The sequence below is a fragment of the Rhodococcus sp. M8 genome (assembly GCF_015654185.1).
Lineage (GTDB): Bacteria > Actinomycetota > Actinomycetes > Mycobacteriales > Mycobacteriaceae > Rhodococcus > Rhodococcus aetherivorans.
In genome coordinates this window covers 1,151,153-1,208,282 of sequence record NZ_CP064065.1, presented here as the reverse complement: position 1 = coordinate 1,208,282, position 57,130 = coordinate 1,151,153, and the positions used below count along the sequence as shown (strand labels likewise).

The 57,130-nt window shown below is 71.9% G+C and carries 55 protein-coding genes and 1 riboswitch (2 of these 56 cut by a window edge); of the genes, 29 read left to right on the top strand and 26 right to left on the bottom strand.

Annotated features, from left to right (window positions below):
- A protein-coding gene (locus tag ISO16_RS05370) for an RDD family protein (RefSeq protein WP_029544252.1) crosses the window boundary here: on the top strand, window positions 1–84 show its 3' end. 393 nt of this gene lie to the left of the window's left edge; 84 of the gene's 477 nt are visible here — the last part of the coding sequence; its start codon lies beyond the left edge, outside the window; it ends in the stop codon at window positions 82–84.
- A 78-nt stretch (window positions 85–162) separates the two neighbouring features.
- On the opposite strand, the gene ISO16_RS05365 is transcribed toward ISO16_RS05370, so the two are convergent.
- The 6 genes from ISO16_RS05365 to ISO16_RS05340 form a co-directional block, all read right to left on the bottom strand.
- The gene (locus ISO16_RS05365) at window positions 163–903 is read right to left on the bottom strand and encodes a DUF4191 domain-containing protein (RefSeq protein ID WP_029544250.1); all 741 of its coding nucleotides are present in this window, start codon (window positions 901–903) and stop codon (window positions 163–165) included.
- Between the two features lie 55 nt (window positions 904–958).
- On the bottom strand, window positions 959–1,969 hold the full coding sequence (gene lipA / locus ISO16_RS05360; RefSeq protein ID WP_170914099.1) for a lipoyl synthase: 1,011 nt from the start codon (window positions 1,967–1,969) through the stop codon (window positions 959–961).
- A gap of 68 nt (window positions 1,970–2,037) precedes the next feature.
- Window positions 2,038–2,820, bottom strand: a complete 783-nt coding sequence (gene lipB / locus ISO16_RS05355; RefSeq protein ID WP_006947767.1) for a lipoyl(octanoyl) transferase LipB — start codon at window positions 2,818–2,820, stop codon at window positions 2,038–2,040.
- 46 nt (window positions 2,821–2,866) lie between these two features.
- A complete protein-coding gene (locus ISO16_RS05350; protein WP_072635460.1) occupies window positions 2,867–3,757 on the bottom strand; it encodes a TIGR01777 family oxidoreductase in 891 nt (296 codons plus the stop codon).
- Between the two features lie 110 nt (window positions 3,758–3,867).
- Complete coding sequence (gene sucB, locus ISO16_RS05345) at window positions 3,868–5,616, bottom strand: 2-oxoglutarate dehydrogenase, E2 component, dihydrolipoamide succinyltransferase (RefSeq protein WP_072635459.1); 1,749 nt, start codon at window positions 5,614–5,616, stop codon at window positions 3,868–3,870.
- A gap of 257 nt (window positions 5,617–5,873) precedes the next feature.
- A complete protein-coding gene (locus ISO16_RS05340) occupies window positions 5,874–7,382 on the bottom strand; it encodes a leucyl aminopeptidase (protein WP_029544245.1) in 1,509 nt (502 codons plus the stop codon).
- Between the two features lie 73 nt (window positions 7,383–7,455).
- Here ISO16_RS05340 and gcvT point away from each other — a divergent pair, with 73 nt between their 5' ends.
- Window positions 7,456–8,556: a glycine cleavage system aminomethyltransferase GcvT gene (gene gcvT, locus ISO16_RS05335; RefSeq protein WP_072635525.1), complete on the top strand. Its 1,101-nt coding sequence runs from the start codon at window positions 7,456–7,458 to the stop codon at window positions 8,554–8,556.
- A gap of 33 nt (window positions 8,557–8,589) precedes the next feature.
- A complete protein-coding gene (locus ISO16_RS05330) occupies window positions 8,590–9,693 on the top strand; it encodes a branched-chain amino acid aminotransferase (protein WP_072635458.1) in 1,104 nt (367 codons plus the stop codon).
- Between the two features lie 44 nt (window positions 9,694–9,737).
- On the opposite strand, the gene ISO16_RS05325 is transcribed toward ISO16_RS05330, so the two are convergent.
- A complete protein-coding gene (locus tag ISO16_RS05325) occupies window positions 9,738–10,490 on the bottom strand; it encodes an adenosylcobinamide-GDP ribazoletransferase (protein ID WP_072635524.1) in 753 nt (250 codons plus the stop codon).
- Between the two features lie 26 nt (window positions 10,491–10,516).
- A complete protein-coding gene (cobT, locus tag ISO16_RS05320) occupies window positions 10,517–11,632 on the bottom strand; it encodes a nicotinate-nucleotide--dimethylbenzimidazole phosphoribosyltransferase (RefSeq protein WP_072635457.1) in 1,116 nt (371 codons plus the stop codon).
- 134 nt (window positions 11,633–11,766) lie between these two features.
- On the opposite strand from cobT, the gene ISO16_RS05315 reads away from it, so the two are divergent.
- On the top strand, window positions 11,767–11,985 hold the full coding sequence (locus ISO16_RS05315) for a hypothetical protein (RefSeq protein ID WP_072635456.1): 219 nt from the start codon (window positions 11,767–11,769) through the stop codon (window positions 11,983–11,985).
- Window positions 11,986–12,006: 21 nt separating this feature from the next.
- Here the strand turns inward: ISO16_RS05315 and ISO16_RS05310 are convergent, their stop codons facing one another.
- Window positions 12,007–12,672: a DUF3043 domain-containing protein gene (locus tag ISO16_RS05310; RefSeq protein WP_006947776.1), complete on the bottom strand. Its 666-nt coding sequence runs from the start codon at window positions 12,670–12,672 to the stop codon at window positions 12,007–12,009.
- Window positions 12,673–12,817: 145 nt separating this feature from the next.
- Between ISO16_RS05310 and ISO16_RS05305 the strand changes: the two genes are divergently transcribed.
- From ISO16_RS05305 to ISO16_RS05295, 3 genes are all read left to right on the top strand, one after another.
- The gene (locus ISO16_RS05305; RefSeq protein ID WP_029544238.1) at window positions 12,818–13,168 is read left to right on the top strand and encodes a HesB/IscA family protein; all 351 of its coding nucleotides are present in this window, start codon (window positions 12,818–12,820) and stop codon (window positions 13,166–13,168) included.
- Window positions 13,169–13,295: 127 nt separating this feature from the next.
- The gene (locus tag ISO16_RS05300; RefSeq protein WP_072635455.1) at window positions 13,296–14,267 is read left to right on the top strand and encodes a carbohydrate kinase family protein; all 972 of its coding nucleotides are present in this window, start codon (window positions 13,296–13,298) and stop codon (window positions 14,265–14,267) included.
- Between the two features lie 133 nt (window positions 14,268–14,400).
- Entirely contained in the window at window positions 14,401–15,714 is a 1,314-nt protein-coding gene (locus ISO16_RS05295; protein WP_195886188.1) for an ISL3 family transposase, read from the top strand.
- A gap of 54 nt (window positions 15,715–15,768) precedes the next feature.
- Here the strand turns inward: ISO16_RS05295 and asnB are convergent, their stop codons facing one another.
- Window positions 15,769–17,694 (bottom strand): asparagine synthase (glutamine-hydrolyzing), encoded by a 1,926-nt coding sequence (gene asnB / locus ISO16_RS05290; protein WP_072635445.1) that lies wholly within the window; start codon window positions 17,692–17,694, stop codon window positions 15,769–15,771.
- Window positions 17,695–17,966: 272 nt separating this feature from the next.
- Here asnB and ctaC point away from each other — a divergent pair, with 272 nt between their 5' ends.
- Window positions 17,967–19,031, top strand: a complete 1,065-nt coding sequence (gene ctaC / locus ISO16_RS05285) for an aa3-type cytochrome oxidase subunit II (RefSeq protein WP_139311014.1) — start codon at window positions 17,967–17,969, stop codon at window positions 19,029–19,031.
- A 31-nt stretch (window positions 19,032–19,062) separates the two neighbouring features.
- Window positions 19,063–19,479 (top strand): cytochrome c oxidase subunit 4, encoded by a 417-nt coding sequence (locus ISO16_RS05280; protein ID WP_006940002.1) that lies wholly within the window; start codon window positions 19,063–19,065, stop codon window positions 19,477–19,479.
- 832 nt (window positions 19,480–20,311) lie between these two features.
- Here ISO16_RS05280 and qcrB read toward each other — a convergent pair.
- The 4 genes from qcrB to ctaE all read right to left on the bottom strand — a co-directional run bounded on the left by qcrB (window position 20,312) and on the right by ctaE (window position 24,623).
- Window positions 20,312–21,958: a cytochrome bc1 complex cytochrome b subunit gene (gene qcrB / locus ISO16_RS05275; RefSeq protein ID WP_029544233.1), complete on the bottom strand. Its 1,647-nt coding sequence runs from the start codon at window positions 21,956–21,958 to the stop codon at window positions 20,312–20,314.
- Window positions 21,955–23,082, bottom strand: coding sequence for a cytochrome bc1 complex Rieske iron-sulfur subunit (qcrA, locus tag ISO16_RS05270; protein WP_029544230.1), 1,128 nt, complete (start codon window positions 23,080–23,082; stop codon window positions 21,955–21,957). The genes qcrB and qcrA overlap by 4 nt, the downstream gene beginning before the upstream one ends.
- The gene (qcrC, locus tag ISO16_RS05265; protein ID WP_006932071.1) at window positions 23,079–23,948 is read right to left on the bottom strand and encodes a cytochrome bc1 complex diheme cytochrome c subunit; all 870 of its coding nucleotides are present in this window, start codon (window positions 23,946–23,948) and stop codon (window positions 23,079–23,081) included. The genes qcrA and qcrC overlap by 4 nt, the downstream gene beginning before the upstream one ends.
- A gap of 63 nt (window positions 23,949–24,011) precedes the next feature.
- The gene (ctaE, locus tag ISO16_RS05260; protein WP_006932077.1) at window positions 24,012–24,623 is read right to left on the bottom strand and encodes an aa3-type cytochrome oxidase subunit III; all 612 of its coding nucleotides are present in this window, start codon (window positions 24,621–24,623) and stop codon (window positions 24,012–24,014) included.
- Window positions 24,624–24,760: 137 nt separating this feature from the next.
- Here ctaE and ISO16_RS05255 point away from each other — a divergent pair, with 137 nt between their 5' ends.
- Together ISO16_RS05255 and trpD are read left to right on the top strand one after the other, a co-directional pair.
- Window positions 24,761–25,207, top strand: a complete 447-nt coding sequence (locus ISO16_RS05255) for a hypothetical protein (RefSeq protein ID WP_072635443.1) — start codon at window positions 24,761–24,763, stop codon at window positions 25,205–25,207.
- 68 nt (window positions 25,208–25,275) lie between these two features.
- Entirely contained in the window at window positions 25,276–26,346 is a 1,071-nt protein-coding gene (gene trpD / locus ISO16_RS05250) for an anthranilate phosphoribosyltransferase (protein ID WP_170914098.1), read from the top strand.
- 26 nt (window positions 26,347–26,372) lie between these two features.
- On the opposite strand, the gene ISO16_RS05245 is transcribed toward trpD, so the two are convergent.
- Both ISO16_RS05245 and ISO16_RS05240 read right to left on the bottom strand, forming a co-directional pair.
- Complete coding sequence (locus ISO16_RS05245; protein ID WP_006932084.1) at window positions 26,373–26,648, bottom strand: Lrp/AsnC family transcriptional regulator; 276 nt, start codon at window positions 26,646–26,648, stop codon at window positions 26,373–26,375.
- Between the two features lie 41 nt (window positions 26,649–26,689).
- Window positions 26,690–28,471, bottom strand: a complete 1,782-nt coding sequence (locus ISO16_RS05240; RefSeq protein WP_072635441.1) for a DEDD exonuclease domain-containing protein — start codon at window positions 28,469–28,471, stop codon at window positions 26,690–26,692.
- A gap of 452 nt (window positions 28,472–28,923) precedes the next feature.
- Window positions 28,924–29,091, top strand: a riboswitch (cyclic di-AMP (ydaO/yuaA leader).
- A gap of 14 nt (window positions 29,092–29,105) precedes the next feature.
- On the opposite strand from ISO16_RS05240, the gene ISO16_RS05235 reads away from it, so the two are divergent.
- The 12 genes from ISO16_RS05235 (at window position 29,106) to ISO16_RS05180 (ending at window position 40,088) form a co-directional block, all read left to right on the top strand.
- Window positions 29,106–29,687 (top strand): C40 family peptidase, encoded by a 582-nt coding sequence (locus tag ISO16_RS05235; RefSeq protein WP_072635440.1) that lies wholly within the window; start codon window positions 29,106–29,108, stop codon window positions 29,685–29,687.
- Window positions 29,688–29,889: 202 nt separating this feature from the next.
- Window positions 29,890–30,936: an NlpC/P60 family protein gene (locus ISO16_RS05230; RefSeq protein ID WP_139311013.1), complete on the top strand. Its 1,047-nt coding sequence runs from the start codon at window positions 29,890–29,892 to the stop codon at window positions 30,934–30,936.
- Between the two features lie 58 nt (window positions 30,937–30,994).
- Entirely contained in the window at window positions 30,995–32,323 is a 1,329-nt protein-coding gene (locus tag ISO16_RS05225) for a hypothetical protein (protein WP_072635439.1), read from the top strand.
- A 42-nt stretch (window positions 32,324–32,365) separates the two neighbouring features.
- Window positions 32,366–33,493 (top strand): glycosyltransferase family 4 protein, encoded by a 1,128-nt coding sequence (locus tag ISO16_RS05220; protein ID WP_006933343.1) that lies wholly within the window; start codon window positions 32,366–32,368, stop codon window positions 33,491–33,493.
- 77 nt (window positions 33,494–33,570) lie between these two features.
- Complete coding sequence (locus ISO16_RS05215; protein WP_072635438.1) at window positions 33,571–33,969, top strand: polyketide cyclase / dehydrase and lipid transport; 399 nt, start codon at window positions 33,571–33,573, stop codon at window positions 33,967–33,969.
- Between the two features lie 129 nt (window positions 33,970–34,098).
- Window positions 34,099–34,536, top strand: a complete 438-nt coding sequence (locus ISO16_RS05210; protein ID WP_006933347.1) for an SRPBCC family protein — start codon at window positions 34,099–34,101, stop codon at window positions 34,534–34,536.
- Between the two features lie 32 nt (window positions 34,537–34,568).
- Window positions 34,569–35,789 carry an ArsA family ATPase gene (locus tag ISO16_RS05205; protein WP_072635437.1) on the top strand — a complete coding sequence of 407 codons (1,221 nt, stop codon included), beginning with the start codon at window positions 34,569–34,571 and terminating at the stop codon, window positions 35,787–35,789.
- Window positions 35,786–36,193 (top strand): hypothetical protein, encoded by a 408-nt coding sequence (locus tag ISO16_RS05200; protein ID WP_072635453.1) that lies wholly within the window; start codon window positions 35,786–35,788, stop codon window positions 36,191–36,193. Before ISO16_RS05205 ends, ISO16_RS05200 begins: the two co-directional genes overlap by 4 nt.
- Before the next feature lie 19 nt (window positions 36,194–36,212).
- Window positions 36,213–37,187, top strand: coding sequence for an ROK family protein (locus ISO16_RS05195; protein WP_072635436.1), 975 nt, complete (start codon window positions 36,213–36,215; stop codon window positions 37,185–37,187).
- Window positions 37,188–37,318: 131 nt separating this feature from the next.
- Complete coding sequence (locus tag ISO16_RS05190; RefSeq protein WP_006933354.1) at window positions 37,319–38,056, top strand: lysophospholipid acyltransferase family protein; 738 nt, start codon at window positions 37,319–37,321, stop codon at window positions 38,054–38,056.
- A gap of 52 nt (window positions 38,057–38,108) precedes the next feature.
- Window positions 38,109–38,600 carry a polyadenylate-specific 3'-exoribonuclease AS gene (locus ISO16_RS05185; RefSeq protein WP_006933363.1) on the top strand — a complete coding sequence of 164 codons (492 nt, stop codon included), beginning with the start codon at window positions 38,109–38,111 and terminating at the stop codon, window positions 38,598–38,600.
- Between the two features lie 102 nt (window positions 38,601–38,702).
- Window positions 38,703–40,088, top strand: coding sequence for a class II 3-deoxy-7-phosphoheptulonate synthase (locus ISO16_RS05180; RefSeq protein ID WP_006933364.1), 1,386 nt, complete (start codon window positions 38,703–38,705; stop codon window positions 40,086–40,088).
- Between the two features lie 49 nt (window positions 40,089–40,137).
- Here the strand turns inward: ISO16_RS05180 and pknB are convergent, their stop codons facing one another.
- Window positions 40,138–42,156: a Stk1 family PASTA domain-containing Ser/Thr kinase gene (gene pknB / locus ISO16_RS05175; protein WP_029544209.1), complete on the bottom strand. Its 2,019-nt coding sequence runs from the start codon at window positions 42,154–42,156 to the stop codon at window positions 40,138–40,140.
- A 281-nt stretch (window positions 42,157–42,437) separates the two neighbouring features.
- On the opposite strand from pknB, the gene ISO16_RS05170 reads away from it, so the two are divergent.
- Window positions 42,438–42,809: an Rv2175c family DNA-binding protein gene (locus ISO16_RS05170; RefSeq protein WP_240004017.1), complete on the top strand. Its 372-nt coding sequence runs from the start codon at window positions 42,438–42,440 to the stop codon at window positions 42,807–42,809.
- Window positions 42,810–42,819: 10 nt separating this feature from the next.
- Here the strand turns inward: ISO16_RS05170 and ISO16_RS05165 are convergent, their stop codons facing one another.
- The 4 genes from ISO16_RS05165 to ISO16_RS05150 all read right to left on the bottom strand — a co-directional run bounded on the left by ISO16_RS05165 (window position 42,820) and on the right by ISO16_RS05150 (window position 48,045).
- Complete coding sequence (locus ISO16_RS05165; RefSeq protein ID WP_006933373.1) at window positions 42,820–43,728, bottom strand: phytoene/squalene synthase family protein; 909 nt, start codon at window positions 43,726–43,728, stop codon at window positions 42,820–42,822.
- Entirely contained in the window at window positions 43,725–45,323 is a 1,599-nt protein-coding gene (locus ISO16_RS05160) for an alpha-(1->6)-mannopyranosyltransferase A (RefSeq protein ID WP_072635435.1), read from the bottom strand. Before ISO16_RS05160 ends, ISO16_RS05165 begins: the two co-directional genes overlap by 4 nt.
- A 116-nt stretch (window positions 45,324–45,439) precedes the next feature.
- A complete protein-coding gene (gene crtI / locus ISO16_RS05155) occupies window positions 45,440–46,972 on the bottom strand; it encodes a phytoene desaturase family protein (RefSeq protein ID WP_072635434.1) in 1,533 nt (510 codons plus the stop codon).
- Entirely contained in the window at window positions 46,972–48,045 is a 1,074-nt protein-coding gene (locus tag ISO16_RS05150) for a polyprenyl synthetase family protein (RefSeq protein WP_029544199.1), read from the bottom strand. Before ISO16_RS05150 ends, crtI begins: the two co-directional genes overlap by 1 nt.
- 181 nt (window positions 48,046–48,226) lie before the next feature.
- Here ISO16_RS05150 and metF point away from each other — a divergent pair, with 181 nt between their 5' ends.
- A complete protein-coding gene (gene metF, locus ISO16_RS05145) occupies window positions 48,227–49,195 on the top strand; it encodes a methylenetetrahydrofolate reductase [NAD(P)H] (protein ID WP_170914097.1) in 969 nt (322 codons plus the stop codon).
- Between the two features lie 8 nt (window positions 49,196–49,203).
- On the opposite strand, the gene ISO16_RS05140 is transcribed toward metF, so the two are convergent.
- Genes ISO16_RS05140 through ISO16_RS05120 form a run of 5 tightly spaced genes read right to left on the bottom strand, consistent with a single transcriptional unit; the run spans window position 49,204 to window position 54,077 of the window.
- Window positions 49,204–50,340, bottom strand: a complete 1,137-nt coding sequence (locus ISO16_RS05140) for a glycosyltransferase family 2 protein (RefSeq protein ID WP_006933383.1) — start codon at window positions 50,338–50,340, stop codon at window positions 49,204–49,206.
- Between the two features lie 4 nt (window positions 50,341–50,344).
- Window positions 50,345–51,046, bottom strand: a complete 702-nt coding sequence (locus ISO16_RS05135) for an LppM family (lipo)protein (protein WP_072635433.1) — start codon at window positions 51,044–51,046, stop codon at window positions 50,345–50,347.
- Window positions 51,047–51,077: 31 nt separating this feature from the next.
- Complete coding sequence (locus ISO16_RS05130; RefSeq protein ID WP_072635452.1) at window positions 51,078–51,881, bottom strand: carotenoid biosynthesis protein; 804 nt, start codon at window positions 51,879–51,881, stop codon at window positions 51,078–51,080.
- Window positions 51,878–53,467 (bottom strand): phytoene desaturase family protein, encoded by a 1,590-nt coding sequence (locus ISO16_RS05125; RefSeq protein WP_072635451.1) that lies wholly within the window; start codon window positions 53,465–53,467, stop codon window positions 51,878–51,880. The genes ISO16_RS05130 and ISO16_RS05125 overlap by 4 nt, the downstream gene beginning before the upstream one ends.
- A gap of 10 nt (window positions 53,468–53,477) precedes the next feature.
- Complete coding sequence (locus tag ISO16_RS05120) at window positions 53,478–54,077, bottom strand: GNAT family N-acetyltransferase (protein ID WP_029544191.1); 600 nt, start codon at window positions 54,075–54,077, stop codon at window positions 53,478–53,480.
- Window positions 54,078–54,255: 178 nt separating this feature from the next.
- Here ISO16_RS05120 and ISO16_RS05115 point away from each other — a divergent pair, with 178 nt between their 5' ends.
- The 4 genes from ISO16_RS05115 to rsmH all read left to right on the top strand — a co-directional run.
- Complete coding sequence (locus ISO16_RS05115) at window positions 54,256–54,765, top strand: SAV_6107 family HEPN domain-containing protein (RefSeq protein ID WP_029544189.1); 510 nt, start codon at window positions 54,256–54,258, stop codon at window positions 54,763–54,765.
- A 219-nt stretch (window positions 54,766–54,984) separates the two neighbouring features.
- A complete protein-coding gene (locus tag ISO16_RS05110) occupies window positions 54,985–55,401 on the top strand; it encodes a DUF3040 domain-containing protein (protein ID WP_006933389.1) in 417 nt (138 codons plus the stop codon).
- Window positions 55,402–55,838: 437 nt separating this feature from the next.
- Entirely contained in the window at window positions 55,839–56,270 is a 432-nt protein-coding gene (mraZ, locus tag ISO16_RS05105; RefSeq protein WP_010594381.1) for a division/cell wall cluster transcriptional repressor MraZ, read from the top strand.
- 256 nt (window positions 56,271–56,526) lie between these two features.
- Window positions 56,527–57,130: the 5' portion of a 16S rRNA (cytosine(1402)-N(4))-methyltransferase RsmH gene (gene rsmH, locus ISO16_RS05100; RefSeq protein ID WP_006933391.1), read on the top strand. It continues 407 nt past the right edge of the window; the window shows 604 of its 1,011 coding nt (coding positions 1–604); the start codon lies at window positions 56,527–56,529; the stop codon falls past the right edge of the window.

Genomic DNA, 57,130 nt, shown 5'->3' with positions numbered 1-57,130 from the left:
ATCGCGCCGGCGATCGTCACCGACGTCGACGGCCGCGGCCTGCAGGACCGGGCGACCGGCACGGCCCTCGTACGGTCCCGCTGACGCACCCTCCCCCGAAACGCGGAACGGGAGCCTGCACCGGGTCGATCCGGGTGCAGGCTCCCGTCGTCGGAGCGGGGCTCAGCGGCGGCGCATGGTGCGCTGGACGCTGCGCATCTTCGCGCCGGCCGGCATCGGACCCTTCGGGAGCGCGGCGCCGGTCTTCTTGGTGCTCAGGGCGGCCAGCCGGCCCTCGATCGCGTCCATCCGCTTGGTGTCGATGTTGCGTGGCAGCTTGGACAGGTGCTTCTGCAGCTGCGACAGCGGGACCTGGCCCTCGTCGTTGCCGACCACGACGTCGTAGATCGGGGTGTCGCCGACGAGGCGCGCCACCCGCTTCTTCTCCTGTGCGAGAAGCGCTTTCACGCGCTGCGGCGATCCCTCGGCCACCAGGATCACGCCCGGGCGGCCGATGACGCGGTGCACGGCGTCGAGCTGCGCGGTGCCGGCCACCGCGTGCGTGACGCGCCAGGAGCCCTGCAGGTTGTCCAGCGCCCACGCCGCCGCGCCGGCCTGACCCTCGGCCTTGCCGTAGACCGTTTTCTGCACCCGGCGACCGAAGATGACGAACGCGAGCAGCACCCCCACGAGCAGGCCGACCGGCAGGAGGAACCACTCGATACCGAAGATCAGCCCGATCAGGAAGAACACCAGGGTGGAGACGACGATCGCGCCGATCATCCACGGCAGCAGCAGCTTGTCTTCCTTGCGCTGCAGCTGGAACGCCTGCCAGAGCTGGGTTCGCCGCTCCTTCGACGCCTGCTTGCGCGCGGCCTTCGCCGCGGCCTTCGCTTCCTTGTCGGGTTTGCTGCCTTTCGCCATGCACCCAGGATACTTTCCCCGCGGTGGCCCCTTCACCACCGCGGGTCCGGTACGGCTACGGCGTGAGGCGAGTGAGCACGGAGCTGGCTTCCTGGGCCGCTGTGCCCCCCTCGGCCAGGTGCGCCTGGGCGGCGGGCAATTCGCGGCCATGGTGTGCCATGGCCTGCGCGTACAGGCGGCCCGCGCGGTACGAGGACCGGACCAGCGGCCCGGCCATCACGCCCGCGAAGCCGATCTCCTCGGCGGTCTCCGAGTGCGCGACGAACTCCTCGGGCTTGACCCACCGCTCGACGGGATGGTGCCGCGGCGACGGACGCAGGTACTGGGTGATGGTGACGATGTCGCAGCCGGCGGCGTGCAGGTCGTGCAGCGCCTCGGTGACCTCCTCCGGCGTCTCACCCATGCCGAGGATCAGGTTGGACTTGGTCACCAGGCCGAACTCGCGGGCCGCGGTGATCACGTCCAGCGACCGCTGGTAGCGGAACGCCGGGCGGATGCGCTTGAAGATCCGGGGGACGGTCTCGACGTTGTGCGCGAGGACCTCGGGACGCGACTCGAAGACCTCGGTGAGCAGTTCGGGCTTGCCGTTGAAGTCGGGGATGAGGTTCTCGACGCCGGTGCCCGGGTTGAGCTCGTGGATCTGCCGCACGGTCTCGGCGTACAGCCACGCGCCGCCGTCGGGCAGATCGTCGCGGGCGACACCGGTGATCGTCGAGTACCGCAGACCCATCGCCTGCACCGACTCGGCGACGCGGCGCGGCTCGTCGCGGTCGAGCTCGGCGGGCTTACCGGTGTCGATCTGGCAGAAATCGCATCGACGGGTGCACTGCTCGCCGCCGATGAGGAACGTCGCCTCCCGGTCCTCCCAGCATTCGTAGATGTTGGGACAACCGGCTTCCTCGCAGACCGTGTGCAGGCCCTCGCGCCGCACCAGTCCCTTCAGCTCGGTGTACTCCGGGCCCATCTTCGCCCGGGTCTTGATCCAGTTCGGCTTGCGTTCGATCGGCGTCTGCGCGTTTCGGGTCTCGATCCGCAGCAGTTTGCGTCCTTCTGGGGCCACAGTCACGGGCTCGATCCTACGCCCGCCGGTACCGGCCGGACCCACCCTGGGGGCGCGGCCGTGGCGGGCGGCGATCAGCCGTACCGCACCGTGGTGAACTCCGGCCGCGGGGTCTGCGGCGGCTCGGCACCGACGGCCTGTTCGAACGTCACCCGCTCGATGTCGTGGTCCGTCACCGGCAGGCGGCCGTCGAGAGCGTCGATCACCGCCGCCGTCACCGCCGGCATCACCTCGGCGACGGTCACGTCCCGTCCGAGCTCACCCGTGAGCGAGGTGACACCCGCGTCGCGGATGCCGCACGGGACGATCGAGTCGAACGCGTCGAGGGTGGCGTCGCAGTTGAGGGAGAACCCGTGCATCGTCACCCCGCGCTGCACCCGCACCCCGATGGCGGCGATCTTGCGCTCGGGCAGCCAGTGCCCGTCGCGCAGCTCGGCCGGCAGCCACACGCCCGAGCGACCGTCCACGCGGCCGCACGTGAGCCCGAGGTCGGTGCAGACCTCGATCAGGGCCTGCTCGAGACGCCGCACGTAGCCGACGACGTCGATGGGTTCGCCGAGCCGGATGATCGGGTAGCCCACCAGCTGGCCGGGACCGTGCCAGGTGATCTTGCCCCCGCGGTCGACGTCGATCACCGGGGTGCCGTCGGTGGGGCGATCCTCGGGGGCGGTGCGCTTACCGGCGGTGTACACGGGCGGATGCTCGAGCAACAGCAGGGTGTCGACACCGCGGCCCTCGGCCCGGTCGGCGGCGATCTCCCGTTGCCGCTCCCACGCCTCGAGGTAACCGATCAGCCCCAGGTGCGCCACCGCGACGGGTTCGGAATCGAAACGGGCGGAGGAGGATGCGCTGCTCATAGTCCACGACCCTACGCCGTCGGCGAGCCCTCGCGAAGAGGTGACTTCAGGACGCGAGCGCGTTTCCCAGGGCGGCACCGATCGTCGGGTACCGGAACTCGAAGCCCGTCGACTCGAGCACCGCCGGCAGGGCACGCTGCCCGGTGAGCACCAGTGCGCGCGCCATTTCCCCGGCGACCGCGGCGACCACGAAACCGGGGGTCGTCCACGGCGCGGGCCGGTGCACCGAGTGCGCCAGCGCCTCGGTGAACCGGGCATTCGTCACGGGGGCCGGCCCGGTGACATCGACCGGTCCGGCGATGTCGCCGCGACCGAGGACGAAGCCCACCGCCGCCACCGCATCCTCGAGCGCCACCCACGACATGTACTGCCGGCCGTCGCCGAGCCGGGAACCGAGCCCGAGCCGGAACAGCGGCTCGAGCCGGCGCAGGATGCCCCCGTGCGGCGCGAGCACGATCCCGGTGCGGAGAACGATCGCGCGGACCCCGGCCTCACGCGCCGGCGCCGTGGCAGCCTCCCAGTCGCGGCACAGGTCGGCCACGAACCCCTGCCCGGCAGGGCTGCGTTCGTCCACCACCGTCTCGCCGGTGTCCCCGTAGAAGCCGACGGCGCCCGCGTTGACCAGCGTCGGCACCCCGGCGGCCGCGACGGCGGCGGCGAGGACGTCGGTGGGGACGATCCGGCTGTCGCGCAGTTCCTGCTTCACCGCGCCCGACCAGCGCCGCGCACCCACGCTCGACCCGCACAGGTTCACCACGGCGTCGACGCGGTCGAGCGCCGCGGGATCGACCCGCCCCGTCCGCGGGTCCCAGGACCACTCGTCCGGCGCCCCCGGCGGACGCCGCACCAGGCGCCGCACCTCGTGGCCGTGCGCCCGCAGCCACGCGACCGAGGCAGTTCCGATCAGCCCCGACGAGCCGGCCACGAGGATGCGCATGCCGGAGATTCTCCCGCATCTGCGGGGATCGGAACGCGGAAGCGGGGGCCTCGTCGGTGTGACGATGCCCCCGCTGCGGGTCCGGTGAGTGCCGGGCTACACCCCGTGGGTCACAGACCCAGGTCGGCTTCGAACGCCGCCTCCTCGAGGCGGTGCTTGATCGTGGTGAGGAACCGGCCCGCGTCCGCGCCGTCGACCAGCCGGTGATCGTAGGTCAGCGGCAGGTAGCACATCGAACGGACACCGATCGACTCGTTGCCCACCTCGTCGGTGACGACCACCGGTCGCTTGACGATCGCACCGGTGCCGAGCATCGCCGCCTGCGGCGGCACCAGGATCGGCGTGTCGAACAGGGCGCCCTGGCTGCCGATGTTCGTGATCGTGAAGGTGCCCCCGGCCAGCTCGTCGGGCTTGAGGCCACCGCTGCGGGCACGCTTGGCGATGTCCGCGATCGCGCGGGCCAGGCCGGCCAGCGACAGGTCACCGGCGTTGTGGATCACCGGGGAGAGCAGACCCTGCTCCGTGTCCACGGCGATGCCGAGGTGCTCGGCCGCGTGGTAGGTGATCTCCTTCTTGTCCTCGTCGTAGGAGGCGTTGATGTTCGGGTGCGCCTTGAGGGCCTCGACGACGGCCTTCGCGAAGAAGGGCAGGAAGGTCAGGTTGACGCCCTCGCGCTCGGCGAAGGTCGCCTTGGCCTGCGCCCGCAGGTGCGCGATCTTGGTGACGTCGACCTCGAAGGTCTGGGTGAGCTGCGCGGTGGTCTGCAGGGACTCGCGGGTCTTGATCGCGGTGATCTGGCGGATCCGGTTGACCTTCTGCGTGGTGCCACGCAGGTGGGCCAGCTCGGGACGGACACCGGCGGTCGCGGCCGGAGCGGCGGCCGGGGCCTTGGCGGCGGGCGCCGGCGCCTGGGCGGCGGGGGCCTTCGCGGCCTCGGCAGCGGCGAGCACGTCCTGCTTGCGGATGCGGCCGCCGACACCGGTACCGGACACCGTCGACAGGTCGACGCCGTGCTCGGCGGCGAGCTTGCGGACGAGAGGCGTCACGTACGGCGTGGCTCCACCCGAGGTCTCCTCGGCCGCGGGGACCGGAGCGGGGGCCGGAGCGGCCTGCTTCACCGGCTCCGGGGCGGGCTGCTTCACCGGCTCGGGGGCCGCCTGCTTCGCCGGCTCGGGCTTCGGTTCCGCCTTCGGCTCGGGCTTCGGTTCCGGCTTCGGCTCGGGCTTCGACGGTGCCGCGGCCGGGGTTCCCGATCCGATCACCGCGAGCTGCCCACCGACCTCGACGGTGTCGTCCTCCTGGGCGTTGATCTCGAGGAGCACACCGGCAACCGGGGACGGGATCTCCGTGTCGACCTTGTCGGTGGACACCTCGAGCAGGGGTTCGTCGACCGCGACCTCGTCACCGACGGACTTCAGCCACCGGGTGACGGTGCCCTCGGTCACGGACTCGCCGAGCGCCGGCATGGTGACCGGGGTGCCCTCGGCGGCGCCGGCGTCGGAACCGGACGGAGCCGGAGCGGGCTCGGGTTCCGGCTCGGGCTCGGGGGTGGGCTGCTCCTCGGGTGCCGCCTCCTCGGCCGGGGCGGCAGAAGGGGTGGTGGACGATCCCGCGTCGTCGGCGGAGTCACCGATCACCGCCAGCTCGCCGCCGATCTCGACCGTCTCGTCCTCTTGGGCGACGATCTTCACCAGCACACCGGCCGCGGGCGAGGGGATCTCGGTGTCGACCTTGTCCGTGGAAACTTCGAGCAGCGGCTCGTCGACTTCGACCGTGTCTCCTTCCTGCTTGAGCCATCGCGTGACAGTTCCCTCGGTGACGCTCTCACCAAGCGCTGGCATCTGGACGGAGAAGGCCATGTCTGTTGACTCCTCGACGGTTGTGTTCGGGTGTGTTGAGTTGTGCCGACCGATGGTCGCGGACCATTGTGTGGTCGCAGACCATTGTGCTCGAGGCCACGGTCTCGTGCGGTGTCTTGCGGTGTTCGATTGAGACCACACCCGATGCCGGGTATGACCTCGACCATCCTTGCACTGATCCAATCGCGGCGTTCGACGAGGGTTGGGTCACGCGCGCCCGCGCGTCCCTGCCGCCCGGCAGGGACGCGCCGGACGGGTCAGCCGTTGGCCGCGATGTCCTCGATGACGGCGAACAGCGTGCGCACCGGCACACCGGTGCCGCCCTTGCCGACATAGCCGAACGGGCTTCCGGTGTTGAAAGCCGGCCCGGCCACGTCGATGTGGGCCCACTGCACGCCCTCGGCCACGAACTCCTTCAGGTACAGGCCGGCGGCGAGCATCCCGCCCCACCGGTGCGGCGTGACGTTGGCCAGATCGGCCACCCGGGAGTTCAGGTCCGCGCGCAGCTCGGCCGGCAGCGGCATCGCCCACCCGTTCTCGCCCACCTCCTGCGAGAGCCGTGCGACACGGTCCCGGAACTCGTCGGTGCCCATGACGCCCGGCGTCCGCGTCCCCAGGGCGACCATCTGCGCGCCCGTGAGCGTCGCGGTGTCGATCAGGTAGTCGGGCTCGTCCTCGCAGGCACGGACGATGGCGTCGGCAAGGATGAGACGACCCTCGGCGTCGGTGTTGATCACCTCGACGGTGGTGCCGCCGTACTGGGTGAGCACGTCGCCGGGACGCTGTGCCGTCGCGGACGGCATGTTCTCGGCCATCGGCACCGTCGCGGTCACGTCTGCCGCCACCCCGAGCTTCGCGGCGAGCACGACCGTCGCGACCACCGCCGCGGCCCCGCCCATGTCGGACGTCATGTTCTCCATCCCGGCGGCCGGCTTGATGGAGATGCCGCCGGTGTCGAACGTGATGCCCTTGCCCACGAGCGCCACCTTCGGGGCCTTGCGCTTCTTGGCGGAGTAGCTCAGCCGCACGAGCCGCGGCGGGCGCGACGACCCCTTGCCGACCCCGACGATGCCGCCGTAGCCCTGCTGCTCGAGCGCCTTCTCGTCCAGCACCTCGACCCGCAGCCCGGCGGCGGCGCCGAGCGCCTGCGCGCGGTCGGCGAACTCGGCCGGGAACAGGTGGCTCGGCGGGGTGTTGACGAACTCGCGGGCGGTGGCGACCGCCTCGGCGACGGCCGTCGCCCGGGCCAGCGCGGCCTTGACCTCGCGGGCGCGCGGCGACGCAACGAGCAGCTCGATCCGGGCGGGGGGCTGCGCGTCGCCGGAGTTCGACTTCGCGGTGCGGAACTCGGTGAACGTGTACGCGCCGAGCGCGAAGCCCTCCGCGGCGGCGCCGAGATCCACGGCGGACAGGGTCGTCGCGACCACGGAGGCGCCGGCGAGGGCGCGCGCCGCGGCGCCGGCGGAGCGGCGCACCTGTTCGGCGTCGATCTTGCCGGCGGCGCCGAGCCCGACGGCGAGCACGCTGGTGACCGGCAGGGCGGCGGGCGCGGGGATCCGCGTGACCTCCTCGGCCTTGCCCTTGGCGCCGACGGACTGCAGGGCGTCGAGCAGCCCGCCGAGGACGTCCTCGTCGACCAGTCCGTCGCCGAGCAGGGCCTCGGGACCGTCGTCGCCTGCGGTCAGGCCGATGACGAGGACGTCCGCGCGCTTGGAAACGCTTCCGGCGAGAACGAGTTCGGGAAGGGTGGGCGAAAGGGCACTCACGGGCGTCTCCTAGGGGGAAGGGGGTCGTGGCACCGATGCTAATGATCCCGGGGGGTGGGATAGCGTGGGGCGCATGAGCGACCAGTTACTGCTGCAGGGCCCGATCCACGCCGTCCACACCGAACTCGGTGCGACCTTCGCGGCCTTCGGTGGCTGGCAGATGCCGGTCTCGTACGCCGGCACCGTCGCCGAGCACACCGCCGTGCGCGAGAACGTGGGCCTGTTCGACGTCAGCCATCTGGGCAAGGCCCTCGTCGCCGGTCCGGGCGCGGCCGACTACGTCAATTCGACGCTCACCAACGACCTGCGCAAGATCGGCCCGGGCAAGGCCCAGTACACCCTCTGCTGTACCGAGTCCGGGGGTGTCACCGACGACCTGATCGTCTACTACGTCTCCGACGAGGAGCTGTTCCTCGTGCCGAACGCCGCGAACACCGCCGCGGTCGTCGCCGTCCTCGCCGCGAACGCGCCCGAGGGCGTGACGGTGACGAACCAGCACCGCGACCACGGCGTCTTCGCCGTGCAGGGACCGACCTCCGAAGCTGTCCTGCAGGGGCTGGGGCTGCCCACCGACCTCGGCTACATGAGCTTCGTGGACGCGCAGTGGAACGGCGTGCCGGTCCGCGTGTGCCGCACCGGCTACACCGGTGAGCGCGGCTTCGAACTGGTGCCGCGCTGGGCCGACGCCGAGGCGCTGTTCCGGGCGCTGGCCGACGCCGTGCGTGCCGCCGGCGGTCAGGTTGCCGGGCTCGGGGCCCGCGACACTCTGCGCACCGAGATGGGCTACCCGCTGCACGGGCACGAGCTGTCGGAGGCGATCTCGCCCCTGCAGGCCCGCTGCGGCTGGGCGGTGGGCTGGAGCAAGCCGGCGTTCCGGGGACGTGCGGCGCTCGTCGCGGAGAAGGAGTCCGGTCCCGCGCGACGGCTGTGGGGGCTGCAGGCGCTCGACCGTGGCGTGCTGCGGCCGGACCTGAAGGTGCTGCGCGACGGAAACACGGTGGGGGAGACCACGTCCGGCACGTTCTCCCCGACGCTCAAGGTCGGTATCGCGCTGGCGCTCCTCGATACGGCGGCGGGCCTGGCCGCCGGGGACGAGGTCGCGGTCGACGTCCGGGGACGCGCCCTGCGCGCCCGGTTGGTCGTCCCACCGTTCGTCCCCGACCACACCAAGTAGGGCGGCGCGGGCGGTTCGATAGGATCAACGGTCATGACCGGTGTCCTCGAATTCGCCCACGTTCCGCACCCCTCGCCCGCCTCCGCGGAGCGGCGTGGAGAGATATTGGCGGATCCGGGGTTCGGCCGGTACTTCACCGATCACATGGTCACGATCGACTACACCGAGGGCCGCGGCTGGCACGACGCCACCGTCCAGCCGTACGGCCCGATGCAGCTCGACCCGGCCGCGATGGTGCTGCACTACGGGCAGGCGATCTTCGAGGGTCTGAAGGTCTACCGGCAGCCCGACGGCAGCATCGCGGCCTTCCGCGTGTACTCCAACGCCGAACGGATGCGCCGGTCCTCGCGGCGCCTGGCCATGGCCGAGCTGCCGGACGAGTTGTTCGTCCGTTCGATCGCGGAGCTGGTCGACGCCGACCACGAATGGGTGCCCGCCGCCGGTGGCGAGGAGTCGCTGTATCTGCGGCCGTTCATGTTCTCCACCGAAGCCGGTCTCGGCGTGCGGCCCGCGAACCAGTACCGGTACATGCTGATCGCCTCCCCGGCCGGCGCGTACTTCCCCCGCGGCGTCAAGCCGGTGAGCGTGTGGATCTCGCAGGAGTACGTGCGGGCCGCGCCGGGCGGCACGGGCGACGCCAAGTTCTCCGGGAACTATGCCGCGTCGCTGCTGGCGCAGGCGCAGGCCACCGAGCAGGGCTGCGACCAGGTCGTGTGGCTCGACGCCGTCGAGCGCCGCTACATCGAGGAGATGGGCGGCATGAACCTGTGCTTCATCTTCGGATCGGGCGCCGACGCGAGGCTGGTGACGCCGGAGCTGTCCGGCTCGCTGCTGCCCGGCATCACCCGCGACTCCCTGCTCACCCTGGCCAGGGACGCCGGCCTCGAGGTGGAGGAGCGCAAGATCTCGGTGGAGGAATGGGAGTCGAAGGTCGCCACCGGCGAGATCACCGAGGTCTTCGCGTGCGGCACCGCGGCGGTCATCACCCCGGTCGGCACCGTCAAGAGCCGGGACGGCGAGTTCACCGTGGCCGACGGCGAGCCCGGCAAGGTCACCATGGCCCTGCGTGACACCCTCACCGGCATCCAGCGGGGGACGTTCGCCGACACCCACGGCTGGCTCACCACCCTGCGCTGAGCCCGGCTCGGCCGGGCCCTGCACTGAGCCCGGCTCGGCCGGGCCTACGCGACGGCCGCGCTCAGCGCCGCGGCCACGATCGTCACCGTCGTCTCGAGGCCGGCCCCGAGCGCGTCGCCGTTGAGGCCGCCGAACCGGCGGACGCAGTGCCGCACCAGCAGCAGTGCAGCACCGAGCGCCACGGCCACCGTCACCGGGCCGGCCCACCAGGAGCCGGGCACGCACCAGGCCGCCGCGACGAGCGCGACGCCGGCCCACAGGGCGCCCACCCCGAGCGGCTGTGTCCCCGCCACCAGGGCACCGAACCCGCTGCCCGGGGCTGCGGCCACGCCGCGGCGGCAGGCGAGGACGACCGCGACCCGGCCGGCGGTGACGGCGAGGATCACGGCGGGCCAGGATCGCGCGTCGGCGAGCGCCCCGAACGAGGCGGCCTGCGCACCGAGCACGACCACCAGGGTGGCCACCCCGAACGGTCCGGCGCCGCCCGACTTCATCACCTCACGAGCCCGCTCCGGCGGTCCGTAGCAGCCGAGCCCGTCGGCCGTGTCGCACAGGCCGTCGAGGTGCATGCCGCGCGTCGCGAGGCCCAGGAACCCCACCCCGATCAGGCCCGCGAGCAGGGGAGTGCAGCCGGCGGCGACCGCCGCCCACAGCACGCCTGCGGTCCCGAGACCCAGCACGAGGCCGGCGACCGGCGCCGCGGCGATAGCCGTGCCCCCGGCGCCGCGATCGATGCGCCCCGGTCCCTGAACCGGCAGCACGGTGAGCCAGGAGAGGGCGAGGGCGATGCCGCGCATCGATCGCCCCAGGGCGATGCCACGCATCAGTCGTCGCGCGGATCGGCGCCCGGCGTGGCGTCCGGCGTGGCGTCCTCGTCGCGGGTACTCACGCCGGCCTCGGCGAACGTCGCCATGTTCGTGAGGACCGCCACCGCGCCGTGCAGGATCGGCAGCGCGGCGACCGCCCCCGAGCCCTCGCCGAGACGCATCCCCAGGTCGACGAGCGGATCCAGGTTCAGGTGCCGAAGGGCCAGCGTGTGGGCCGGTTCGGTGGAGCGGTGCCCGGCGATCCACCAGTCCCGGGCTCCCGGGGCGAGTTCCTCGGCGACGAGCGCCGCGGCGGTGACGACGACCCCGTCGAGCACGACCGGGGTCCGGCGTACCGACGCCTGCGCGAGGTACCCGGCCATCGCGGCGAGGTCGGCGCCTCCCGCGGTGCGCAGCAGCGCCACCGGGTTGCGGGCGTGGGGCCGTGCGCGGCGCATCGCGTCGCGGATCGCGGCGACCTTGCGCATCCAGGCGGCGTCGTCGATGCCGGTGCCGCGTCCCACGGCCGCGACGGGCTCGGTGCCGGTGAGCGTGGCGATCAGCGCCGTCGCGGGGGTGGTGTTGCCGATCCCCATGTCACCCGCGACGAGCAGGTCGGCTCCCGCATCGACCTCCTCGTCGGCGACGGCTCGCCCGGCGGTGATCGCCTGGAGGGTCTCTTCCTCGGTGAGCGCGTCCTCCCGGTCGATGGAGCCGCTCGACCGGCGCACCTTGTGTGCGGAAACCGCCGGATCCGTGTCCCCGTCGACGGCCATGTCCACCACCCGGACCCCGGCGCCGGCGCTGGCGGCGAGAACGTTGACCGCGGCGCCGCCGGCGAGGAAGTTGGCGACCATCTGAGCGGTCACCTCGGGGGGATACGCCGAGACACCGCCGCGGGCCACACCGTGATCGCCGGCGAACACCACCACCCGGGGACGGGTGAACGGGCGGGGCGGTACCTGCCCCTGGCAGGACGCGACCCAGCACCCCAGCTCCTCCAGCCGGCCGAGGGAACCGGCAGGCTTGGTGAGATCGCGCTGCCGGGCGTCGGCGCGCCGGCGGACCTCCCGGTCGGGGGCGACGACGGGCGGGAAGACGACGTCGGCGGAGTGGACGGATTCGCTGCTCACGGGGCACCTTTCACGAAGTGGCGGAGGCCGAAGCCACCGCTGGACGCTATCAACCCGCGCCGTGGCAGAAAATCGACGGTAGATGGCTTTGCTGCCACTGTCTCGGGCGTTGCACCGGCGACAGACTGTCCGTCATGAGCCAGGTCGTCGTGATCGTCCTCGTGTTGGCCGCGCTCGTCGCCGGCCTCGAACTCGCGCGGGCCCGTTCCCGCCCCGCCCCGCGGTGGGTGACGCGGGCCTGGTGGCGCCACAACCACTTCCGGCCGCAGGATCCGTCGTCGCTCCTGTGCGGCGACCCGTCGGCCGGCTGGGTGCGCAGCACGATCGATGCGCGCCGAGCACCGCACCACTGACCGGTGCGCAGGCCCGCGCGGTCAGACGGCGTCGCCGGGGGAAACCCGCGGCAGCGGCGCCCGGAGCTTGCGGATCTGCGAGGCTCGCACGAACGCGTACCACCCCAGGCCGAAGCCGCCCTCCGTGGTGTCGGGGAAGCGGGCCCGGGCCTTCTTGTTCACGAGGCGGCCGAGGTAGATCCCCTCGATCACCATGAGCACGATCATCGCGAACATCGCGAGCGTCACGTACTGCTGGACCACCGGCCCGAGGAACATCGTCATGATCAGGACCAGCGCCATGGGCATGAACAGGCCCACGAGGTTGCGGCGGCTGTCCACCAGGTCGCGCACGTAGGCCCGCACGGGCCCCTTGTCGCGCGGCAGCAGGTACTTCTCCTCGCCCGCGAGCATGCGAGTGCGGCGCTCGCCGGCGGCGGCGCGGCGCTCCGCGGACTGCGCCTTGCGTTCCTCCTTGGAGAGGGACTGCTTGGCGGCCTTGCGGCGCGCCCGGGCTTCCTTGGCGGTCAACGGAGCCGGAGCGACGGGACCACGCCGGCGGGCCTCGGCCTCTCGGCGCTTCGGGGTCGGACGGCCCTTGCCGGTCGTTCCCTTGCCGCCCTCGGACTGCGGGTCGGCGACGGACTCGGACGCGCCGAGGTCCCCGTTGTCGGATTCGTCGGAACCGCCGCGGCGTAGCAACTTCACCCCTCCAGGCTATGGGAAAACCGTCCCGGCCGGAAAATCGCCCCCGGTCAGGCCCGCGTGCGGTCCGAGGCGCGCATGAGGAATAGATGCGCGCGCGGTACCGTTGAGGCAACCGGGTTGGAACACGAAAGACTAGGGAGCGCCCATGACTGTGCAGGAAGAGACCGCCACTCACGGCGTCACCATGACCGAGGCTGCCTCCGCCAAGGCGAAGGCGCTGCTCGACCAGGAGGGCCGCGACGACCTCTCGCTGCGCATCGCCGTGCAGCCGGGTGGGTGTGCGGGCCTTCGCTACCAGCTGTTCTTCGATGACCGGACGCTCGACGGTGACCTCACCCGCGACTTCGGCGGCGTCATTCTCGCCGTCGACCGCATGAGCGCCCCCTACGTCGAAGGCGCGTCGATCGACTTCGTCGACACGATCGAGAAGCAGGGCTTCACGATCGACAACCCGAACGCCACCGGCTCCTGCGCCTGCGGCGATTCGTTCAACTGACGTAAGTCCGCCCGTGTCCGAAGGACGCGGTCCGCACTGCGGCCCCGACGCGCACTCGCGTCGGGGCCGCAGTGCTGTGCGGGTAGCGTGAGATCGGTCCCAGTCCTTCGCTGAAAGGCCCAGCCACGTGACCATCGCCGTGACCGGTTCCATCGCCACCGACCACCTCATGCGTTTCCCCGGACGCTTCGCCGAGCAGCTCGTCGCAGACCAGCTCAGCCACATCTCGCTCAGCTTCCTGGTCGACGACCTGGTTGTCCGTCGCGGCGGCGTGGGCGGCAACATCGCCTACGCGATGGGTGTGCTCGGCGGGTCGCCGGTGCTCGTCGGGGCGGTCGGCGCCGACTTCGCCGAGTACCGTGCGTGGCTCGAGGGCAACGGCGTCAACTGCGATCCCGTGCACGTGTCGCAGACCGCGCACACCGCGCGCTTCGTGTGCACGACCGACGAGGCGATGGCACAGATCGCCTCGTTCTATCCCGGCGCGATGTCCGAGGCCCGGGACATCTCCCTCGCCGACGTGACCGGGGCGCACGGGGTCGATCTGGTCCTGGTCGGCGCGAACGACCCGGAGGCGATGGCCCGGCACACCGACGAGTGCAGACAGCTCGGCATGCCGTTCGCGGCCGACCCGTCCCAGCAGCTCGCCCGTCTCAGCGGCGACGAGGCGGCCCGGTTGATCGACGGTGCCGCCTACCTGTTCACCAACGAGTACGAGTGGGGACTCCTGCAGCAGAAGACCGGCCTGACCGAGGAGCAGATCCGCGCAATGGTCGGCCTGCGCGTCACCACGCTCGGCGGCCACGGTGTCGAGATCGTCGAACGGGACGGCCACCGGATTCACGTCGGCGTCGTGCCCGAGCGGGCCAAGGTGGATCCCACCGGCGTCGGCGACGCATTCCGGGCGGGCTTCCTGCTGGGACACCGCGCGGGCCTCAGTCTCGAGCGTGCCGCCCAGCTCGGCTCGCTCGTCGCGGTGCTCGTGCTCGAGACGACCGGCACCCAGGAATGGACCTTCGACCGTCCCGACGCGGTCAAGCGGCTGGCGGTCGCGTACGGGCAGACGGCCGCGGACGAGATCGCCGCGATCCTGCCGTGACCGGCCGGTGTGTCCTTCGGGGCTCTACTGACGTAACCGTGGGTGGGGTCCGGCCGTGGTGGAAGCGCACGCCGTTGCCGCAGTAGCGTTCTGGCTTGTCTAGGGTCAGTTCGCTACAGGTGCGGAGAACGGCGTGCGCGCAGCCAGGATATGGCGTCGGGTGTTGGGTGTCGACCACACGGTCATCGACGCGGTCGGTTTCGACGAGCAGGCCGGGGCGGTGGTGGTCTCGGTGCGGCCGCAGGCCCGCGCCCGTCACCGGTGCGGGGTGTGCCGGCGCCGTTGCCCGCGCTACGACGGAGGAGCCGGACGGCGCCGGTGGCGGGCCCCGGACTGGGGTGCGGTGCCGGTGTTCGTCGAAGCCCCCGCTCCGCGGGTGCGGTGCGCCGAACACGCGGTGGTGGTGGCGGCGGTGCCGTGGGCCCGGCACGGCGCCGGGCACACCTATGGTTTCGATGCGACGGTGGCGTGGCTGGCCACGCAGACCTCCCAGACGGCGGTGTGCGCGTTGATGCGGATCGCCTGGCGCACGGTCGGGGCGATCGTGGCGCGGGTGTTCGCCGACGGCGACGCCGGCGCCGACCGGCTGGCCGGGGTGCGGCGGATCGGGATCGACGAGGTGTCCTACAAGAAGGGCCACAAGTACCTGACCGTGGTCGTCGACCACGACACCGGGCGGTGGGTGTGGGCCGCTCCCGGTCACGGCGCCGCGGTGCTCGCCGGGTTCTTCACCGCGCTCGGGCCGGACCGTTGCGCCGAGATCACGCATGTGACCTCGGATGCGGCCGGCCCGGTCGCGGCGACGGTGGCCCGGTGGTGCCCGGCCGCGGTGCGCTGCGCCGACCCGTTCCACATCGTGGCGTGGGCGACCGGTGCCCTCGACGTGGAGCGGCGGGCGGCGTGGAACCGGGCCCGGGGCCCGCGTCCGGCGGCCCGTCCCTGGGCCGGGGCGGGGTACAAATCGCGCACCCGCTCGGCCGGGGATCCGGCCACGGCGGCGGTGAAGAACAGCCGATGGGCGTTGCTGAAGAATCCCGAACACCTGACCGCGGCCCAGCGTGATCAGCTGGCCTGGATCGAGGCTCACGACGCCCGGTTGTTCCGGGCCTGGCAGCTCAAGGAGCAGCTACGGCTGATCTTGAAGCTGCCGTCTGCGGTGGCCCCCGATGCGCTCGATGCGTGGATCGAGGACGCCGCCGCCAGTGGCCTGCCGGCGTTCGTCGGCCTGGCCCGCAGTATCACCGCCCAACGCCCGGCGATCCTGGCCACGATCGAACACCGGTTGTCGAACGGGCGGGTCGAATCGGTCAACACCAAGATCCGGCTCATCGTCCGCCGCGGCTTCGGGTTCCACACCCCCGAGGCCGTCATCGCCCTGGCGATGCTCAGCCTCGGAGGCGACCGACCCCGACTACCCGGTAGAACAAACCCACGGATCAGTCAGTAGAGCCTCCTTCGGGCGGTTCCCACCGCCCGAAGGACACACCGGCCCGTAGCGGCCCTACACCTCGACGGGGTAGGCCGGCTCCTGGATGTCCGGCACGATGCGCTGCTCGACGAAGATGCCGTGCCAGATCATGAACACCAGCACCGTCCACAGCCGGCGGCTGTGATCGACGCGGCCCTCGCGGTGCTCGTCGAGCATCCGGCCGACGGCCGCCTTGTCCAGCAGGTGCTCGGTGCCCGACTCGGCGATCACGGCGCGGGCCCACTCGAACAGCTCCGGGCCGCGCAGCCAGTGCCGCAGCGGCACGGGGAAGCCGAGCTTCGCGCGGTGCAGCACGTGCGGCGGGACGATACCCTCGAGGGCCTGGCGCAGCGCGTACTTGGTGGTGTTCTTCGTGATCTTCTGATCCAGCGGCACCTGCGAGGCGACGCGGAAGACCTCGGGATCCAGGAACGGCACCCGCAGCTCCAGCGAGTTCGCCATCGTCATCTTGTCGGCCTTGACGAGGATGTCGCCGCGCAGCCACGTGAACAGGTCGAGGTGCTGCATCCGCGCGACGGGATCCCAGCCAGCGGAGCGGGCGTAGATCGGCGCGGTGACGTCCTGATGCGTCCATTCCGGACGGAAGTCGCGCAGCACCGCCCGCAGCTGCGCGTCGTTGAAGCTGCGGGCGTTCCCGTAGTACCGCTCCTCGAGGGTCATCGACCCGCGATGCAGCAGGCTCTTGCCGCGGGTGCCCTCGGGGATGCGCTCGGACAGCTTCCCGGCCGCGCGCCGCAACGGCTTCGGCAGGTACTCGAACGGCTTCAGCGACAGCGGCTCGCGGTAGATGGTGTAGCCGCCGAACAGCTCGTCGGCGCCTTCCCCGGAGAGCACCACCTTCACGTGCTTGCGGGCCTCCTTGGCGACGAACCACAGGGGCACCAGCGCGGGATCGGCGACGGGGTCGTCCAGATACCACACGATCTCGGGGATCGCCGCGGCGAACTCGGCGGGGGAGACGACCTTGACGACGTGGCGGGCGCCGATCGCGGCGGCGGACTCGGCCGCCACGTCGACCTCCGAGTAGCCCTCGCGCTCGAACCCGGTGGTGAACGTGATCAGGTTCGGATTGTGCCGCATCGCGAGCGCCGCGACGGCCGTGGAGTCGATGCCGCCGGACAGGAACGACCCGACCGTCACGTCGGCACGCATGTGCTTGGCGACGGAGTCCTCGAGTGCCTCGGCGATTTCCCGGTACCGGTCGCGCTCGCGGCCTGCGGCAAAGGGCCGGACCGGGAACGTCGGCTCGAAGTAGCGCGTGATCTCCGGCCGGCCCCCCGGGCGCACCCGGGCGTAGCAGCCGGACTCGAGCCGCCGGATCTCCTTGTGCAGGGTCTCCGGCTCGGGAACGTACTGCAGCACCGTGTAGTGCTCGACGGCGCGGGGGTCGAGTTCGGTGCCGATCCCGATCAGATCGGCCAGCTCGAGCAGGCTCTTCTTCTCGCTGCCGAACGCGGTGCCGCCGGTGCCCGTGGCGAGGAACAGCGGCTTGATGCCGAACGGGTCGCGGGCGAGGAACAGCTCGCGCGTCTCGGTGTCCCAGATCGCGAACGCGAACATGCCCCGCAGCCGTCGCACCGCCTCGGTGCCCCAGTGGTGGTACGCGGCGACGATGGTCTCGCTGTCCCCCTCGGTGGCGAACTGCGCCCCGTACTTCTCCGCCAGCTCGGCCCGCAGCTCCACGTAGTTGTAGATCTCACCGTTGAAGGTCAGGGCGTAGCGCTCCGGGGACTCCGGCGGGCCCCACCGCAGCGGCTGGTGCGAGTGCGCGATGTCGATGATCGACAGCCGGTTGAACCCGTAGACCAGGTCGCCGTCGTGCCAGGTGCCGTGCTCGTCCGGTCCGCGATGACGCAGGCAGTGCATCGCGGAGTCGACCCTGGCGACGGCGTCGTCGCTGGTGCCGTCAGTGGTCAGTAACCCGAGCAGTCCGCACACGGCGTCCGATACCTCATTCCGGTTGGGATGGATTCGGCCCCCGGGATGTTGCCGCAGCAGGGACCGACGGTCTGCATGGCAGTATGCCGCAGCCCGGGGGTCGCGGCAGCCGGTGGCCGGCGTCGACCCGGGCCGTGAGCAGCGGGCTCGCGACGACGCGACACGTTGTGTGCGCCCCGGGGATGGATCGCGGCCGGGTTTGGTCTACGCTGCGTAGTAATTGGGTCTGCCCTCCGGGTGTGCCCTAGTGGAATTGCGGCGATCAGGAAGGCGTGAACGTGGCGCAAGGTCGGATCCTTCGGCGGTTCGGGCTGGCAGCATCTCTCGGTATTGCAGCCGTGCTGCTGACGGGATGTAGCAGCGAGGAAGTCCTGCGTTTCGGCTGGCCGGAGGGGATTACCCCGCAGGCCGAGCGTATGCGTGAGCTGTGGACGTGGTCGGTCGTCGCCGCCCTCGTCATGGGTGTACTGGTGTGGGGCCTGACCTTCTGGGTGGTCATCTTCCACCGCAAGAAGAAGGACTCGCCGGAGTTCCCGCGGCAGACGGCCTACAACGTGCCGCTCGAGCTGCTGTACACGGCGGTCCCGTTCGTCATCATCGCGGTGCTGTTCTACTTCACCGTGGTGGTGCAGAACTACGTCCTCGAGAAGGAGGACAACCCGAACGTCGTCGTCGACGTCACGGCGTTCCAGTGGAACTGGAAGTTCGGCTACCGCACCGTCGACCTCGGTGAGGGCACGGCGCGCTACGAGGGGACGGACGAGATCGCGCAGGCCGCGGTCGAGGGCGACACCGAGGAGCATGCCGGCGGCGAGCACGAGATCCCGGCCCCGATCCACGGCCAGGAGGCCGAGGACCTGTCGTACCTGCACTACAACAAGATCGAGACGGTCGGCACCAGCAACGAGATCCCGGTCCTCGTCCTGCCGACCGATCGCCGGATCGAGTTCGTGCTCGCCTCGTCCGACGTGATCCACTCCTTCTGGGTGCCGGAATTCCTGTTCAAGCGTGACGTCAACCCGAACCCGCTGAACAACAGCTCCGATCCGGTCTTCCAGATCTCCGAGATCCAGGAGGAAGGCGCGTTCGTCGGCCGCTGTGCCGAGATGTGCGGCACCTACCACGCGATGATGAACTTCGAGGTCCGCGCGGTGAGCCCGGAGCGGTTCGCGGAGTACATCGAGCTCCGCAAGCCCGTCGAGGACGGTGGCGAGGGCCTGACCAACGCGCAGGCGCTCGAGCGCATCGGCGAGTCCCCGGTCGCGACGTCCACCACCCCCTTCAAGACCGACCGCACCGACCGCGCGGCCAGTGGTGTCGTCACCGCGGGCGAATGACCGGTAAACCTCCGACCAAGGACAAGCTGATATGAAGATCGAAGCCAAGCTCTTCGAAGTCGTGACGGTGTTCTTCGTGCTCGTCGCGATCGTGTACGGAGTGTTCACCGGCCTGTCCCGCACGGGCATCGAGTGGGCCGGCCTGACGGCGATCGTGCTCTCCGCCGGCCTGACGCTCATCGTCGGCACCTACTTCCGGTTCGTGGCCCGTCGCCTCGACACCCGCCCGGAGGACTACGAGGAGGCCGAGATCAGCGACGGCGCAGGCGACCTGGGCTTCTTCAGTGCGGGTAGCTACTGGCCGATCCTGCTGGCCGGGGCGGCTGCGTTCGCCGCCATTGCGCTGGCCTTCTTCCAGCCGTGGCTGATCGTCCTCGCCGTGATCCTGATCCTCGCTGCTGCGGCCGGCCTGGTGTTCGAGTACCACGTCGGACCCGAGAAGCACTGAGCGCACACAGCGCGTAGATCCGATGCCGCGGGGCGGCCTCACCACACGGTGAGGCCGCCCCGCGGCCGTTTCCGTTCCGTGCCCGGACGGGGAGCCTCGGGCCGTGCTCGCCGTGCGCGGTTCGCATCACGGCTCGGCGGGGTGTCACCGGGGGAATCGTCCATGGCCCGGTCGTGGGGAACGGGGCCGACGCCGGGGGTGCCGGGCGGGCAGTGTCGCGGCGCGCCGTTGTCCCGCCGCGAGAGCCTTCACGCCTACTCACCCGCCCGGCGTAGCCACGGCGGATCCACAGGCGGGCGCTGCTGAGGTACTACGGCGGCGACCTCGTCGAGGTGGCGCTCGCCGTCGTGCCGGCGGTGGGGCGATACCGCGCCGAGGGTCGGAATCGAACCCGGATGGTCCCGTCGGAACGCGGCGGCAGGACACCGCGCGGAACGCGGCGGCAGGACACCGCGCGGAACGCGGCGGCAGGACACCGCGCGGAACGCGGCGGCAGGACACCGCGCGGAACGCGGCGGCAGGACACCGCGCGGAACGCGGCGGCAGGACACCGCGCGCCCCCGGGCAGACGCCGATGCGGTACCGCGCTCGCACCGACTCGCCTACCGCGACACGCCCGGCCCGTCCGAGGGCCGGTGAGCCGACGGTCCGCTCGGGTTCCCGGCCGTCCGTCGCAGTGGGGGAGGGGTGGGGTGCGGGGACCGGATCCGGTCGTCCGCACCGACCGGAAGCCACCGGGGATGGAAGCCGCAGGGGACCACGGAGAAACGGGAGGGGCCCCGAACCGTTTCCGGTTCGGGGCCCCTCCCGTGGTTTCGGACTCGAGCGACCGTCAGTGCGCCTTGCCGTCGCCGTCCGTGGTGCCGTGGACGCGCGTCTGGTACTCGCTCAGGATGGCGCGCTGCTCGACCTCGGCCTCGTGGTGCGCGGCCTCGAGTGCCGTCGCCTCCTCGGCCGGGTCCGCGCTCCACCAGCTGCCCGCGCCGGGCTTGCCGGCGGTGCCGAGCTTGTTCATGCGCTTCGGCACCGGAGCACCCTGGTACTCGAGCGGAATCGGGTGACCGTGGTCGTCCACCGGGCCGAGCGGCTGGTGGATCTCGATGTACTCGCCGTGCGGCAGGCGACGGACGATGCCCGTCTCGATGCCGTGCTCGAGCACCTGGCGGTCGCTGCGCTGCAGGCCCAGGCAGAACCGGTAGGTCAGGTAGTAGGCGAGCGGCGGGCCGAGCAGGATGCCGATGCGGCCGATCCACGTCATCGCGTTCAGCGAGATGTCGAACTTGTAGGCGATGATGTCGTTGATGCACATGATGGTCGCGATGGCGTAGAACGTCAGAGCCATCGCGCCGATCGCGGTCCGGACCGGCACGTCCCGCGGACGCTGCAGCAGGTTGTGGTGCGCATCGTCCTTGGTGAACTTCTTCTCGATCCACGGGTAGGCGATGAGGACCGTGAAGACCAGGCCCATGATCACTGCGATCCAGAACACCGCGGGGATCGTGTAGCGGCCGAACAGGTAGATCTCCCACGCCGGCCAGATACGGGCCAGGCCGTCCGTCCACATCATGTAGATATCGGGCTGCGAGCCGGCGGACACCTGCGACGGGTTGTACGGGCCGATGTTCCAGACCGGGTTGATCTGCAGCAGACCGCTCATCAGCGCCAGCACGGCGAAGGTGATGGCGAAGAACGCACCGGACTTGACCGCGAACACCGGCAGGATCCGGACACCGACGACGTTCTGCTCGGTACGGCCGGGGCCGGGGAACTGGGTGTGCTTCTGGTACCAGACCAGGGCCAGGTGGGCTGCGATCAGGGCGAGGATGATGCCCGGAATCAGCAGCACGTGCGCGACGTACAGGCGCGGGATGATGAGCATGCCGGGGAAGTCGCCGCCGAAGATCAGCCAGTGCATCCAGGTGCCGATCACCGGGATGCTGATGGTGATGCCGGACAGCGCGGCCCGCAGGCCGGTGCCGGAAAGCAGGTCGTCGGGCAGCGAGTAGCCGAAGAAGCCCTCGAACATCGCCAGGATCAGCAGCAGCGAGCCGATCACCCAGTTCGCTTCACGCGGACGGCGGAACGCACCGGTGAAGAACACGCGCAGCAGGTGCACGATGATCGACGCGGCGAACATCAGCGCAGCCCAGTGGTGGATCTGCCGGACGAACAGACCGCCGCGCACCTCGAAGGAGATGTCCAGGGTCGTCTCGTACGCACGCGACATCGTGACGCCGCGCAGCGGGGTGTAGGCGCCGTCGTAGGTGACGTGCGCGAGGGACGGATCGAAGAACAACGTCAGGTACACACCCGAGATCAGCAGGATCACGAAGCTGTACAGGGCGATCTCACCCAGGAGGAAGGACCAGTGGGTGGGGAACACCTTGTTGATCTGACGCCGCAGCCCGGCCGCCGGGTGATAGCGCGAGTCGATGTTCTCCGCCGCGTGGGCGGCGCGGGATGGTGTTGCAGTACTCACGGGCGACGCTCCCAAAATGCCGGACCGAGAGCCTCGATGAAGTCACCGTTGGCGACGAGGAAGCCCTCTTCGTTCACTGTAATAGGCAACTGCGGCAGTGCGCGAGCAGCAGGACCGAACAGGGGCTTGCCGTACTCCAGGGCATTGAACTGCGACTGGTGGCAGGGGCACAGGATGCGGTTGGTCTGCTGTTCGTACAACGACGTCGGGCAGCCCAGGTGAGTGCAGATCTTCGAGTAGGCGAAGTAGTCGCCGTAGTTGAAGCTCTCCTGACCCTTACGCTTGATCGCCCTCGCCGTGTCCTCGGTCCGGAGGCGGATCAGCATGACGGCGTTGCGGATGCCGCGCAGGCCCTCGAGGAGGGCGTGCTCGTCACCGCGGTCCGACTCGCGGAAGGGGAACACGGTCTCCATGCCGCCGGCATCGAGGTCCTCCGGGCGGACCAGGACGATGTCGTTCGGGCGTCCGGTGTCGCGACGCAGGTAGATCGTCTCGCCCGGGTACCGGGGTGTCCAGCCCGAGACCCACAGCGGCGACTCGTCGCCCTCGGCCCAGGGGTTCTTGATCAGGCCGCCGAGCGGCATGATCAGGCCGAGGCCGAGCGCGCCACCACCGAACAGCGCCGTGCGCTTGATCAGCTTGCGACGCGGCAGCGTGGAGGTGTCCAGCGAGTCGGAGAGCTCGGCGACGATCGTCCGCCGATCGACCTCCGAAGAGACTCCGTCGTGCCGATCCTGGATCGACACCTCTTCCGGGATGAACTTCTTGGTGAACTGCACCGCGCCGACGCCGACGCCGAGGATGGCCAGACCCAGGGTCAGGCCCAGCAGCGGCGTGTACAGGTTGTACAGCGTGTAGTTGTCCTCACCGGGGCCCTGGTACTCCCACGGCCAGAAGATGAAGACCGCGATGAACGCGAGAGCCGACACACCCGCCAGCCCGAACCAGAAGGCGACGTTCCGTTCCGCGCGCTTCTCGGCGCGCGTGCCCGCGACGGGCCAGCGGTCCTTGCGGAACGCCACGTCCACGCCGTCGAGGTTGGTGCCGAGCGCGACGAGATCGTCGCGGCTCATCTGATCGAGGTTCTCGATCGTGTGCTTGTTCGGCGTTTCGCCGCCACTCATGACCTTGCTCCGATCCACAGTGCCGCACCGACGACGGCGACGATCCCGACCACCCACATCGTCGGGCCCTCGGAGGCGGGGCCGAAACCGCCCAGGCCGTATCCGCCGGGGCTGTTCGTCTCGCCGGAGGCCTTGACGTAGGCGATGATGTCCTCCTTCTCCTCCAGCGTGAGCTGACGATCGGAGAACTTGGGCATGTTCTGCGGGCCGGTCAGCATCGCCGTGTAGATCTGCTGCTCGTTCGCCGGATCCAGCGCCGGCGCGAACTTGCCGGACGACAGCGCGCCGCCGCGGCCGGTGAAGTTGTGGCACGAGGCGCAGTTCTGGCGGAACAGCTCGCTGCCGCGGGCGACGTCGTTGCCGCGCAGCGAGGACTGGGCGATCTCGCCGTTCTCGTCACGGATGAGCGTCGGGCCGCCGCCGTTGGCCTGGATGTACGCGCCGAGGGCGTCCGTCTGGGCCGCGTCGAACTTCGGCGTCTTGCGCACGGCCTGGGCCTCGTTGCGCATCATCGGCATGCGGCCGGTGGAGACCTGGAAGTACACGGCCGCCTCGCCGACACCGATCAGGCTGGGGCCGCGGTCCTGCACACCCTGCAGGTTGGCGCCGTGGCACGTGACGCAGGAGGTCTCGTAGAGCTGCTTGCCTTCGCGGATCAGGGCCGACTGGTCCTCGTTCGCCGTCGCCACCTGCGGCGCGGGAGTCAGCGCGGAGGCGAGGAAGCCGGCGCTGAGCAGGCCGAGGGCGAGCACCAGCGCACCGGTGACGCGGCGGCGCAGCTTGCGCTGACGGCGGGACTTGGCGGACGCGGCCGCGGACTGACCGGGCATGTCACCCTCGGAAGCGAGAGGTGGGGATGAACTCATCTGTATCCCTTTGGTATGTCGGGACGGACTGGACGTCAGGGGGCTGCCTGGGCGTTCAGCTGGCTAACGGATGAAATAAATCGTGGCAAACAGCGCGATCCACACGATGTCGACGAAGTGCCAGTAGTAGGAGACGACGATCGCCGCGGTGGCCTGCGCCGGCGTGAACTTGCTGACCCTCGTGCGCACGAGGAGGAACACGAAGGCGACGAGGCCGCCGATGACGTGCAGGCCGTGGAAGCCGGTCGTGATGTAGAAGACCGAACCCCACACCATGCTCGAGATCGTCACGCCCTCGCCGACCAGCTGGGTGTACTCGAAGCCCTGGCCGAGCACGAAGAACGTGCCCATGGCGAGGGTGATGATGTACCACCGCCGGAGGCCGAACACGTCGCCACGTTCGGCTGCGAACACACCCATCTGGCAGGTGAAGGAGGAGGCGATCAGCACGAGGGTGACCGGCACCGCCAACGCCAGATTGAGGTGGACAGGCTCCGGCGGCCAGTTGCCGTCGGCCTGCGCCCGCGCCACGAAGTACATGGCGAAGAGCCCTGCGAAAAACATGAGCTCACTGGACAACCACACGATGGTGCCGACGCTGACCAGATTGGGCCGGTTCAGCGAGTGCACGCGCTGGGTGATTGCAGTTCCTGAAGTCCCTACTGCGCTCGTCACGTTCGCAAGTATGACTGCTCGTAGTAACTCGTGGGCAATCGGGGCCGAAATCGGCGCGTCTTCGCTGGTGGACGCCGTGCGATAGCGTTTTCCGGGGGCGGTCGTGCACCGCCCGTGGCGCGTGGGATCGTGGTGCGATGAGCAGTGGCGGAGGGGTGTGGGGCCGGGTCCGGCGAGCGTTCTCGCGCAGGGGACCGGAGCCCCTGGATCCGGCACGGCCGGACCTGGTGGTGGTGGTCTCGTCCTTCGACGACGTCGAGGCCTGTTCGACCGCCCTCGAGCGGGGCGCGGCGACCGAACCGGCCTGGTCGCCGGAGTCGGAGGCCGTCCTGCGGCACCATCTCGAGCTGCCGGCCGATTCCGTGGAGCGGGCGATCGCCCTGGCCGCGCAGGACGGGTACGCCCCGGCGCAGCCGGCGAACCCGGCCGGGCCCGGCCTCCAGGCCGTCCTGCTGCAGCGGGTGCAGGTGCTCGATGCGCTGCACTGTTCGCAGGAGCGGTCGCGGATGGCCGGTCTGGCGCAACGGCTCGGCGGTACCGCGCTCGGGTGGGACGCCCTGCAGCCGGAGATCGGCGCTGGCTAAGCTCTTCCGGCATGCGCCGCCGACGACGGCGGCGCACCGAGGAGCGAGATGCGGCGAGGGCAGGTGCGATGAACGCTGGACGACAGGCGGATGCGGTGGTCCGGAGCTGGCCGACGGTCCTCGGTGCGCTCACCGCCGGACGCGACCTCGCGCGTGCGGAGGCCCAGTGGGCGATGGACGAGATCATGTCCGACAACGCCACGGCCGCGCAGATCGCCGCGTTCGGCGTCGCGCTGAAGATGAAGGGGGAGACGCCCGAGGAGCTGCTCGGCCTCGCCGATTCGATGCTGGGCCACGCCCGGCTGGTGCCGGTGGACGACGACGTCGTCGACATCGTGGGCACCGGCGGGGACCGGGCGAACACGGTCAACATCTCGACCATGGCGTCGCTGGTGGTTGCCGCATGCGGCATCCGCGTCGTTAAGCACGGCAACCGGGCGGCATCGTCGAAGAGCGGCGGCGCGGACGTGCTCGAGGCGCTCGGCGTGCACATCAGCCTCGGCCCCGAGGCCGTCGCGGAGTCGGTCGCCGAGGCCGGCATCGGGTTCTGCTTCGCCCCCGTCTACCACCCGGCGCTCCGGTTCGCGGCCGCACCGCGTAAGGAGATCGGTATCCCGACGGTGTTCAACGTGCTCGGGCCGCTGACCAACCCGGCCCGGCCCCGCGCCGGCCTGATCGGATGTGCCTTCCCGGAGCTGATCGGCACGGTCGCCGGTGTCCTCGCCGAGCGGGGCAACTCGGCGCTCGTCGTGCGGGGCGACGACGGACTGGACGAACTGACCACCTCCACGACGTCGACGGTGTACGTCGTCCGGGACGGCAGCGTGAGCACCGTGAGCCTGGATCCCACCGACCTCGGCGTCGCCCGGGTGCCGCTGGACGCGCTGCGCGGCGGCGACGCCGCCGAGAACGCCGTGATCGCGCGGGCGGTGCTCGCCGGGGAGCACGGGCCGGTACGCGACGCGGTCCTGCTGAACGCCGCCGGGGCGATCGCCGCCTTCCGGGGGTTCGAGGGATCGCTCGCCAGTGCCCTGGCGGCGGGGATGCAGACGGCAGCCGAGGCGCTGGACTCGGGCGCGGCGGCGGCGGTGCTCGCCCGCTGGGTCGAGGTGACCAACCGGCTCGCCGCCGCGGGCTGAGCGCGACGACGGGCCGGGCGTCCGTCCTATTCGCCGATCGAGAACCCGGCCTCGACGTCGGCGCTCGAGTACGACTGGAAGGCGATGTGCGTCGCCGTCCTGGTCACGCCGTCGAGTTTGTTGATCCCGCGGGTGACCACCTCGGCGATCTCCTCGTGGTCGCGCACCCGCAGCAGCGCGATCAGGTCGATGTCGCCGGCGCACGAGTACACCTTGTCGACGCCGGCCAGGTCCGCGACCGCCTGGGCGGTCTCCGGGATGCGGTGGGCGTCGGCGTGGATCAGGACGATGGCGTGGATCATTGCTCTCCTCGGCTTCCGGGGACGGACCTGCGGGCGAGCCCTCAGCGTAGGGGGTGCGCGATCGTGACCGGCTCGGCCCCGGCGCGTGCCGTTCGGGCGAGCTCACCCCACTGCGCCCACGCCCCGGCGCCGCGGAGCGGCTCGGACCAGCCCTGGGTGGTCCGGACGATGCGGACTCCGTCGTCGTGGAGCCAGCGGGCCAGCAGTCCCAGTTCCTCGACGAGCGCACCCCGCAGCGGCGCGGTCGTCGGGCGCACGGTCTCGGCCGCGGCGGCGATCGCGTCGACGACGGGCATCGGCGGGACGCCGCGTGGAGCGACTCCCGCTGCCGCGAGCCGGCCGGCCCGGATCACCGCGAACTCCCAGCCCCCTTCGGCGCGTCGGCGGGCGGCGATCAGCTCGTCCACCGCCGCGAGGGCGGCCAGGCGCTGCGTCCGGCGCAGCGCGAACACGGCGTCGGCCGCCCGGTCCCGCAGCCGGGCCGCGCTCTCGAACAGTTCGGCGGCGCCGAGATGGTCGATGCGCTCGCGCATCCGATGCAGCGGCGCGTCGTCCTCCCCGCGCAGCAGCGCCCGGGCGAGGTCCACCTGCCGCGCGTACTCGACGGGGGTCTGCAGCCCGGCCGCGGCGGCGGCGCAGGCCCCCACGGCCTCCGGAGGGCAGTGCTCGCCGTGCCGTTTCGTGCGGGGGATGCGCCGGGTGCAGGTCCGCAGCAGGCAGAACTCGGCGACGGTGGTGGCGACGGCGACGGCGTCGGCCCGCGACGAGAACGGGCCGACGGCGTCGGTCGGGCCGCCGCACGTCGGCGCCGGGGGCGCCGTGGTCGGTGTGCGGACGACGGACAGCCGGGGGAACGCCTCGTCCGTGAGGGTGATCCACCAGCCCCGGCTGGGGAACTTGGAGCGACGGTTGTAGGGCGGGGCGTGCGCGGCGAGCAGCCGCAGCTCCCGCACCCCGGCCTCGAGGGCGTGGGCGCACTCGACGTGATCGATCCGGGTGGTGAGTGCCACCATCTCCTTCAGGCGGGGCCGGGTCTCGGATCCGGTGAAGTACTTGCGCACGCGGCGGCGCAGGTCGACCGCGGTCCCGATGTACAGCACCTCGTCCGAGGGCCCGCGGAACAGGTACACGCCGGGCCGCCGCGGCAGGTGCGCCGCGAGGGACCGTTTGGCGCGTTGCTCGGCGGTGACGGCCGGCAGATAGTCCCGCAGTTCGGTGAGGCTGTGTACCCCTTGGTTGCCGACGCGGTCGATGAGCGCGTGCAGGACGTCGACGGTTGCCCGGGCGTCGTCGAGGGCGCGGTGCGTGGGTGTGGTGGACACCCGGAACAGCTCGGCGAGCGCGGACAGCCGCACGGACGGTGCCTCGTCCCGGCCGAGGACGCGGCGCGCGAGCTTGACCGTGCACAGTACCTGGAAGCGGGGCCACGCGACCTCGGACCGGGACGCCGCGGCCCGCAGGAATCCCACGTCGAAGCCCGCGTTGTGCGCGACGAGCACGGATCCGGCGGCGAACTCGAGGAACGAGGGCAGGACCTGCTCGATCCGGGGCGCGGCACGGACCATGGCGGTCGTGATGCCGGTGAGCTGCACGATGTTCGGGGGGATCGACCGGCCCGGGTCGACGAGCGTGGCGAACTCGCCGAGCACCTCGCCGCCGCGGATCTTGACCGCCCCGATCTCCGTGATCGCGTCGTCCGTGGAGCTGCCGCCGGTGGTCTCGAGATCGACGACGACGAAGGTGGTCTCCCGCAGCGGCGTGTCCAATTCGTCGAAACCGAGCTGCACCCCGACGGCGGGCTCGGTTCGGTGGGGCACGGTCACGACGCCAGGGTAGGGGGCGGGTCCGACACCCCGGGGACGGGGCGGAGACACCCGGAACGGTCCGGGGAGACGAGGATCACACCTTCGGTCGGCCGTGTGGGTGTGGGCGGCGGCGCGAGAGGGTATCGATACCGCGACCGGAGGGCAGGCGCCGCCTCGGTCGGCGGCTTCTCGCTTCGTCGATGCGCTCGCGATCGCCGGTTCGACCTGCGACAACGCGACGGGTTCCGGGCGCAGGCCGCCGGAGGCGCCCGGAGCGGCCGCGGGCCTGCCGCGTCCCGAACCGACCGTTATGTTTCCGTGATCGAACGGGCCGGGCCGTCGGACCTGAATCGGACATACCCGTCAATCCGCGGCGTCTCCGGCGCGGACGGTCGACATCCTCCGATGCGATTTCGTAATCTTTTCGAGACCAAGCGGTGAGGATGTCGAACCACCAGAGGGGAGACGCCGCTCGGTCACCGCCTAATCGGCGCACCCGCAGCGGGTGCCCGAGCCGGGGACCCACGTTGTCCTCTGGGGTGAATCCCCTCCGACCGCGCCAGCGGGACGAGGGGTAGGGCTGATCTTCCCAGCCCGAACCCGTCAGCTAACTCGGTCGGCGGACGAACGGAAGAAATGGAGCAACCCCCTCGTGGCGTCTCAGATTTCCAAGCGCACCGTGCGGCGCGCCGTCGTCGCCGGTGCCCTCGCTCTCGGCGCGGTCACTGTTTCGGCGGGTCCCGCCCTCGCGGAACCGATCACCATTCCCGGCGTCGGCTCGTTCGAGCTGCCGGCGGGTGTGACCCTCCCGCCGGAGGTCACCAACCTCGTCCCGCCGGCCCCGCAGGGTGCCGCGCCGGCGCCGGCCGCGCCCTTCAGCGCGCCGGTCACCTCGGTCGCACAGCGCGCCGTGGACGCCGCTCACACCAAGCTCGGCGCCCCGTACGTCTACGGCGCCGCCGGCCCGGACGCCTTCGACTGCTCCGGCCTGGTGCAGTGGGCCTACAAGCAGGCCGGCCTGAACCTGCCGCGCACCAGCTACGAGCAGGCCTCCGCCGGTCGCGCCGTGGACATTTCGGCGCTGCAGCCCGGCGACGTCGTGTCCTTCTACGGCGGCAGCCACTCCGGCATCTACATCGGCAACGGCAACGTCATCCACGCGTCGACCTCGGGCCAGCCCGTGAAGGTCGCCCCGGTGAACTCGATGCCGGTCGACGGGGCCCGTCGCTACTGAGCGACGACTCGACGACTGCCACGCAGTGGCGCAGCGGGGGCGGACCGGTCGATGCCGGTCCGCCCCCGCCGGTTTTCCGGGATTCGCCTACCCGGCGCTGCGTGACCTACCGGTGGGTAGACACGAACCAATGCCCTTCCGTAACCTGATCGAGATTTTTCGGGTAACGGGTGCGCAACGTCGAACGAAAGGACCTGGTCCCGTGGTGGTGGACAGGACGAAACGGTCGCTTCGGGCGCTGGTGGCAATCGGAGTGCTGCTGACGCTGGCGTTCGCGGCCGCCCCGGCCGGAGCCGACCCGGTGGGGGAGAGCCCCACCGTCGCCCTGGAGCGGCTCGCCGAGCTGTCGCGCAAGTCCGAGCAGACCACCGAGGCGCTGCACAACGCCGGAATCGATCTCGACGCGAAGGTCGACGCCCAGCGCGCCGCCGACGCGGAGCTGGCCCGCGACCGCGAGGCGCTGGCCGCCGCGGAAGCAGAACTCGCGGTCTTCCGCCCGACCGTGGACAAGCTCGCCGTCGCCAATTACCGCGGTGCCCGCACCAACCGGCTGTTCGCCCTGATGGTCAGCGACTCACCCCAGCAGCTGCTCGACCAGATGTCGGCGCTCGACCTCATCGCCCAGGAGACCGCCGACCAGGTCGCGGGATTCCGCACCGCGTCGTCGGCCGCCGCGGAGGCGGCGCTGGCGTCCCAGCGCTCGGTCGACGAGGCGCGTGCCGCCGCCGAGCAGGCGCAAGTCGTGCGCGACGATCTGCAGCGGCAGCAGAGCGAGCTCGAGGCCCAGATCGACGAGGTGCTCGCCGCCTTCGCCGAGCTGAGCGCCGAGGAGAAGGCCACGCTGGCCGGCGCGCCGTTCCCGCCGGGATTCGACGCCGAGAAGATCCTGTCGGGCCTCGCCCCCGGTAGCGGCAGCGGTGCCCTGCAGGCCGGCATGACCAGGATCGGCAGCCCGTACAGCTGGGGCGCCACCGGCCCCTCCGCGTTCGACTGCTCCGGCCTCGTGGTGTGGGCCTACAAACAGATCGGCAAGAACCTGCCGCGCTCGAGCCAGGCCCAGGCCCAGGGCGGCACCCCCGTCCCGCGCGACCAGCTCCAGCCCGGCGACGTCGTGACCTTCTACGACGACGCCTCGCACGTGGGGCTGTACGCGGGCAACGGCAACGTCCTGCACGCCTCCACGTACGGCGTGCCCGTCAAGGTCGCCCCGATGGACAGGATGCCGTTCCACAACGCCCGCCGGTACTGACGCCCGTCGTGCCGCCACCCCCACGGCGCCGGTGTGAGCGCGACCTACACTGGCCGCCGTGCCCGCGCCTGATTCGTCCCGCCGTCCCCCCGGCAGCCGCCGGTGGGAGCGACTCGGCGTGGCCGGGCTGATCGTCGCGGTCGTGGCCGTCGGCCTCACGCTCGCGTTCACGCCCGACGACGAGCCGGCCGAACCGGCGTCGCGCACGGCCGTGCAGGGGCTGCTCGACACCTGGTCCCGGGCCGTTCGCTCCGCCGACCGGGCGGCGTTGGCGGCCCTCGTGGACCCGCAGGCCCGCCCGGGGTTGCTCGACGCGGAGGTGCGGCGCGCCGAGGCCCTCGCCGCGTTGCCGCTGGCGGACTTCGGTTACGAGCTCGGCCAGGACCCCGGGACCGACGTGACCGACGACGTCGGGGCCCGCCTCGGCGCCGACGAGGCCCGCGCCCACACCGTCCTGCTGCGCTACGCCGTCGAGGGCATCGACGACGAACCGACGCGCAAGCCCGTCACGCTGCTCCTTGCCCGCCGGGGTGAGCAGTGGCGCCTCGTCGACGACCGCCCGCTGCCGGGTGCGGAGACCGCCACCTGGCGGGGGCCGTGGGACTACGGGCCGCTGCTGGTCCGGGCCGTGGACACCGGGGCCGGGGGGCGGTCCCTCGTCGTCGGGCACCCCGAGCACTCGTCCCTCGTCTCGGACATCGCCGGCGAACTCGAGGCCGCGGTGGAGGCCGTGGACGCCGCGTGGGGAACCGAGTGGCCCCGCCGCGCCCTCGTGCTCGTCACCGCCTCGCACGACGAGTTCACCGCCCAGGTCGGCAGCCGCTACAACGGCGCGGAGATCGCCGCCGTCGCCGTGTCCGACGCTGTCGACCACGAGCGCGGCGAGACCACCGGCCAGCGCATCGTCTTCAGCCCCGCCGCCGGGCAGCGGCTGGACGCGGCGGGCCTGCGGGCGATCCTGCGCCACGAACTCACCCACGTCGCGGCCCGCACCGACACGGTCGACGGGTCGCCGCTGTGGATCCTCGAGGGCTACGCCGACTACGTGGGCTACCGCAACGCCGACGGTGCCCTCGGCGTCATCGCGCCCACCCTCGCCGCCGCCGTCGCCGAGCGTGGGGCGCCCACCGCGCTGCCTGCAGACGCCGACTTCGCCGGCGACGGTGCGCGTCTGGCGTACGAGAGCGCGTGGTCGATCGCGACGTTCGTCGCCGGGGAGTTCGGCGGCGATCGTCTCACCGCCCTGTACCGGCGGCTGGCCACCGGGCCCGTCGACGCCGCGGAACTCGACGCCGCGCTCGGCGACGTGCTCGGTGCGGATGCGGAGCAATTCGTCGCCCGATGGCAGACCTGGCTCGAGGCGCAGGTGCCGGCCCGGGTCGGCTGACCCGGCGTCCGCGCCCGCCACGGCACCGCCTACGGTGAGCGCATGCCCCGAACGCTGCTGGTCACCAACGACTTTCCGCCCCGGCCCGGGGGGATCCAGTCCTACCTGCAGGCGTTCGCGTCCCAGTTGCCCCCGGACGAACTCGTCGTGTACGCCCCGCGATGGCGCGGTGACAGCCACGTGAAGTTCGACGCCCGGCAACCCTTCGAGGTTGTCCGCCACCCCACCACCCTGATGCTGCCGACCCCCGCAGTGGCACGGCGGGCCACCCGGCTGATGAGCGACCGGGCCTGCGAGAACGTGTGGTTCGGCGCCGCGGCGCCGCTCGCCCTGCTCGCGCCCGTGCTGCGCCGCGCCGGTGCCCGCCGGGTCCTGGCCAGCACCCACGGGCACGAGGTGGGCTGGTCGATGGTGCCCGCCGGACGGCAGGCGCTGCGCCGCATCGGTGACCACACCGACGCCGTCACGTACGTCAGCCGGTACACCCGTGGTCGATTCGCCTCGGCGTTCGGGCCCGGCGCGGGGCTCGAGCATCTGCCCTCCGGCGTGGACACCGAGGTGTTCCGGCCGGACCCCGCCGCTCGCGCGGAACTGCGCGCCCGGTACGGGCTGGGCGACCGGCCCACCGTGCTGTGCCTGTCCCGGCTCGTGCCCCGCAAGGGCCAGGACATGCTCATCCGTGCGCTGCCGGAGGTCCGCCGTCGCATCGACGGGGCGGTGCTCGTGATCGTCGGCGGCGGCCCGTACCAGGACCGCCTCCGGGACTTGGTCCGCGCGGTCGGGGTCGACGACCACGTCGTGATCACCGGCGGGGTGCCGGCTGCCGAACTCCCCGCCCACCACACCATCGCGGACGTGTTCGCGATGCCGTGCCGTACGCGCGGCGCCGGCCTCGACGTCGAGGGTCTCGGGATCGTCTACCTCGAGGCGTCCGCCACCGGGGTGCCCGTGGTGGCGGGCCGGTCCGGCGGTGCGCCGGAGACCGTACGCGCAGGGGAGACCGGGGTCGTCGTCGACGGCACGTCGGTCGCGGCGGTCGCGGGCGCCGTCGCCGACGTCCTCGCCGACCGCGACCGGGCGGCGGCGATGGGCGCGGCGGGCCGCGCCTGGGTCGGCGCCGAATGGCGGTGGGACGTGCTCGGTGCGAAACTGCGGCGCCTGCTGGCCTGACGCCCCGACCGGCCCGCGCGCCCGACCGACCCGGCCCCCTGGACGAGCCGGAACCGGCGGTGTGTGAAGCTTTCCCCGTGAGCAGCATTCAGGTGGCCGATCAGACCTTCGTCGCCGCGTCGCCGCGGCGGATCGCGGCCGAGATCGCCGAGCCCCGCCGCTGGCGTGCGTGGTGGCCCGACCTGGCTCTGACGGTCCGCGAGGACCGGGCCGACAAGGGCATCCGGTGGTCGGTCGCCGGCGCGCTGAACGGCACGATGGAGGTCTGGCTCGAGCCGATGCTCGACGGCGCGATCGTGCACTACTTCCTGCACTGCGAACCGACCGGGGTGCCGCCGGAGCGGGTGGGCGGACTCGACCTCGCCACGATGAACCACCGGCGTCGCGTCGCCGGCAAGGCCATGACCTTCGACGTCAAACGGCGACTGGACGCGGGCCGCGCCGCCGGCGAACCGCCCCAGGACGGAAATCCCTGATCCGACGGCCGAGCACCTGCAGGCGACGAGCCCTCCCCGGAACTACTACGGTGTGATAGACAACGGTTCCCGCGTGTGCCGACCGGTGGGACGGACGGCGGGGACAGAGGGAAAGGAAGCGTTGGTCGCATGGCCGAGAAGACCAAGAGGTCGATCACCATCGATGCTCCGTCCGATCGGGTGATGGCCGTGATCGCCGACTTCGACGCGTACCCCGCCTGGGTTTCGGCGGCGAAGTCCGTGGAAGTGCTCGCCGTCGAGTCCGGAGGACGCGCGGAGCGGGTCCGGTTCGTGCTCGACGCAGGGGTGGTGCGCGACACTTACGAGCTGGTCTACCAGTGGGCCCCGGACGGCCGATCGGTCAGCTGGGAGCTCGTCGCGGGCGAGATCCAGAAGGCCCAGTTCGGCTCCTACATCCTGACCGAAGCGCCGGAGGGCGGCACCACCGTGTACTACGAGCTGACGGTGGACCTGACCATCCCGATGATCGGCCTGTTCAAACGAAAGGCCGAGAAGGTGATCACCGACACCGCGCTGAAGGAACTCAAGAAGCGGGTGGAAGGCTGAGCGGGCACGCCGGGCGGCCCGGCCCCGCCGCCGTGCAGCTCTTCGTCGGCAAGGGGGGCACCGGCAAGACGACCCTCGCGGCGGCGACCGCCCTCGCGGCGGCTCGTTCCGGGGTTCGCACCCTCGTGGTCTCCCTCGATCAGGCGCACTCGCTGACGGATGTGTTCGCCGTCGACCCGGCGACGCCGGGATCCGTCGATGCGCGCATCGTCCCGGTCACCGACGGCCTCGACGCGCTGGAGATCGATTCGCTCGCCCTGCTCGAGCAGCGCTTCGCGCTCCTGGCCGCGCTCGCCGCCGCCGGCGGCGCCCACGAGCACGGCGACCGGTTCGGCATCCCGGCACCCGAGGAAGTCACCGGGCTGCCCGGCGTGCAGGAGATCCTCGCCCTCGGCGAGGTGGCCCGCCTGGCCGACACGGGACGCTGGGACGCGGTGATCGTCGACCTCCCCGCGTCCGCGGACGCCTTCCGCACGCTCGCCGCGCCGGCGACGGTGTCGGAGTACATCGAGCGGATCTGGCCCCGGCACAGCCGCATCGTCGCGGCGACGGGTGCCGACCCGCGTCTGGCCCTGGTCGTGGCGCTCGTCGACCGCGTCGTCGACCACACCGCGACCGTGCGGGACCTGCTCGCCGACCACTCCCGCACCTCGGTCCACCTCGTCGCCACCGCCGATCGACTCGGCGTCGCCGAGGCGCGGCGGCTGCGGTCCTGGACGGCCCTGTCCGGTCTGCGGCTGGCGCGCGTGCTCGTCAATCGGACCGTCCCGGACTTCCCGGCGGACGAGGCCGGGCCCGCCGCGACCTGGCTCGCCGAGCAGCGCGGGGGGCAGCGCCGGATCGTGGCGGAGATCGCGACGATTCTCGGCGCCGTCGCCGTGGTCGAGTGCGAGCAGCGATGCACCGAACCGGTAGGGTTGGCCTCTCTGGCGGCGCTTGCGGAGTCGCTGTACCCGGACGGCGTGGCGCCGCATACGCCGGAGGATTCCGGCGTGGAGCCGGTGCGGGTACAGCGCGAATCGGGGACAGGGGTGGATGCGGTGTACACGATGCGGATGCATCTGCCGCTGGCGGACGCGGCATCGCTGACACTCGGCCGGGTGGACGACGACCTGGTGATCGGCGCCGACGGGATGCGTCGCCGGGTGAGGCTCGCGTCCGGTCTGCGGCGCTGCACCGTCTCCGGCGCCGAGTTCGAGGGATCCGACCTGCTGGTGCGGTTCCGTCCCGATCCCGCGGTGTGGCCGCAGTGAGCGCCGATCACGACGTCCTCGTCGCCGAACTGCGGGCGCTGGCCGACGCCGTCCTCGACCGGCTCGAGCAGACGGTGCAGCGATTCGCCGAACCCGCACCGCCCACCCGGCCCGCGCCCGGCCCGACGACCGGGGACGCGGCCGCCGCGCCCGCCTCGGCGCCGAGCGGATGCAGCTGGTGCCCGCTGTGCGCCGTCGCGGCCGCGGTGCGGGGCGAGCCACATGAGCTCCTCACCCGCCTCGCCACCCAGATCGCGGCCCTGATCGCCCTGCTGCGGGACCTGCTCGCCCGGTACCTTCCGCCCCCAGGGGCCGGCCCCGACGGGCCGGATCCGCAGACCCCGCCCCCGGCTCCCGGCCGCAGCGGTGCGTTCGTGCCGATCTCGGTCACGATCCGGCGCTGATCGGGTCCACACCGTGAGCATGGATCGACTCACGATCGGAATCGACGTGGGCGGCACCAGCATTCGCGCGGCCGTCGTCGACGGCACCGGATCCGTCGTCGACACCGTCCGGTCGCCGACCCCGCACTCGGGCCGCGCCCTCGAGGATGCCCTCGACCGCACCGTCGCCCGCCTGGCGGGACGCAACGAGGTCACCGCCGTCGGGCTCGCCGTCGCCGGATTCCTCACCGCCGACCGTCGCGTCGTCCGTTTCGCCCCGCACCTGCCGTGGGCGGACGTGCCCGTGGCCGAGCGGATGAGCGCGCGGATCGGCCTGCCGGTGATCCTCGAGCACGACGCCAACGCCGCGGCGTGGGCCGAGTACCGGTTCGGTGCGGCCGCCGGTGTCCGCACGACCGTGCTGGTGGCCGTCGGCACCGGCATCGGCGCCGCCCTGCTCCTGGACGGTGTGCCGTTCCGGGGCGCGCACGGCATCGCCCCCGAACTCGGGCACCTGCAGGTGGTTCCCGACGGGCGGCCCTGCGCGTGCGGGAAGCGGGGCTGCTGGGAGCGGTACTGCAGCGGCACCGCGCTGGTCGACACGGCGATCGAATTGCTCGCGGCAGACCCGGACCGGTCCTCCCCGCTCACCCGTGACGTCGCGGCGGATCCCGGGGCGCTGACCGGACGACGGATCGCCGGGGCCGCGCAGGACGGCGACCCGCTCGCCGTCGCGGCGATGGCCGAGTTCGCCCGTTGGCTCGGGCTGGGCCTGGCGATGGTCGCCGACCTCTACGACCCGGACCTGGTCGTCATCGCGGGTGGGGTGTCGGGGTCGGCGTCTCTGTTCCTCGACGACGCCCGCGGTCACTACGCGGCGGCCCTGACCGGGCGTGGTCACCGGCCGCTCGCCGGGGTCCGCGCCGCGCACCTCGGCGACGCCGCCGGCCTGGTGGGCGCGGCCGACCTCGCCCGCGAATCGTCCCGGTCCGGACGAAACGGACCAGGCGGCTGAGATGATCGTCACGTCCATCGCTGTGAGGCGGGACCGCGGCGTGCCACGGTGTGCACGGCGACACCCCGCCGTCGTAGAGTCGACCGGCAGGCACGATCTGCCTGCGCGTTTCGGAGACGGGGAAGGACGCCATGTGGTATTGGCTTTTCAAGTACGTCCTGCTGGGGCCGCTGCTCTGGCTCATGGGGCGGCCGAAAATCGAAGGGGCGGAGCACATCCCGACCGACGGCCCCGCGATCCTCGCCAGTAATCACAAAGCCGTCCTCGACTCCTTCTTCCTTCCCCTGGTGGTACCGCGGCGCATCACCTTCCTCGCCAAGAGCGAGTACTTCACCGGCCCCGGGCTCAAGGGCCGGTTCCAGCGCTGGTTCTTCTCCGCGGTCGGGCAGGTCCCGATCGACCGCACCGGCGCCGACGCCGCGCAGGACGCCCTCAACGCCGGCGTCCGCGTCCTCTCCCAGGGCAAGCTGCTCGGCATCTACCCGGAGGGCACCCGGTCGCCGGACGGCCGCCTCTACAAGGGCAAGACCGGTATCGCCCGGCTGGCCCTGCAGACCGGCGTGAAGGTCATCCCGGTGGCGATGATCGGCACCGACGAGATGAACCCCATCGGGTCGAAGATGTGGAAGCCGGCCAAGGTGACGGTCCGGATCGGGGAACCGATCGACTTCTCCCGCTTCGAGGGCATGGGCGGCAACCGTTTCGTCGAGCGCACCGTCACCGACGAGGTGATGTACGCGCTGATGCGCCTGTCGGGCCAGCAATACGTCGACATCTACGCGGCCTCCCTGAAGAACCGGCCCGCCGAACAGGATGCGGCCGCCACGGCCGCCGACGCTGATCGCCTGCCCGACACGCAGGCCGGCTGACGCCGGATACCGGCGACACCCGCCCGGCCGCGGCCGGGCATAATGTGCGCACGTGCGTTACTTCTACGACTGCGAGTTCATCGAGGATGGTCGCACCATCGAGCTCGTGTCGATCGGTGTCGCCTGCGAGGACGGGCGCGAATTCTATGCGGTGTCGACGGAGTTCGACCCCGAGCGGGCCGGGCCCTGGGTGCGGCGGCACGTGCTGCCGAAGCTGCCGCCCCCGGCGCATCCCGCCTGGAAGTCGCGGACCCGCATCCGCGACGACCTGATGTCCTTCCTGATCCCGCGGCCGGGCATCCAGCCCGAGCTGTGGGCCTGGCTCGGGGCCTACGACCACGTCGCGCTCGTCCAGCTCTGGGGAACCATGCCGGAACTGCCCGACGCGCTGCCCAAATTCACCCGCGAGCTGCGCCAGCACTGGGAGCAGCACGGCAAGCCCCCCCTGCCGCCGGTGCCGGACGACAACCACGACGCCCTCGCCGATGCCCGCCACAACCTCGCCAAGTTCGAGGCGATCGAGGCCGCGCGGCTGTACCGCTGAACCGGGTGCCGCGGCCGCCGGGCGGGCCGGCGGGACGGGGTGTGGCATCGACCCACCCGGGGGTGCGTGTCCCTCGTCGCGCCGGGGCCATATCCTGGTGGTGTGAACTGGACTGTCGATGTGCCGATCGACCGCTTGCCGACCCTTCCGCCGCTCCCCGCCGAGCTGCGCGAAAGGCTGGACGCGGCCCTGGCCAAGCCCGCCCTGCAGCAGCCGAGCTGGCCCGAGGACCAGGCGTCGGCGATGCGTACCGTGCTCGAGAGCGTGCCGCCGATCACCGTGGCCCGCGAGGTCGAGGACCTACAGAACCACCTCGCCGCGGTCGCGCGGGGTGAGGCCTTCCTGCTCCAGGGCGGTGACTGCGCCGAGACCTTCGCCGACAACACCGAGCCGCACATCAAGGCCAACATCCGCACGCTGCTGCAGATGGCCGTCGTGCTGACCTACGGCGCGTCGCTGCCGGTCGTGAAGGTCGCGCGGATCGCCGGACAGTACGCCAAGCCGCGGTCGTCGGACATCGACGCGCTCGGGCTGCAGTCGTACCGGGGCGACATGATCAACTCGCTGGTCGCCGATTCCGCCGTGCGTGCGCACGACCCGTCCCGGCTGATCCGCGCCTACGCCAACGCCAGCGCCGCGATGAACCTGGTCCGGGCCATCACCGCCGCCGGCGAGGCGGACCTGCACCGGGTGCACGACTGGAACCGGGAGTTCGTCGCATCCTCCCCGGCCGGCGCGCGGTACGAGGCCCTCGCCTCCGAGATCGACCGCGGCCTGCGCTTCATGGACGCGTGCGGCGTCGTCGATCCCAACCTGAAGGCCGCCACCATCTACGCCAGCCACGAGGCGCTGGTCCTCGACTACGAGCGGGCCATGCTCCGGCTCGACAACACCGACGGGCACCCCCGGCTCTACGACCTGTCGGCGCACTTCCTGTGGATCGGTGACCGCACCCGCCAGCTCGACGGCGCCCACATCGCCTTCGCCGAGCTGCTGGCCAACCCGATCGGCCTGAAGATCGGCCCCAGCACCACACCCGAGATGGCGGCCGAGTACGTCGAGCGGCTCGATCCCACCAACAAGCCGGGCCGGCTGACCCTCATCTCCCGGATGGGGCACGCGAAGGTGCGCGATCTGCTGCCCCCGATCATAGCCAAGGTGCAGGCGACCGGTCACCAGGTCATCTGGCAGTGCGACCCGATGCACGGCAATACCCACGAGGCGTCCACGGGGTACAAGACCCGGCACTTCGACCGGATCGTGGACGAGGTGCAGGGCTTCTTCGAGGTGCACAACGCCCTGGGCACCCATCCCGGCGGCATCCACATCGAACTCACCGGTGAGAACGTCACCGAATGCCTCGGCGGCGCACAGGACATCTCCGACATCGACCTGCACGGCCGTTACGAGACCGCGTGCGACCCGCGCCTGAACACCCAGCAGTCGCTCGAGCTGGCGTTCCTGGTCGCGGAGATGCTCCGCGGCTGACCCTCCGCGGAGCGGCCGGGTCCCGGGGCCTTCCGGGTCGTCAGGGGCCTCAGGGCAGTGCGGTGAGAGTCACCGTGCCGCCCGGCTCGACCCGGTCGCCCGCGCCCGGGCTCTGACCGATCACCACCGAACGGTCGGAGCCCGCGAACTGGCGCACCTCCACGTCCAGCCCCAGCCGGCCGAGCTCGTCGCGTGCCGCGGCGACCGTGCGGCCCAGCAGCGAGGGCACCTTCACCGCGTTCGACACCAGCAGCGTGACGCTGCCGCCGGCGTTGACCCGGTTCCCGACCGCCGGGTCGGTGCCCGCCACCCGTCCCGCGTCGACCTCCGCGTCGAACACCTCCCGCGTCTCGCGCACCGTGAGGCCGACCGTGTCCAGGGCCCGCCGGGCCTCGTCGACCGTGCGGCCCGCGACGTCGGGCACATCCACCGGCGGTGATCCCTTGCTGACGATCACCTTGACTTCCGCTCCCACCGGCAGGACCGTGCCGGGCGCCGGATCGAGGGCCGCGACCCCGCCCTCCTCGACGGCCGTGCTGTAGGCGGTGCCGCCGTCCACGGGGACGAGGGTCCGGTTGCGCAGTTCCTGCTCCACCACGTCGCGGTCGCCGCCCCCGACGATGGTGGGCACGGTCGGCCGGCCCAGCGAGACGAGCAGCACCACCTCGTCACCCCGGGCGACCCGGCTGCCCGCCTCCGGGTCGGTACCGAGCACGGTGTCGACCGAGGCGTCGTCGGAGTACTCGCCCTGCACCTCGGGAGTCACCTCGGCCGCCTGCAGCGCCGCGAGCGCGGTGTCCCGATCGGCGCCGAGCACGCTGGGCACGGTGGTCATCCGTCCGGACCCGAGCCACCATCCGCCGAAACCGACGGCCAGGGCCAGCACCAGGATCGCCAGCAGCCACAGCAGCGTCGTCCGCCGGTTACGTCGGCGCTCGGCGGCGAAATCGGCGACCGGGACCCGGGCAGGCTCGGCCTGCGGCCCCGACAACTCGGCACGCGGGTGCTGCTGGGTCACGACCTTCGTGTGCTGCGGGCCCACGGGGGCGAGCTGGGCCGCCGGTCCGGGCGGCATCGCGGGCGGGGGCAGCGGCCGCGAGGGTGGGGCCGCGGCGCGCACCGCCACCGTCGGCGGCGCCGGATCCACCGCGGCCGTCGCCGGTTCCGCGACGGCCGAAAGATGCTGCGCGGACCGTCGCGGTGCAGGCACCCGGTAGCGGGGCAGCGCCAGGACGTCGCAGACCTCGCTCAGCGCAGCGGCCATCGCCGCGGCGTCCGGGAACCGCTCACCCGGCTCCCGCTCGGTGGCGTGCCGGACCAGTTCGTCGAACTGCTCCGGGACCCCGTCGATGAGGGAACCGGGGTCCGGGACATCCCTGTCGACCCGCTGATAGGCCACCGAGAGCGACGTGTCGCCGGTGAACGGGGTGCGCCCGGTAAGCATCTCGAACAGCAGGATCCCGGTCGCATACACGTCGCTGCGTGCGTCGGCGGTGCCCGTGGTCACCTGCTCCGGCGACAGATAGGCGGCGGTACCCAGGATGACGCTGCGCGACGTCGTCGTCGCCGCGGCGACCGCGCGCACGAGCCCGAAGTCGGCGATCTTCACCTCCCCGGCGTCGGAGATCAGCACATTCTCCGGCTTGACGTCGCGGTGCACCAGGCCGGCGCGGTGCGCCACCGCCAGCGCCCCCAGCACCGGCGCCGCGACGGCGGCCGCCGCGTGTGGTGGCATCGGGCCCCGTTCGCGCAACAGTTCGCGCAGCGTGCCGCCCTCGACGAGTTCCATCACCAGGAAGACATGGTCCCCGTCCTGCCCCTGGTCGTACACCGCCACCAGACCCGGATGGGTCAACCGGGCCACCGACCGCGCCTCGAACTCGAACCGCGCAAGGAACTGAGGATCGGCCGCGAACTGCGGATCCATGACCTTCACGGCTACCGGACGGTCGAGCCGCAGGTCCGTGCCGCGGTACACGGTGGACATGCCGCCACGGGCGATCGGTGCCTCGATGCGGTAGCGCCGTTCGAGCACCGTACCGATCAGGCGGTCGCCTCCAGAGCTCACCCGGTGTACCCCCGTGTTCATGCCGTCGATTCCTGCGTAGGTGCGGCGTGCGACGGGTCGGGCCGTCGGGTTCGCCTCTGTCGATCGTAGCCAGCGCACGAACCACCCGGTTACACGTGCGCGGCTCGCCGCGGTGACACTGCGCGGCTCGCCGCGGTGACACTGCGCGGCTCGCCGCGGTAACTCTGCGCGGCTTGCCGCGGTAACTCTGCGCGGCTTGCCGCGGTGATCACCCGACGGCCCGTCGTGGCAGCCGCCGCGAACCCGATAACGTTAGCGGCGTGAGTGCTATCCCTTACAGCGAAGACGTCCTCGACCGCTCCGTACCCGTGCTGCAACTGGTCGACGTGGCGAAGCAGCTCGGCCTGGTGATCACCCGGGTCCACCAGCTGCTGCGCGACCGCCAGCTGCTGGCGATCAAGCGGGACGGCGTGCTGGCCGTGCCGGCGGCGTTCTTCGACGACGACGGTCGGATCCTCACTGGGATCCCCGGTCTCATCGCGGTGCTGCACGACGGGGGATTCCGGGACGACGAGATCCTGAACTGGATGTTCCGGGAGGACGACACGCTCGCGGGCGGCTCCCCGGCGGCGGCGATGCACACCCACGCGAGGCGGGAGGTCATGCGCCGGGCGCAGGCGCTCGGTTTCTGACTCCGGCGGCTCAGCGCAGGCGGGCCAGCTGTGTCAGCGCGACCCGCGCACGGCGCCGCGTGGGGACCACGGCGCGCACGTCGAGGACGCGGTACCCGCTGCGCTCGACCTCGTCGAGGATTCCTCCGTACAGCTCGAAGGCGGTGCGGATGCCGGGCCGGATCCGGTCCGGCAGCAGCGCCAGACCGGGCTCGGCGCGGCGGTACTCCGCGCGCGTCAGCGCCACGAAGTGGGCCAGGGCCCGGCGCACCCGCGGATCCGGGCTCCCGCCGGTGCGTCGGCCGTGCTCGAGCAGCGCGACGTCCACCCCGAACGCGGCCCAGGTGTCGGCCGGCAGGTAGGTGCGCCCCCGGTCGAGGTCCTCACCCACGTCGCGGATGAAGTTCGTGAGCTGGAAGGCTTCCCCGAGCGCCGCGGCGTAGGGTGCGGCGGCGTCGATGTCGGCCACGTCGAACACCGGCAGCAACTGCAGCCCGATGACCGCCGCGGAGCCGTACATGTACTCCCGCAGTTGCGGCATGTCGTCGTAGCGGGCCCGGAACTCGGGGGTGCCGGGAATGTCCATCCGCATCGACCGGACGAACGCCTCGAAGTAGTCCAGCGGCAGGTCGTAGCGCCGGATCGTCTCGGCCAGCGCCCCGACCACCAACCCGGTGGCGTCCGCCGGTCCGGGATCACCGGCGAGCGCGGCGTGCAGCCGGCGCTCCGTCGCGGTCACCTGCAGCGCCGCGCCGGCCGGGTCGTCGACCGCGGTCACGTCGACGATGTCGTCGACGAGGCGGGCGAACCCGTAGAGGGCGTGGACCGCCGACCGTCGCGGGCGGGGCAGGAGGCGGGTGGCGAGGTAGTACGTCCGGCCGTGCGTGGCCGCCAGCTCCTCGCAGTAACGGAATCCCGCGTCGGTCTCGGTCACGGTCACCTCGGATCCGGGGAGACGGCGGTGATCGGCGGCTCGCGCCGCTCGCGCAGCCGCAGCGGGTCGACGGTGCGCAGCGACACGGCGGCGATCACCGAGACGACGATCGCCAGGATCACATGGGCAAGGTTGTACATGCCGATCGAGCCGTCGGGATTGAAGATCAACATCAGCCAGCTGGACAAGCCTACGAGCACTGCCAACGTGGTCGTCGACAGGGCGAAGCCCGCGGCCACCGCGAGCGGCCACGAGTAGTACCACGGCAGGGCGGCCGGCGAGAGCACCGTGATCGCGGTCAGCGTGATCACGATCCCGAGCACGGCGTCGCGCTCGGTGTGCCGGAACCGCCACCACGTCACCACCATGATCACCACCAGGGCCACGGCGCAGAGCATGCGGGTGACGTCGAGGATGGACCCCAGCTGCCAGGGCGTGAACCACGTGACCGCGTGCGCCATGATCGTCGGCAGCGACAGCCAGTTGATGATCTTCGAGGAGCCGGACAGGGCCGTCAGCCAGCCGATACCGACGCCTGCGAGCGCCGAGGCCGCTCCGAACACGGCCGCGAACACCAGCAGCCCCGCGCCTGCGGTCTTCACGAACAGCACGATCGGAGCGGCCGGTTCGCGGCCCTGCGCCCGGGCGCGGTCACGTTCGTGCAGGATCCAGATCCACACCAGGAACGGCAGGGCGATGCCCGCCGACGCCTTGACGGCCGCACCGACGGACACGAGTGCGATGCCGCCGACGTGCCGGCCCTCCAGCACGAGCACGATGCCGGCGATCATGAAGCCGACCATCAGCATCTCGTTGTGGACGCCGCCGATGAGATGAATCAGGATCAGTGGGTTGAGCACTGCCAGCCAGAGGGCGATGCGGGGGTTGCCGCCGAGCCGGCGCGCCAGCTTCGGCACCGCCCACGCGGTGAGCACCAGGCCCGGCAGCATCGTCAGCCGCAGCAACCAGGTGCCGGTGACGACGTCGTCCCCCGTCAGCGACGTGATGCCGGCACCGAGCAGCAGATGCACCGGACCGTACGGGGTGGTGGTCGTCTTCCACACGTTGCTCACGTTGTCCAGCAGGACGCCCGGGTTGACAACCGGACCGTCGAGGTAGGGGTCGAAGCCGTCGCGGAGCATCGCCCCCTGGGCGAGATAGGAGTAGGCGTCGCGGCTGAACATCGGCGAGGCCACCAGCAGCGGCGCCACCCACATGGGCAGCACCGTCCACAGCTCGCGCAGCGTCACGTGCCCGGCGAGGGTGCTCCGGCCCAGCCGCACCCAGGCGGCGATCATCAACAGGACGCCGGCCCAGATCAGGATCGTCGAGAGCAGCAGGCCGTGCCCGAACCGCAACCAGGACAGGTACAGGTCCTCGAGCAGCGGGTCCTCCCGCCGGACGCTACCCGCACCGAAGCCACCGAACGTGACGAATGCGGCGCCGAGCGCACCCAGCAGGCCGGCGTTGCCGGCCGGGCTTCGCAGGAAGTCGCCGGGTCTGCTCCGCACGGGCGGCGAGGCGGGCGGCTGCGATTCCGACGGAGGCTGCGGTTCCGACGGATGCTGCGGTGCAGCGTCGGAAGGGGCAGGGGACGACATGGTTGCGAGTTCCTCCCCCGGGAAGTCGTGGACGGTGCGGGGCCCGGGCGCGGCGCGGGCGGACAGGTGAACGAGGTGACAGTTTAGTTCAGCCGCGGCCGCCGGCGGTCCACCGCTCACCGCGCGGCGCGGACGCCGAGCCGCTCGGCGGCGAGCCGGCCCGACAGCACGACCGTCGGCACGCCCACGCCCGGCACGGTTCCGGATCCCGCGAGCACGACGTTGGGGTGGCGCGGATCCAGGTTCCGTCGCCGGAAGGGTCCGGTCTGCCGGAAGACGTGTGCCCCGGAGAACGGGCTGCCCGCAAGCATGCCCCTGGCCTGCCAAGTGGCCGGGGTGTCGATGTGGTCGATGCGGAACTCGTCGGCGACGGCGCCGTATCCACGCCGGCCGAGGACGGTGAGGAGCTCTGCCGCGTAGGGGTCGGCCAGAGCGGACCAGTCGTACGGGGCGCTGTCCAGATTGGGGCAGGGCGCGAGCACCGACAGCGGCTCGTGCGGCACGCCGTCGCGGAGGAACCTCTGACCCGGGTCGCTCAGCGCCGGCCGGGTGATCAGCAGCGAGGGGTCGCTCATCAGCCGGCCGCGGCCCCGGCCCGCGCTGATCTCGGCGAACGTCTCCTCCCACGACGCACCGAAGTCGATGGTGTGGTGGTGCGTGGCGGGCCACTGCGCGGCGACGGCGGACGGCACGCTTCCGTGCAGCACCACGGCCGACGGCGACGCGAGCACGCGTCGTCGCCGGCGTGGGGGCAGCAGCGTGTCCACGACGGGAAGATCCGGGCTCAGCACCACGGCGTCGCACGGGACGCGTTCGCCTGAGGCGGTGCGGACGGCGGTGGCCGTCCGGCCGTCGAAGTCGAGGCCCGTGACCTCGGTGCCGAGGCGCAGGTCGCCGCCGGCGGCGACGATCGCGTCGGCCATGGCGCGGGCCAGCACCCGCATGCCGCCCTCCACCGCGTACACACCGAGGGAGGTGTCCATGTGGGCGATGGCGCCGTACACCGCCAGGGCCCGCGCGGGCGCGACGCCCGCGTACAGCGCCTGGAAGGTGAACACCCGGCGCAGCCGCGGGTCGGTGATCCGGCGGTTCACCTGCGCCCCGAGCCGGCCGAACCCGCCCAGGCGGAGCAACGTCGCCAGGTCGCGCGCCGCCGCGGGGGAGGCGACCAGGTCGAGGGGGGAGTCGAAGTTCGCGGCCATGAACCGGTCGAATTCGGCGTCGAAGATCTCGGCGAGCCAGGAGCGCAGCCGCAGGTAGCGCTGCGCTTCCTCGGCGCCGCACACCCGGGTGACCTCGGCGACCATCGCGTCCGGATCGGTGTGCACGTCCAGGGTCGTGCCGTCGGCGAACCGGGCGTGGTACGCGGGGGCGAGCCGTCGCAGCCGCACCGCCGGGGTGACGGACTCGAAGTCCGCGCCGACCGCCGCCAGGGCGTCCGCGATGAGCTCCGGCATGGTGAGCACCGTGGCCCCGTTGTCGATCTCGTATCCGGGCCCGGCGTGCACACCCACCCGCCCGCCGACGGTCGCCTCGCGCTCGAGGACGGTCACCTTGCGGCCCGCACCGAGCAGGTACAGCGCGGTCGAGAGCCCGGCCAGTCCGGCCCCGACGACGACGACCCGCTCCGCGCCGGTCACGGTGCGCATCACGCGGCCCGCCGCGTCGCGTGGAGCGCCGCCGCCCGCAGGCGGGCTTTGCCCTCGTCCGTCGCACCCGAGGCGTCGAGGGTCGCCAGCGCGGTGTCGGTGAGCGCGGCGATGCGGCGTTCCACCCGCTCCACGGCCCCGAGCTCGGTGATGACCGTCCGCAGCCTCTCCACGTCCGCGTCGGACAGGTCCGAGCCGATACTCTCGCGCAGCAACCGCGCGGCGCCGGGGTCACGGGCGTCGGCGGATTCCAGGGCCAGCGCATACAGCACCGTTCGCTTGCCCGAGCGCAGGTCGTCGCCGGACGGCTTGCCGGTGACCTCCGGATCCCCGAACACCCCGAGCAGATCGTCGCGAAGCTGGAAGGCGAGCCCGATGTCGGTGCCGAATTCCCGGTAGGCGGTGATCAGCGCGTCGTCGGCCCCGGCGAGGGCCGCGCCGAGGTGCAGCGGCCGTTCGATCGTGTACGCGGCGGTCTTGTACCGGTTGACCCGCATCGCCGCGGGGACGGACTCGTCGGCCGACACCTCTCCGGCGATGTCGAGGAACTGCCCGCCGAGGACCTCCGTGCGCATCGCCGACCACACCGGTGCGATCCGCGCGGTCGCGGCCGGCTCCAGTCCCGCCTCCCGGACCATGTCGTCGGCCCAGGCCAGAGCGAGATCGCCGAGGAGGATGGCCACGGCGGCACCGAACTGCTCGGGCCGGCCGCGCCAGCCCGACGCGCGGTGCCGGTCGGCGAACTCGACGTGCACGGTCGGGAAGCCGCGCCGGGTGGTGGACGCGTCGATGATGTCGTCGTGCACCAGGGCGCAGGCCTGTACCAGTTCGAGTGCGGAGCAGACCCGCAGCACCGCGGGCGCGTCGAGCCCCGACGGGTCGCCGCCGGCCCCGAGCCAGCCGTTCCACGCGAACGCCGGGCGTACCCGCTTGCCGCCTCGCAGCACGAACGATTCGAGTGCCGTGACGGCCTCGGGGTAGCCGCCGCCGATCGGCTCCACGAGTTCGATCCGGGAGACGAAGAAGTCGCGCAGGGCGCCCTCGACGAGATCGGGGAACAAGGCGGCGGGCACGGGTTCGGATCCGGTGAACAGGGCGTCCTCCTGGTCGTGTGTGGACGGGCCCGTCGGGCGACGGTGGGTGCGGCCACGGATCGAGCCCGAAAGGCGCCGGGCACACCCGAGCCCACCCTATCCGGCGGTCGAGGGGCTTGCCCCGGTTCGGCCCGCTCCGACGTGCCCCTATGCTGGTCGGGTGACTTTCGATTCCGACAGCGGGCCGGACGGCGGCGGAGAATCCCGTACGCCGTCGGTGGTGGACCGACTCCGTGCGCCCCGAGGCGCACGGATCCCGTTCTCGGTGGAGTTCTCCCCGCCGCGCGACGCCGACGCGGAGGCGCGCCTGTGGCGCGCCGTGCGCGAGTTCGAGCGCCTCGGCCCGGCCTTCGTGTCGATGACGTACGGAGCGGGCGGTTCCACCCGCGACCGCACCGTCCGGGTCACCGGTCAGCTGGCGCAGGAAACCACGCTCCTGCCGGTGGCGCACCTGACCGCCGTCGGGCACAGCATCGACGAACTGCGCGCCATGGTCGGCGCATACGCCGATCGCGGCATCACCAACATCCTGGCGTTGCGCGGCGACCCGCCGGGCAACCCGCTGGGAGAATGGACCAGGCATCCGGAGGGCCTCGAGTACGCCGAGGAACTCGTTCGGCTGGTCCGCGACCTCGGTGACTTCCACGTCGGGGTGGCGTCGTTCCCCGAGGGGCACCACCGCTCCCCGGACCTCGAGCACGACACGCGGTACCTGGTCCACAAGCTGCGCGCCGGCGCCGAGTACTCGATCACCCAGATGTTCTTCGACGTCGAGGACTATCTGCGGCTGCGGGACCGGGTCGTGGCCTACGACCCGGAGCAGGGCGCCAAGCCGATCATTCCGGAGATCATGCCGATCACGTCGCTGCGTACCGCGCGGCGCAGCCTCGAACTCTCCGGGTCGAGGCTGCCGGCCGCGCTCGAGGAGCGCCTCGTCCGGGCCGCCGGGAACGGCCCGGAGGAGGATCGCGCCGCCGTGCGCGAGGTGGGCATCGACGTCGCCACCGAGATGGCCGAGCGGCTCATCGCCGAGGGTGCGCCCTGCCTGCACTTCATCACCCTGAATTTCGCCCGGGCCACCCGCGAGGTGCTGGCCCGCCTGGGCATCGCGGTGCCGACGGCGGTCTGATCGAGCGGTCAGGGCAGCGGCCTGTCCTTCCAGCCGAGCCGGCCGGCGCGGCGCGCGCGGAGCGAGTCGATCGTCAGCGCCGCGAACCCACACACCGCGAACGGATGGGTGAGTGCGGCCGCCACGTCGGACGGGCCGGGCTCACCGCCGCGTTCGGTCGCACGGGCCAGGGTCCGGGAGACGACAGCCGCGGCGGTGCCGACCACCCCCCAGCCGCGGACCGGTCCGCGGCCGAGGAGAGCCGCCGCGGGAGGCAGCACGTAGGTCGCCGCCGCGGCGACGAGCACCGCAGCGGATCCGGCGGGCGGGCCGAACGCCGACCACAGCCAGCGCGTGTACCCGGCCCGCAGCGGCGCAGCGCCCTCGTACATCCGGCAGGACGCGACGTCGCCGGCCGCAGCCACCATCGTGCGCCGGCCGGCCCGGCGCAGTGCCCGGGCGAGGTCGAGGTCCTCGGTGGGACTGGACGCGACCGCGACGTGCCCGCCGACAGCGGCATACGCCGGCGCGTCGAACACCAGGAACTGGCCGCACGAGACCGCGGTCGACGGCCGGCGCGAGCGGTGGGACACCGCGACCGGCAGCGTCGCGAACCAGGACCAGAACAGCAGCGGCTGCACGAGCTGTTCGGCGGCGGAGCCGGCCCGCTGGAAGGGCCACGGGGTGAGCAGGTCGGCCCGCCGGTCCCGCAGCAGCGTCACCGCTGCCGCCACCGCGCCCGGCTCCAACCGCACGTCCGCGTCGACGAAGACGACCACGCCGGACGGATCGGTGGCCGCGTACGCGCGGGCGCACGCCGCGGCCTTGCCCGTCCAGCCGGGCGGCGGCGGCGCGGTCGAGCGGATCACCGTGACGTGGGGATCGTCCCCGGCCGCCAGCCGGGCCGCCTCGGCGGTGCCGTCGGCCGAGTCGTCGTCGAAGATCACCACCCGTAGCCGGCGCAGACCCCGCTGGGCCCGCAGATCCGCGACGAGATCCGGCAGGCGCCGGGCCTCGTTGCGGGCCGGAACGATCACGGTCACCGCTTCCTCGACCACACCACCCGGGACGAGCCGGGGCAGGGTGAGGCGATTGACGACGGCGACGGCAGCTCCCAGCGTCGCGGCGGCCGCCCCGGCGCGGACGACCCCGACCAGCGCCCGCATCGCCCTAGGACGCCGTCGCGTCGCCGCGTGTGCGCTGCCGCGGGGGAGCGGGGTTGCGGTTCATCCAGGCGAGGACCCCGATGATCGCGGCGACGCCTGTCGTGACGCCGGCGACGATACCCGCCCAGCCGGCGAATCCCCGGGTGTTCGGGTCGGCGTAGCGGACCTCGGCGCGCAACGTGCTCACCTCACCGGCCGGCAGCTTCCACGTGACGATCGAGTCGGATTCACGGGTGCCGTTGGTCGTGGCCACCCGCGCCGGGAACGCGATCGTGATCTGGACGTCGGTGCCCTGCACGGGCACCGACTCGAGATCGACCTTGCCGTTGACGCTCACCAGGTCGCCGGCGCGCTGCAGCGCGAGCTGGAAGGTGCCCGAGGTCTGGTCGGACATCGACCCGAGCTGTTGGACGTCGCCGAAGCTCAGATCGCTGAAGAACACCTGGCTGCCGACGTACCCGTCCTGGTCGTACTCCTGCACGCGGACCCGGTCGGCGAGCGAGTCCGGGGCCACCAGCTGCGGTCCCTTGTCGTTCTCGTCGGCGGGAATGGTCGCGGCGACGATCTGGCCGGAGACGCGGTCGTCGGCCGAGACCCCCATCGTCGCCTGCACCCGCAGGCAGCCGGCGAGCACGGGGACGAGCAGGAGCAGGAGCGCCGCCGAGAGGGTCCGTCGGCGGGAGTGGGGCGAGGTGGGCAGGCGCACAGCGCCATCGTGCCAGGAGCGCGGGGACGTGTCAGACGCGAGCCCCTGCCCCGGCGCGTCGCCGCAGCGACCACAGCAGCGGGACGCCGAGCACGCTCATGACCGCGAAGCCGTAGACGGCCGAGTACCGCAGCTCCGGGGCGCTCAGGAGCACGCCGTGGGCGAGCGCAGACCCGAGCCACGTCCACAGGAACAGCACCAGCGGCACGGTGTCGTTGCCCGGGTGTACCCGGCCGGTCCGGTCGAGCAGGTCCAGCCCCACCGCCATCAGCGTGGCGACGAGGACCCAGCCGAGATAATTGGTGAGCGGGATCTGCTCGATGCCCGGCAGGCCGCCGCCGTTGCACCAGCTCCACTGTCCGTCGGACACCATCTGCGGGTCGAGGTACAGGTCCCAGCCGACCATCCCCACCGTGGTGAGCGCGATACGGGTCACCCGCTCGCGGTTCCCGCCCGGCCACGGCATCCCGCTGCGGGCGAGCAGCGAGGCCACGTACCAGACCGGGTACATCCCCGCGGTCCAGGCGAGCGGCACCACGAGGGGCACGTCGAACAGGGCGGGACCCAGCCGGTCGGTGGCGTACGCGTAGCAGCCGTACGGGTATCCGGTGGCGGTCCCCACGACCTCGGAGGCGAAGCCGACACCCGCCGTGATCACGAAGAACCCGGCGGTCCAGGCGAGGCCGCGCCGCGCCGCCGCGTGCGCGAGCCCGGCGGCCGCGAGGAGGGTGACCACCGCGACGGTGACGACGTCGCGGGCCTGGCCGGTGGTCAGCGGATAGGCGATCTGCGCGGCGATCGCGCCGCCGGCGAGAACGGCGGGCAGGCGATTCATCGCCGCCACCGCCCCAGCACCCGGCGCAGGGGGCCACCCCCGGCGTCGGTGAGCGCGCGCTGCGCGGCGCTGCGCCCGCTCGCGCCGGAGACCCCGCCCCCGGGATGGGTGGACGCGCCGGTCAGATAGAGCCCGTCGGCACCCGGCACCCGGTGCCCGGACAGCTCCGGCAGCGGCCGCCACATGAACATCTGGTCCAGCGACATCTCCACATGCATGACGTTGCCGCCGATCAGGCCCAGTTCGCGTTCGATCTCGTGCGGGGTCTGGATGTGCCGGTGCCGGACGGAACCGGCGAAGCCGGGGGCGAAGCGCTCCATCTCGGCGACGATCCGATCCGCCTCCGACTCGGCCAGTGCGGGCCACCGCCGGCCACCGGAGAGCCGGTACGGGTGCCACTGCGACCACAGGGTCACCTGGTGTTCGCCGGGCGGTGCGATCGACGGATCGAGCGCCGTGAAACTCATGGCCAGCACGGCCGGCCGCGGCGGTAGTTCCCCCGCCAGTGCCGCGCCGTGCGCGAGCCGGAGCCGGGCGCGGTCCTCGACGAGCAGTTGCAGGCCCCGCACGGCGTCGGACTCGTCGGCGGGACCGCTGGGGTACCGCGGCAGCGCGTCGGTCGCCAGGCGCAGCACCATGCCGATGCCGGGGCCGACGCGGATCCGGCGCCGCCATGCGTTCAGGCGGGCGCGGTCGAATCCGCCGCGTTCGAGCAGATCGAACGTGGTCAGCACGTGGCAGCCGGCGATCACGGTGCGCGCGGTGACGGTGCGTCCCGAGTCGGTACGTACCGCCCAGCCGTCCCCGGCCCGGCGGATCTCGGCGGCGGCGTCGCCGAGGGTGACGACGCCGCCGTCGACCGCGAGGCGGGCGGCCAGGGCCCGGGTCAGCGCGCCGCTTCCGCCGACGGCGCGGCCGGGCGGCAGCGTGTGCATCAGCGCGGCGAAGCCGACCATCGGGGCGGTGCCGGGTTCGGACATCGGGGGGCCGGACTGGGCACCGAACCAGGCGAGGGCGGCCTTGAGCGGCTCGTCGTCGAAGTACTCGTCGAGCAGGGCGTCGCCGGTGGTGAGGAACTGCCGGGAGAGGTCGCTGCCGCCACTGCCGGTGTCGAGGCCCCAGAAGGACGACAGCAGGTGCCGGCCGGTCGGCGGCACCGAGAACGAGCGCATCACCCGGGCGCTGCGCGGACCCCACACCGTCACGAAGCGGCGGTAGGCGTCGGCCTCGCGCGCTCCGCATGCGGCCTCGACGGATCGGCAGGTGCGGTCGAGATCACGATGGAAGACGATGCCCGGACGGTCGCTGCCCACGGGGGCGGGCGCGAACGCCCACGGGTCGCAGTCGACGTAGCGCAGGCCGTGGGCGGCGAGCTCGAGTTCCTCGACGATGCCGGTGTGCCGGATCATGACGTGGGCCGACGAGCCGCGGTCGACGGCGTGGCCCGGGAAGCGTTCCACGGTCGACACGGCGCCGCCGAGCACGGTGTCCCTCTCGAGCACCTCCACCGACCAGCCGGCACGGGCCAGATAGCACGCGCTCACCAGGGCGTTGTGCCCGGAACCCACGACGACGGCATCGATCACCCCGCCCACGCTACGGACCTTCGAGCGGAAGGTCCCGTCCCAGGACGGCGAAGGGGCGGGCGTCCCCGGTGAACCGGAACTGCCGGACGACGTCGCGGAACCCGAATCGCCGGTACAGCCGCCAGGCCCGGTTGTCCTCGCCGGCGATCTCGGGAGTGGACAGCAGGACCGTGCGCTCGGGGCGGTCGCTCAGCAACCGGCGCAGGAGCGCCTCCCCGATGCGGTGACCCTGGGCGTCCGGCCGCACGTGCAGTTCGGTCAGCTCGAAGTAGTCGCCGAGGACGGCGTCGATCGTCTCCGGGGGGTAGCCGGCGTGGCGCATCCCGGTCCGCACCTGCTGATTCCACCACTGGTGCGGCGACCCGCGATAGCCGTAGGCGATCGCGACGAGCCTCGACGGTTCGTCCGGCAGTGCCGCCGCGACAGCTTTCCATCCCGGCCGGGCGGAGTGCTCGGACCACATGGGCGCGCGGTGGTACTCGGTGCCGCGCGGGTATCGCATGGCGGCCACGTAGATGGGCAGCACCTCGGGCAGTCGCGCGCGGAACTCGGCAGCGGACAGATCGACGAGGATCGGCGCCGCGCCCCGCGGGGTCGCATCCGTACTCATGACGGGGACTGGACCGCCTTCCCTTGACGACGTGTCGGTAGGTGCAGCTATATTGAATACGTCGAACGGATGTTCGATACCGGGGATCCGGCGATGTTCGAGGGAAGCGAACATCGCCGGATCGCCGGGGCCGTGACCCGGCCGGTGCCCCGGCGGGGTGCAGGAGGTGTTCGGAGTGATGGTCACGTCACGAACCGCACAGTCGGGTGCGACCGGCCCGCGGGCCGTCGGCCGATCGGACTGCGCCGCCCGCCCGGTGTCGTCGCGCGCCGCGACATTGCTCGACCGTGCCGACGAGCTGCTCTCGGCGGCCGCCGGCACTCCGGAACCGTCCGAGCGATTCCACCTGGCCTATCTCGCCGCCCTGCGCGGTGCCGGCGCCGTGCTCGCGGGCGCCGAGTTGCGGGCGGTGCGGCCGGCGCGGCGTCCCCGCACCCGCAACGCCTGGGTGCTCATGGCCCGCGCGGAGCCGGAGTTCGCCGCCTGGGCGGACTTCTTCGCCGATCGTTCGGACACCCGCGCGGCGATCGAGGCGGGGGTCACGCGTTCCGTGCCCGCCGACGAGGCGAGCCGCTTCTACGACGAGGTGGGCCGCTTTCTCCACGAGGTGGAGGACTACCTGACGGGCGCGGACGACCCGTCGGCGTCCGGGAATTCGAGGTCGGGGGACGACCGGCGCAGCGCATGATCGGTGCAGGGGGCAGCCCGGGTCGTTCGACGGCCCGGGCCAGGGTCGTCGGTCCGTCATACGCAGGACCTTCGGAACCGTGATCGAACTCGAATCCCCAGTTGGTGGTCCCCGCCGGGATGTACTCGTATTATTGAGCCAGGCGGCCGTCAAAGTCGGCCCCCCGTCGATCTGGACCGCAGATCCGGCGGCCACCGTTTTAGTGCCGGGGGAGGTACCGTGCCACTCTCCGAGCACGAGCAGCGCATGCTCGAACAGATCGAGAGCGCGCTCTATGCTGAGGATCCCAAGTTCGCCTCTACCGTCCGGGGAAGCCGGATGGGGATGGCGTCCAGTCGGCGTCGGCTCCAGGCCGGCGCGTTGTTCGCACTGGGTTTGGCGTTGTTGATCGCGGGCGTCGCCCTCCCGGTGAAGCCGGGTGGGTTCCCGATCATCAGTCTCGTCGGATTCATCGTCATGTTCGGCGCGGGGGTCCTGCTCCTCCTCGGAGGCAAGCGCGGTCCAGGCGTCGGTGACGGTCCCCGCGGGGCAAGCCGCGGTGCCGGGGATGGTAGGTCCCGCGGCGGCCGCAAGTCCGGTGGAGGGTTCAGCAAGAGGATGGAGGACCGCTTCCGCCGGCGTTTCGAGCAGGAGTAGCGCGACAGTACTTCCACGCGAGTTCTCACGAACGGCGCGTCCCGCCACGGGACGCGCCGTTCGTCGTTCCCGGACGAGCGGCGGCCACGGCGCCGGGCGCCCCACCGTCCCCCACGTTCGTACCCCACTTCCGCCCACTCCGGCTCCCGGGACCGGCGCGCAGCGGAGGCGACGGAGCCGACCAGCGTGTTTCCCGCGTCCGGGTTCGCTGTCCCGCGCCCGCGTCTCGGTCCGCGCGTCGCGACGCTGCCCGCGCCGTGCGTCGTCGCCCACTCCGCCCCACCCGCCGTGAACTGCGCACAGTCGAAAAACGGCGCCGCGCGCGGGCGCGTAAGCGGTTGAACGTGGGGGAAAGTGGGGTAGTGTGGGTCGCGGCGGAGGGGTTCCTCCGTCGGGTAGTAGGCAGGGTCCGGCCGGGGCGTGGCGGGGGGTGTCGAGTGTTCCTCGGTACCCACACACCCAAGCTGGACGACAAGGGGCGGCTCACGCTGCCCGCGAAGTACCGAGACGAACTGGCGGGAGGGTTGATGATCACGAAGGGTCAGGACCACAGCCTTTCCGTCTTTCCGCGCGACGAGTTCGCCGCCCTGGCCGAGCGCGCCGCCGCGGCCTCGCGGAGCAATCCGCAGGCCCGGGCGTTCCTCCGGAGCCTGGCGGCGGGAACCGACGAGCAGCGTCCCGATGCGCAGGGCCGGATCACCCTGTCCGCCGCCCACCGCAAGTACGCGGGGCTCACGAAGGACTGCGTCGTGATCGGTGCCGTCAAACACCTGGAGATCTGGGACGCGGCGGCGTGGGAGCAATACCTCGCCGAGCACGAGGAAGAGTTTTCGGAAGCGAGAGACGAGGCCCTGCACGACATTCTGTGACCGGAACCGCAGCAGCGACCGCAGTGCCACCGCGGCGAGTGCCGCGAGGCCTCTGCCCGACAGCGACCCTGACACACTTCCCCAGTGCCAGGTTCGTGAAACGGAACCCTGACGTACTTCCCCAACGCCAGGTTTCCAGTTCGGACAGAGACCTCGATGCATTCGCCGCGGTCGTATCCGGAGGCGTGACTGCGAACCCCCCGACCGAAGCCACGATCCGATCGCCCACGAACCGAGCAGGACAACCGGAGGAAGAATGGCGGAGGGTCAGGACGCGGCGGCAGTTCCGGAGGCCGGGAGTCCGGAGAGCTTCGGTCACATCCCCGTCCTGCTCGGCCGCGCCGACGAACTGCTCGGCCCCGCCATCGATGCCGCCGGCCCGGGCGCGATCTATGTGGACGCCACCCTCGGTCTCGGCGGACACTCCGAGCACTTCCTGCGGACCTATCCGGGTGTGCGCCTGATCGGGCTCGATCGCGACCCCGAGGCCCTCGCCGTCGCCCGCCGGCGGCTCGCGCCGTTCGCCGACCGCACGCAGTTCGTGCACACCCGCTACGACGGCATCGCCGACGCCCTCGCCTCGTGCGGGCTGGATCGGGTCGGCTCCGTGCATGCGATCCTGTTCGACCTCGGCGTGTCCTCGATGCAGCTCGACGAGGCCGAGCGCGGCTTCGCCTACTCCCGCGACGCACCCCTGGACATGCGCATGGACCCCACCACGGGCGTCACCGCGGCCGACGTGCTCAACACCTACAGCCACGGCGACCTCGCCCGCATACTCAGCACCTACGGGGAGGAGCGGTTCGCCGGGAAGATCGCCTCGGAGATCGTGCGGCAGCGGGCGAAGACGCCGCTGCGCA

Excerpts from the sequence above, each read along its gene's own strand:
- ISO16_RS05365 (WP_029544250.1), bottom strand. The coding sequence starts at position 903 with ATGGCGAAAGGCAGCAAACCCGACAAGGAAGCGAAGGCCGCGGCGAAG.
- lipB (WP_006947767.1), bottom strand. The coding sequence starts at position 2,820 with ATGAGCAGCGCATCCTCCTCCGCCCGTTTCGATTCCGAACCCGTCGCG.
- ISO16_RS05350 (WP_072635460.1), bottom strand. The coding sequence starts at position 3,757 with ATGCGCATCCTCGTGGCCGGCTCGTCGGGGCTGATCGGAACTGCCTCG.
- sucB (WP_072635459.1), bottom strand. The coding sequence starts at position 5,616 with ATGGCCTTCTCCGTCCAGATGCCAGCGCTTGGTGAGAGCGTCACCGAG.
- gcvT (WP_072635525.1), top strand. The coding sequence starts at position 7,456 with ATGAGCGACCAGTTACTGCTGCAGGGCCCGATCCACGCCGTCCACACC.
- ISO16_RS05330 (WP_072635458.1), top strand. The coding sequence starts at position 8,590 with ATGACCGGTGTCCTCGAATTCGCCCACGTTCCGCACCCCTCGCCCGCC.
- ISO16_RS05325 (WP_072635524.1), bottom strand. The coding sequence starts at position 10,490 with ATGCGCGGCATCGCCCTCGCCCTCTCCTGGCTCACCGTGCTGCCGGTT.
- ISO16_RS05315 (WP_072635456.1), top strand. The coding sequence starts at position 11,767 with ATGAGCCAGGTCGTCGTGATCGTCCTCGTGTTGGCCGCGCTCGTCGCC.
- ISO16_RS05305 (WP_029544238.1), top strand. The coding sequence starts at position 12,818 with ATGACTGTGCAGGAAGAGACCGCCACTCACGGCGTCACCATGACCGAG.
- ISO16_RS05280 (WP_006940002.1), top strand. The coding sequence starts at position 19,063 with ATGAAGATCGAAGCCAAGCTCTTCGAAGTCGTGACGGTGTTCTTCGTG.
- qcrA (WP_029544230.1), bottom strand. The coding sequence starts at position 23,082 with ATGAGTGGCGGCGAAACGCCGAACAAGCACACGATCGAGAACCTCGAT.
- qcrC (WP_006932071.1), bottom strand. The coding sequence starts at position 23,948 with ATGAGTTCATCCCCACCTCTCGCTTCCGAGGGTGACATGCCCGGTCAG.
- ISO16_RS05255 (WP_072635443.1), top strand. The coding sequence starts at position 24,761 with ATGAGCAGTGGCGGAGGGGTGTGGGGCCGGGTCCGGCGAGCGTTCTCG.
- trpD (WP_170914098.1), top strand. The coding sequence starts at position 25,276 with ATGAACGCTGGACGACAGGCGGATGCGGTGGTCCGGAGCTGGCCGACG.
- ISO16_RS05245 (WP_006932084.1), bottom strand. The coding sequence starts at position 26,648 with ATGATCCACGCCATCGTCCTGATCCACGCCGACGCCCACCGCATCCCG.
- ISO16_RS05220 (WP_006933343.1), top strand. The coding sequence starts at position 32,366 with ATGCCCCGAACGCTGCTGGTCACCAACGACTTTCCGCCCCGGCCCGGG.
- ISO16_RS05210 (WP_006933347.1), top strand. The coding sequence starts at position 34,099 with ATGGCCGAGAAGACCAAGAGGTCGATCACCATCGATGCTCCGTCCGAT.
- ISO16_RS05195 (WP_072635436.1), top strand. The coding sequence starts at position 36,213 with ATGGATCGACTCACGATCGGAATCGACGTGGGCGGCACCAGCATTCGC.
- ISO16_RS05190 (WP_006933354.1), top strand. The coding sequence starts at position 37,319 with ATGTGGTATTGGCTTTTCAAGTACGTCCTGCTGGGGCCGCTGCTCTGG.
- ISO16_RS05160 (WP_072635435.1), bottom strand. The coding sequence starts at position 45,323 with ATGTCGTCCCCTGCCCCTTCCGACGCTGCACCGCAGCATCCGTCGGAA.
- crtI (WP_072635434.1), bottom strand. The coding sequence starts at position 46,972 with ATGCGCACCGTGACCGGCGCGGAGCGGGTCGTCGTCGTCGGGGCCGGA.
- ISO16_RS05140 (WP_006933383.1), bottom strand. The coding sequence starts at position 50,340 with ATGCGGGCGCTGGTCGGGGTCGTCCGCGCCGGGGCGGCCGCCGCGACG.
- ISO16_RS05130 (WP_072635452.1), bottom strand. The coding sequence starts at position 51,881 with ATGAATCGCCTGCCCGCCGTTCTCGCCGGCGGCGCGATCGCCGCGCAG.
- ISO16_RS05120 (WP_029544191.1), bottom strand. The coding sequence starts at position 54,077 with ATGAGTACGGATGCGACCCCGCGGGGCGCGGCGCCGATCCTCGTCGAT.
- ISO16_RS05115 (WP_029544189.1), top strand. The coding sequence starts at position 54,256 with ATGGTCACGTCACGAACCGCACAGTCGGGTGCGACCGGCCCGCGGGCC.